The following is a 57223-nucleotide window of genomic DNA, read 5'->3' as shown; positions in this document are numbered from 1 at the left end:
CTAGTCAATGTCTCTAATGTAGAAAACTACAATATCACTGGTACACAATATGATGACGTTTTTGAGGGACGTTCAGGTAATGATACCTTCAATGGTGGTGCTGGTAATGATATTCTCAATGGTGGTGGGGGTAATGACACCCTCAATGGTGATGCGGGTAATGACATAGTTAATTACGCAGGAAGCCATACAGAATTTCAGGCAAATATTCTCTCTGATGGCAGTATCCAAATCAAGGATAACGTCACAAGCAATGGCGATGAGGGAACAGATACCTTGATAGGGGTGGAACGAATCAACTTTGCTGCTAGTGGTGGCTATTATGATGTGCTAACAGGAGGTAGTGGTAATGATTCTCTCACCGCAAGTTACGTGTGGTCTTTAATCTTTGGTGGGGATGGTAATGATACCCTCAGTTGTAATATTGGTAATCACACCCTCAGTGGTGGTGCTGGTAATGACAGCCTCAGTGGTGGGTATGGTAATGATATCCTCAGTGGTGGGGATGGTAATGATACCCTCAGTGGCGGTGCTGGTAATGATACTCTCAGTGGTAACATAGGTGATGATATCTACATTGTGGATAGCACCACTGACACCATTACCGAAAATGTGGGAGAGGGAACAGACATCATTCAATCTAGTGTCACCTTGACTCTTGCTACCAACGTTGAAAACCTGACTCTGACGGGAACAGCAGCAATTAACGGTACAGGTAACGCAGGTAATAACGTCATTACAGGTAACATTGCTAATAATACCCTCAATGGCGGTGCTGGTAACGATACCCTTGATGGTGGTGCTGGTACAGATACTTTAATTGGTGGTTTAGGTGATGATATCTACATTGTAGATAGCACCACTGACACCATTACTGAAAATGCCAATGAGGGTACAGATACTATTCAATCTAATGTCACCTTGACTCTTGCTACCAACGTCGAAAATCTGACCTTAACGGGAACAGCAGTAATTAACGGTACAGGTAACGAACTCAATAACGTCATTACAGGTAACAGTGCTAATAATACCCTCAATGGCGGTGCTGGTAACGATACCCTTGATGGTGGTCCTGGTAATGATACCCTAATTGGTGGTACAGGTGATGATATCTACATTGTAGATAGCGCCACTGATACCATTACCGAAAATGTCAACGAGGGTACAGATACTATTCAATCTAGTTTCACCTGGACTCTTGCTCTTGCTAACGTCGAAAATCTGACCCTAACGGGAACAGCAGCAATTAACGGTACAGGTAACGCAGGTAATAACGTCATCACTGGTAACAGTGCTAATAATACCATATTTGGTGGTACTGGTGATGACACCCTCAATGGTGGTGCGGGTAATGACACCCTCAATGGTGAAGATGGTAATGATCTGCTATATGGCGATGTCGCATCTTACGGCGCATCTACCTTATTTAACTACAACGGCAACACATATCTGTTAACCACTGCTGGAACATGGCAACAATCTCAAGCTCAGGCACAGAGTTTAGGCGGAAATCTTGTCACTGTCAACAATCAAGCCGAGCAGGATTGGTTAGCCACTACCTTTGGTGGTAGTGAATTACTGTGGATTGGGTTTACAGATGAGGTGACAGAAGGCCAGTTCAGGTGGGTAAGCGGTGAAACCTCTACTTATACTAACTGGCATTTTGGTGAACCAAATAATGCCCATGGGGGAGAAGATTATGCGATGATGAATTGGAATTGGGCTGGTATATGGAATGATGATTCCGGTACCGGTTCTTTACGAGGCATCATTGAAATCGTAGGTGCTAATGACATCCTCAACGGTGGTGCTGGTAATGACACCCTCAATGGTGGTGCTGGTACAGATACCCTAATTGGTGGTTTAGGTAATGATATCTACATTGTGGATAGCACCACTGATACCATTATCGAAAATGTGGGAGAGGGTATAGATACCATTCAATCTAGTGTTACTTACACTATTGCGGCTGCTAACGTTGAAAATCTGACTCTGACAGGAACAGCAGTAATTAACGGTACAGGTAACTTAGGTAATAACGTCATCACTGGTAACAGTGCTAATAATACCCTCAATGGCGGTGCGGGTACAGATATCTTAATTGGTGGTACAGGTGATGATATTTACATTGTTGATAGCACCACTGACACCATTACCGAAAATGCCAATGAAGGTACAGATACTATTCAATCTAATGTCACCTTGACTCTTGCTACCAACGTCGAAAATCTGACCTTAACGGGAACAGCAGTAATTAACGGTATTGGTAACGAACTCAATAACGTCATCACTGGTAACAGTGCTAATAATACCCTCAATGGCGGTGCTGGTAACGATACCCTTGATGGTGGTGCGGGTATAGATACCCTAATTGGTGGTACAGGTGATGATATCTACATTGTAGATAGCGCCACTGATACCATTACCGAAAATGTCAACGAGGGTACAGATACTATTCAATCTAGTTTCACCTGGACTCTTGCTCTTGCTAACGTCGAAAATCTGACCCTAACGGGAACAGCAGCAATTAACGGTACAGGTAACGCAGGTAATAACGTCATCACTGGTAACAGCGCTAATAATACCATATTTGGTGGTACTGGTGATGACACCCTCAATGGTGGTGCGGGTAATGACACCCTCAATGGTGAAGATGGTAATGATCTGCTATATGGCGATGTCGCATCTTACGGCGCATCTACCTTATTTAACTACAACGGCAACACATATCTGTTAAGCACTGCTGGAACATGGCAACAATCTCAAGCTCAGGCACAGAGTTTAGGCGGAAATCTTGTAACCGTCAACAATCAAGCCGAGCAGGATTGGTTAGTCAGTACCTTTGGTGATAGTGCAGGACTGTGGATTGGTTACACAGATGAGGTGACAGAAGGCCAGTTCAGGTGGGCAAACGGTGAAACCTCTACTTACACTAACTGGGCTTCAGGTCAACCAGATAATTTCTGGAATGAAGATTATGTGCATATAGGAAGTAATGGTAAATGGAATGATTTACCCAGTACCGTTTCTTTACAAGGCATCATTGAAATCGTAAGTGCTAATGACATCCTCAACGGTGGGGATGGTAATGACACCCTCAATGGTGGTGCTGGTACAGATACCCTAATTGGTGGTTTAGGTGATGATATCTACATTGTGGATAGCACCACTGAAATCATTACCGAAGATGATATCTACATTGTGGATAGCACCACTGAAATCATTACCGAAAATGCCAATGAGGGTACAGATACTATTCAATCTAGTGTCACCTTGACTCTTGCTACCAACGTCGAAAATCTGACTCTGACAGGAACAGCAGCAATTAACGGTACTGGTAACGAACTCAATAACGTCATTACTGGTAATGCTGGTAATAACATCCTTGATGGTGGTGCTGGTAACGATACCCTAATTGGTGGTTTAAGTGATGATATTTACATTGTGGATAGCACCACTGAAATCATTACCGAAAATGCCAATGAAGGTACAGATACTATTCAATCTAGTGTCACCTTGACTCTTGCTACCAACGTCGAAAATCTGACTCTGACAGGAACAGCAGTAATTAACGGTACGGGTAACGAACTCAATAACGTCATTACAGGTAACATTGCTAATAATACCCTCAATGGCGGTGCTGGTAACGATACCCTTGATGGTGGTGCTGGTACAGATACCTTAATTGGTGGTTTAGGTGATGATATTTACATTGTAGATAGCACCACTGATACTATTACTGAAAATGCCAATGAGGGTACAGATACTATTCAATCTAGTGTCACCTTAACTCTTGCTACCAACGTTGAAAATCTGACTCTGACAGGAACAGCAGTAATTAACGGTACAGGTAACGAACTCAATAACGTCATTACAGGTAACAGTGCTAATAACATCCTTAATGGTGGTGCTGGTAATGACACCCTCAATGGTGGTGCGGGTAATGACACCCTCAATGGTGAAGATGGTAATGATCTGCTATATGGCGATGTCGCATCTTACGGCGCATCTACCTTATTTAACTACAACGGCAACACATATCTGTTAAGCACTGCTGGAACATGGCAACAATCTCAAGCTCAGGCACAGAGTTTAGGCGGAAATCTTGTCACTGTCAATAGTCAAGCCGAGCAGGATTGGTTAGCCACTACCTTTGGTGATAGTGGATTACTGTGGATTGGGTTTACAGATGAGGTGACAGAAGGCCAGTTCAGGTGGGCCAGCGGTGAAACCTCTACTTATACTAACTGGTCTCCTGGTGAACCAAATGATGCCAATGGGGGAGAAGATTATGTGGGGATGAATTGGGGTGGGGCTGGTAAATGGAATGATTTCGGTACCGCTTCTTTTAGAAGCATCATTGAAATCGTAAGTGCTAATGACATCCTCAACGGTGGTGCTGGTAATGACACCCTCAATGGTGGTGCTGGTACAGATACCCTAATTGGTGGTTTAGGTAATGATATCTACATTGTGGATAGCACCACTGATACCATTATCGAAAATGTCATCGAGGGTATAGATACTATTCAATCTAGTGTTACTTACACTATTGCGGCTGCTAACGTTGAAAATCTGACTCTGACAGGAACAGCAGTAATTAACGGTACGGGTAACGAACTCAATAACGTCATCACTGGTAACAGTGCTAATAATACCCTCAATGGCGGTGCGGGTATAGATACCCTAATTGGTGGTACAGGTGATGATATCTACATTGTTGATAGCACCACTGATACCATTACCGAAAATGTCAACGAGGGTATAGATACCATTCAATCCAGTGTCACCTACGCTATTGCCGCCAGGACGAACATCGAAAACCTGACCTTAACAGGAACAGCAGTAATTAACGGTACAGGTAACGAACTCAATAACGTTATCACAGGTAACAGTGCTAATAATACCCTCAGTGGTGGTGCTGGTAACGATACCCTTGATGGTGGTGCTGGTAAAGATGCCCTAATTGGTGGTACAGGTAATGATATCTACATTGTAGATAGCACTACTGATACAATTACAGAACTTGCCAGCGGTGGTACAGATACCATTCAATCTAGCGTCACCTTTAGTATTGTCACCAGAACCAATATCGAAAATCTGACCTTAACAGGAGCAGCAGTAATTAACGGTACTGGTAACGCTGGTAATAACGTTATCACAGGCAACAGTGCTAATAATAGCCTCAGTGGTGGTGCTGGTAACGATACCCTTGATGGTGGCGCTGGTAACGATACCCTCAATGGTGGTGCGGGTAATGATCTGCTATATGGCGATGTCGCATCTTACGGCGCATCTACCTTATTTAACTACAACGGCAACACATATCTGTTAACCACTGCTGGAACATGGCAACAAGCTCAAGCTCAGGCACAGAGTTTAGGCGGAAATCTTGTAACCGTCAACAATCAAGCCGAGCAGGATTGGTTAGTCAGTACCTTTGGTGATAGTGCAGGACTGTGGATTGGTTACACAGATGAGGTGACAGAAGGCCAGTTCAGGTGGGCAAACGGTGAAACCTCTACTTACACTAACTGGGCTCCAGGTCAACCAGATAATTTCTGGAATGAAGATTATGTGCATATAGGAAGTAATGGTAAATGGAATGATTTACCCAGTACCGTTTCTTTACGAGGCATCATTGAAATCGTAAGTGCTAATGACATCCTCAACGGTGGTGATGGTAATGACACCCTCAATGGTGGTGCGGGTACAGATACTTTAATTGGTGGTTTAGGTGATGATATCTACATTGTGGATAGCACCACTGAAATCATTACCGAAAATGCCAATGAAGGTACAGATACCATTCAATCTAGTGTCACCTTGACTCTTGCTACCAACGTTGAAAATCTGACTCTGACAGGAACAGCAGTAATTAACGGTACGGGTAACGAACTCAATAACGTCATCACAGGTAACAGTGCTAATAATACCCTTGATGGTGGCGCTGGTAACGATACCCTAATGGGTGGTTTAGGTGATGATATCTACATTGTAGATAGCGCCACTGACACCATTACCGAAAATGCTAACGAAGGTATAGATATCATTCAATCTAGTGTCACCTTGACTCTTGCTACCAACGTTGAAAACCTGACTCTGACAGGAACAGCAGCAATTAACGGTACTGGTAACGAACTCAATAACGTCATTACTGGTAATGCTGGTAATAACATCCTTGATGGTGGTGCTGGTAACGATACCCTAATTGGTGGTTTAGGTGATGATATCTACATTGTAGATACCACCACAGACACCATTACCGAAAATGCTAACGCAGGTATAGATATCATTCAATCTAGTGCCACCTTGACTCTTGCTACCAACGTGGAAAACCTGACACTGACAGGAACAGCAGCAATTAACGGTACTGGTAACGGAGATAATAACGTCATCACAGGTAATGCTCGTAATAACACCCTTGATGGTGGTGCTGGTATAGATATCTTAATTGGTGGTTTAGGTGATGATATCTACTATGTTGATGATAGCAATGACACTATTACCGAAGATGTCGCCGCAGGTATAGATATAGTTTACACCATCATTGACTATGCTTTATCTGGAAATATCGAAAACCTGACCTTGACAGGAACAGTAGCGATTGAGGCAATTGGTAACGAACTCAATAACATCATCACAGGTAACGAACTCAGTAATGTTCTTGATGGTAGCGGTGGTATTGATACGCTGATTGGTGGTTTAGGTGATGATAACTACGTTGTTGATAATACCAATGACATCATTACTGAAAATGCCAACGAAGGTATGGATACGGTTTACATTAGCATAAACTATGCTTTGTCTGGAAATATTGAAAACCTCACTTTGATAGGAACAGAAGCAATTAACGGTACAGGAAACGCTAGTAACAACACCATCACAGGCAATGAATTCAATAACACCCTTGACGGTGGTGCAGGCCTTGATACCTTAATTGGTGGTGATGGTAATGATATCTATGTTGTAGATAGCACCATTGACACCATTACCGAAAATGTGGGAGAGGGTACAGACACCATTCAATCTAGTGTCACCTTAACTCTTGCTACCAACGTCGAAAATCTGACACTGACAGGAACAGCAGCCATTAACGGTACAGGTAACGAACTCAATAACGTCATTACAGGTAATGCTGGTAATAACATCCTTGATGGTGGTGCGGGTAATGACACCCTTGATGGTGGTTCTGGCAATGATGCCTTAATTGGTGGTTTAGGCAACGATATTTACGTTGTAGATAGCACCACTGACACCATTACCGAAAATGCCAGCGGTGGTACAGACACCATTCAATCTAGTGTTACTTACACGATTGCCACCCTAACTAACGTTGAAAATCTGACACTGACAGGAGCAGCAGCAAACGGTACTGGTAACGCTACTAATAACGTCATTACTGGTAATACTGGTAATAACACCTTTGATGGTGGTGCTGGTAACGATACCTTAATCGGTGGTACAGGGGATGATATTTACATTGTTGATAGTACCACTGATACCATTACCGAAAATGCCAATGAGGGTACAGATACCATTCAATCTAGTGTTACTTACACTATTGCGGCTCTTGCTAACGTTGAAAACTTGACCCTAACGGGAGCAGCAGCAATTAACGGTATTGGTAACGCAGGTAATAACCTCATCACAGGTAACAGTGCTAATAACAGCCTTGATGGTGGTGCGGGTAATGACACCCTTGATGGTGGTGTGGGTACAGATATCCTAATTGGTGGTTTAGGTAATGATATTTACGTTGTAGATAGTGCCACTGACACCATTACAGAACTTGCCAACGCAGGTACAGACACCATTCAATCTAGCGCCACCTTAACTCTTGCTACCAACGTTGAAAATCTAACTCTGACGGGAACAGCAGCAATTAACGGTATTGGTAACGAACTCAATAACGTCATTACAGGTAATGCTGGTAATAACATCCTTGATGGTGGTGCGGGTAATGACACCCTTGATGGTGGTGCGGGTACAGATATCCTAATTGGTGGTTTAGGTAATGATATCTACATTGTAGATAGCACTACTGACATCATTACGGAACTTGCTAATGGAGGTACAGACACCATTCAATCTAGTGTTACTTACACTATTGCGGCTGCTAACGTTGAAAACCTGACTCTGACAGGAACAGCAGCCATTAACGGTATAGGTAACGCTGCTAATAACGTCATCACAGGTAATGCTGGTAATAACATCCTCACCGGAGGGTTGGGAAAAGATACTCTAACTGGAGGGCTGGGAAGAGACCGTTTTGACTACCGCACTTTAACTCATTCTATTCTGAGTAACTTTGATGTCATTACCGACTTCAATGCTACTACTGGCAATGATTTATTCCTCGTTACCACTGCCCGCAGCGGGTTCAATAATGTTACCACACCTGTGGCAGCACTTAATACAACCGGAATTGCAGCTAGGTTAACTACTGCTACTTTTACAGCTAACTCTGCTGCTCAATTTACTTTTGGTAGTCGTACTTTTGTCGCTATTAATGACGCTACCGCAGGATTTAGTGCCACTACGGATGCCATTATTGAGGTGACAGGTTTAAATGGTACTTTAGGAATCAGTAACTTTACTACTACCTTAGTGTAGCTTCTGGTATCATGTAGATGAAGGACGTTGTAGAGATGTTTCATGAAACGTCTCTACATCATCAAATTATCCTGTGATTGATGGGATATGTAAGGGTTTAGCAGTGATTATTGGTGTTAACTTAACGTAAAACCCATAACCCAACTGGGAATTAATTCCCAGTCTCATAGCAGAAGTTGTCTTTTGATGACTAAAAGAACTAGAAAGGTTAGATATCACTTTTTTGTCAAGTCAATAGGGAATTTTGGCGATCGCTCAAATTAGATCATTTTAGATCATTTCTGAGCAAATTTATGGCTAAAATTGTTGAAGGAATAGCTATTAATTTTGTAAAGTTTTATATCAGCCTGGGAAATTAATTTCTAAAACTACTGTCAATATAAAACCAAACTGTGTAAAGAAAAGTAAAATCTCTCAAAACCGTTCGGCTGACGCTCACGGCGAAGCCTGTTCCCTGTTCCCTTGTCATAACGACAATTTTTAACGCCAACCTACTTAGTGCAAAATTAATAATGATATCGGCAAGAAAGAATAATTACATAGACATCATCAACAGCATAAACCAAACGATTTGTATCATCAATTCGACGTGACCAAAATCCGGCTAAATTTTCTTTGAGAGGCTCTGGTTTACCAATACCCTCAAAAGGCATCCGTATCGTTTCTTTAATCAACTTATTGATTCTTTTGAGAGTCTTTTGATCTTGCCCTTGCCAGTAAAGATAATTACCCCAAGCCTCATCAGTCCAAGCCAACATTCTACTCATTTAACAAATCTCGCTGCACCACTTTCCCCTGCTTAAATTGAGCAATGGAACGTTCTAGATGGGCTGCATTTGCTGGAGACTTCAATAAATGCACAGTCTCCATAAGACTATTAAAAAACTCCAAGGACATCACCACCGCATCATCAGCATCCCGTCTAGTGATAATTGTATAGTCGGCATCTTCTGTCACCTGGTCTAAAACTGTTTTCAGACTATTTCTGGCCTCGCTAAAAGAGATAATTTTCATGGGCGGCGAACCTGTACTGTTTATTGTACAAGTATAGCGGGTTTGGGCAAATTTTACAATCCCTAGACGCGGATGTAGTATTTTGTCTTCCTAAAAGAGCCGCACCCATATATGGTATTTATTACCTGGAATAGTGTATAATCAAGAAAAAATTCACTAAGGGCATATATAATTATGAATACATTGGAAAAATTAGAATTGTTGAGTGAAAACTGTAGCGACAACACAGAATTAGATAGAATTATTGGACAACTTTTAAATGTAATTTAAACCCGTTATGGTCAAAAACTCGCTATTTATAATTTAGATATAGATAAATTTGAGAAAAAATATCAACTCGCTTCTGAACAATTTTTAGAACAATTTAACTCAGGAAATTTAGGAGATGAAATGGATTTTTTTGAGTGGTTCGGCTTATGTGAACTACGCAAAGATATTTTACAAAAAATCCATAAATTAAAACAAGCTTTATGAAAAATGTTAGAAATGCCGATGACTATTTGGCAATGTAATCATGAAAAAAATCTATGTTGCAAACCATTCAAGGAATCTATAAAAACGGTAAAATATAACTTTCTGAAACACCCCAAGACCTTCTTACAAACTAAACCTACTGCTTGTCCAGAAATAATTATACAGCATTAAGGTATAGCAGAAAATATTATCTTTGAATCTTATTGAGATGAACTATTACCAGCTAAAGAAATAGAATTTTAATCATGGCTTATCTACCCGATACTTGTGTTGTAGGGTGCTTTGCTATTGCATACAGCAAGTAGCTTTGAGTGAGGTACACCTTGTGCGGGCAAGATGCCCGCACCACAAGAGTTTAATGTGCCAGTTGCGTAAGTTCTGTAATTTTTGTAGGTTGGGTTGTAGCAAGATCCTGAAGGGCATGAAGTGAAACAGTTTCAAACCCAATATTAGCGGTGTGATAGTCAGGGGTGTTGGGTTTCGTTTCTCAACTCAACCTATAATACTGGTATCCTTTAGGGAAACCACATTGTAGAGACGTTTCATGAAATGTCTCTACATCATCCTTATGATTGATGCGATATGATCACGATTCAATTATTAATAACCGCACATTAGAAAATTTAAACGATTTATTTGATAACATGGTGCGTTACGCTGTCGCTAACACACCCTACATACCATAAGTTACTCTATTTGTCAATAGTATATTTGTACTATCAGTCAAAGTACATTATTTGTTGAATAATTTTTCCCCAATTTACCCTTGAAAACTACTGCTAATTTGTAAAGTTTTGTATTTTTTTGAAAATTGATCTCTGAAACGACTGTAAATAAAGACTTTTAAAGATCATCTTTTGAGCAGGGTACAAAATTGACAATAGTAACCCAATTATGAAATTCTCAATAATTCTAGCAAATCGCGGAAAGTATTGCAAGCTCGTTGCTAAATAAAAATAATTCTCAATTAATTGTTAAGAAAATGTTACATAGAATTGTAGCCAGATTTGAATATTAAAAGTATTATTGATAATGTATAATATATACTTATCATTTCATGCAGTGAGTAACTTTAGGAAAACTGTTGAGCATAGTACCGCGCATATTTCCCTGCTAATTCTAACAATTGCTGATGATTTCCTGATTCGACAATTTGTCCTTTCTCTAATACTAAAATGCGATCGCATTTTCTGACAGTTGACAATTTATGAGCAATAATTAATACAGTGCGGTTTTTCATCAATCTCTCTAAAGCTTCTTGTACCAAAGCTTCTGACTCAGAATCTAAAGCAGACGTAGCTTCATCAAGTATCAAAATTTGCGGGTTAAGCAGGACTGCGCGAGCAATAGCTATTCTTTGTCTTTGTCCCCCTGATAAATTCACACCTCGCTCTCCCACCCAAGTATGATAACCTGCCGGTAATTGCTGAATAAATTGATGAGCATTGGCGATTTTTGCGGCTTTTTCAACAGCTTGAATATCAAAATCATTCTGTCCAAAGGCGATATTTTGGGCAATAGTTCCCGAAAACATAATTGTTTCTTGGGGAACGATGCCAATTTGTTTTCTTAAACTATTTAAAGTCACATTTCGGATATTGATATCATCTATAAAAATCTCTCCAAATTCCGCATCATAAAATCGAGGTAACAGGTTCACAAAAGTAGTTTTACCAGCACCGGAAGCACCAACTAAAGCAACAGCCTGACCGGGCATTATTAATAGGCTAATATTTTTTAAAACCGTTTCTCCCGATTGATAGGCAAAAGTAATATTGGAATATTCGACTTTACCATTAACAGCAGGTAAATTAATAGCATCAGGTTTTTCTAATACCGTTGGTTGAATTGCTAATAACTCAAAAACCCGATCAATTGATGCCTCACCTTGTTTAAATTCATTATAATTATTAGTAGTATGTCCAATTGGGTCAATTAACAAAGCTGCTGCTGTTAAATAACTAAAAAATTCACCGACGGTTAAATTACGTTGAGATATTTGCCAAGTTCCTACCATTAATAAAGATAAGGCACTGACAGCTTCTAAAAACCCGACAATGGGAATTTGAATAGCCTTTAATCTTTCTACGGAATATTTAGCTTTAAAACTGCGTTCTGCTTCAAAACTAAACCTATCAATTTCGTATTTTTCCGCTGCAAAAGCTTGAATTAAGCGAATACCGCTAAAAACCTCTGTTAAAATAGCAGATAAATCAGAAATACGACTTTGACTTTTGAGGGAATATTTTCGTAAACGTTCCCCAAACCAACCAATTAAAATTCCCATGATTGGGGCAACAATTACCGTGGCTAAAGTCAGTTGCCAGTTTAAATAAATCATGTAAATGGGAATAGCAATTAACTGTAAAGCACAGGGAGTAAAATCATGGAAAAGCTTATTAATTACTTCTCCAACCCGGTCAATATCCTCCGTGAGACGATAAGATAAATCTCCAGCTTTAGCAGTTTCAAAAAAGCTAAGATTGAGTTTTTGTAAATGGGTATAAACCTGTTGTCGGAGATCAAAAGCTACCCTTAAAGCGGCCTTGGCCATGTATAAGTCTTGCACGGACTGAAAAAAGCCCCTGACCAGAAAAATAGCAGCACTGATTGCGGCTAATTGAGCGATCGCTAATACATTACCATTACCAAAGGGAACTGCTAACTTCCCTGCGACATTAATTAGGGTTAATGTTGCCAGCACATAGCCTAAAATGCCCACAAAACCCTTAATAATAGTTGGCCATTGGGTGCGGATATAGGGTAAAAGTTGCCAATAATGAGAACGTGTTGTCAAGTTGTAACATCCACAAAAAAATATTTTCCTTTGTTTGACAATAGCAGTTTTCGGTTACTATGGGGAATAAACATTGACTGCAAAAAACAGCAACCGCGACATTAATTTGCGAACCGCAACATATAATATAATCTGCGAATGTACACTTAAAGCCGATGATGGGATTTGAACCCACGACCTACTGATTACGAATCAGTTGCTCTACCCCTGAGCCACATCGGCCTACACAGTCAAACATTATAACATAATTTATTGATGATAGAACCAAATTCTCCAAATAATCTCAAACCGCAACAATATGAACGTTTAAAAGCGGAAGTAGCCGCACCCTATCGGGGGTTAAGGCAATTTATCTATATCAGCGTGGGTGCTTCGGGTTTTATTGGTGCCTTTGTCTTCTTTTTCCAACTCCTAGCAGGGCGCGATATTGAACGAGCATTGCCTAATTTTGCAATCCAGATGGGAGTAATTGGGCTAATGGTGTTTCTGTGGAAATGGGAAAATAGAGGGGATAAATAACAGACAAGAGGGAGAAGAGAAGATCATATTTCTCCTCTGCCCTGTTGCTAACTACTTAGTAGTTACAAGATATTGAGAAGCAATAGGTTGAACACGACCAGCACTAACCAAAGCTTGATAGACAAATGCCGCAATATCGGCTCTAGTTGCTTGACGCTTAGGAGCAAGCTCTTTCACGTTTGGATAGTTAATGACTAATTGCCGTGAAGTTGCTGCGGCCACAGGACCTGCTGCATAACTGGGAATTTGACCAGCATCAGTGTAGAATTTGATTGCATTCTGATCACTGGCAGTTAAACCCAAACCGTTAGCTAAGGCCACTATTGCCTGGACTCTGGGAATTTGTTGTTCTGGTTTAAAGGTTAAGTCAGGATAGCCGCTCAGGAATGGACTACTAGAAGCGGCTTGAATAGCACCATAACCCCAATAATTAGTTTTTACATCTTTAAAGGTAATGGCTTTGCGAGTTGCTGAGGGTTTAAAAGCTTTGTTGATAATGGCAGCGAATTGGGCGCGAGTTACGGGTTCATTGGGTTTGAAACTGCGATCTGGAAAACCAGCGATAATACCTTGAGAAGCTAAAGCTTCAATGTAAGCTTTTGCCCAATAACCTGTTTGCACATCTTTAAAAGCAGTATTACCATCAGGAGGTGCAGTCACTGTAGCAGCAATAAAATCAACAGGACCGGAGATCTTCTTCTGGTTAATATCGTTGCCAATTGCCGTAATCTTGCCCCTAGTGGAATTGTTCAGATCATAACGAGCGTTATCACGGATGAGATTACCACCAGGATTGCTGCTAGTACCGAGGTCAGGGGCGGCATTAATGGTAGCGACTATACCATCCTGTGTATTATTGCGAATTGCGTTTTTACGGAGTATGGGTTTTGCTGTTTCCGAAATATACAAACCACTCTTATTTTGAGTGATGTTATTAGCCTCTAATAAAGGTGTGGAACTACCACCAATTGCTACACCGAAACCAGTATTCTGAAATAAGTTGCCACGAATCGAACCTTGTGCCGATTTAGTTACGGAAATGCCCTGACCCCCGTTTTTCAAAAAGATGTTACTTTCAATTTGGGGATTAGCAGTACCAGTAAGATAAATACCATCTCTATTGCTGTTAGTAAAGGTACTATTTTTGATCACAGGGTTACTTGATTCTACCCATACAGCAGTCCCGCGTGAATTAGAATTGGTAAAAGTTAAACCTGTAATAATACTATTATCGTTAGCTAACAGTGTAATATCCTGTTTTGCCCAGGTGCGACTGGTGTAAACACCACCACCACTAATTAAGATACCTTGACCTTTGTTACCCTCATCACCTTGAAGTGTCACGCCTGAGTTAAGGACTAGGGGAAATGTTTCCCCAGTATCTTTACTATAAGTACCAGGGGCGACTTGAACTACTGTTCCTGGTTGAGCCTTGGAGAGGGCAAAGGTAATTGTTTTATAAGGTGCTGCTACGGTTCCAGCACCAGCGGTATCTTGTCCTGTAGCTGAGTTAACGTAAATTATGGTGGCTGTGGCTGAGGCTTGGGCTGTTAAAATTGGGGTAGCACTAGCCTTAACCTGATTAGATACCAGAGTAGAACTACCAGCAATTAATAACAAAGCTGTAAGGCTGGCTTGCAAGGATAAACTAGAAATATGGAAACCCTGATTTTTCATTTTCTTACTGAATTGTGTGTTTAATGATGGTACTTTCACAAGAGTCTCAGGTGACAGATTGAATTCTGTAACAACATAAGACAAACTATACCCGATGATTGGCAATTTTTTAACTAAAATTATGATTAAAAAAAACACGTAACTGAACCTTTCAATTACCGTTATTGGACAGAACCTCCGTTGTTGAATTTGTTGTTGAATTTGTTGTTGAATTTTGGGGTGGGTTTTAAGCCAGAAACTGAAAATTTTTGGGGGTAAAAATATTTGAATAGTTCAGTTTCTGCGGTTTTTGACTCTGATCTGCTCTTTCTTGTTCCCTGATATACATAAAAATTGAGGATAAGATTTCTTATCCTCAAGTCTTCTGCTAAAAGCAGGTGGTAAGTATTGGCCAAATGATTAATAAGCTAAAGTGTCTAAAGTCTCTCGTAAATACATTTGCACTTGTTGATCTAGGCGTAAACTTTGTAATTGAGCATTACATTCTAGTTGCCACCGTTTAAAACCGGAACTACCAGATATAACATATTTTAGTTCCTGCCAGAGTAGTTTGTTAGCAGATAATTGGATATCTCTAGGCTCACTACTGCCATAGCCTTTGTTGTCCTGTTGATGCGCGTAATCGCTAGAAGTTGGAAATTGAGTCATAATTTCTCATTCCTGATTTTTCACTTCCCAGAAAATTTGAGATTTGGGATTTTAGATGTCTATTTATTGCAAACTCAAGGGGAAAGACGTAAATCTAGTCACCCAGACCTAAAATTATCAAATTTTGCTTAAACTTTTCCTAAAATAATGGTTTTACCCCTATAAATTCTGTCTCGTTAATCACTAAAAGCGGAATTTGCTGTCAAAAATTTGCAAAAAACTTGTTTTTCATGAAAAAGAGAATTTTGATCAACGTTATTAGTCGTGAATTACGGAGTGCTGAGTTTATCTTATTTGAGTGTTGAACTCTAAATAATCTTAATTCAACACTCATCAACTCAGCACTCAACGTTCTGATCACGGAACTATTTCGTCATGGTTAGGGTACGACGTTTAGTTACCATTTGATAGGCTTCAATGATGTCATTTTCCACCCAGTCATGGAACTTATCAATGCCGATACCACATTCATAACCTGCGTTGACCTCGCGGGCATCTTCTTTCATCCGTTTGAGGGAATCGAGAACACCTTCATAAACCACCTTATTATGACGACGGACGCGCACTTTACAGTTGCGAACCAGTTTACCAGATTGAACATAACAACCGGCAACTGCACCCCGGCCAACGGGGAAGACAGCACGGACTTCTGTTTGTCCCAAGGGTTCTTCCACCAATTCTGGTTCGAGGAGACCTTCTAAAGCCCCTTGGATGTCTTCCAAGAGTTTATAGATGATGTTATATTCTCGAACATCTACACCTGCTTCATCCGCTGCTTGTCTAGCACCACTGGCGTAAGTGGTATTAAAGCCAATAATGACAGCGTTACTAGCCGCAGCTAAGTCTATGTCTGTTTCGGTGATTTCTCCAGCCGTAGCCAGGAGCATCCGAATTTGGACTTCGTTTTGAGGAATTTGGCGTAGAGAGCCAATAATGGCTTCCACAGAACCTTGCACGTCGCCCTTGAGGATCAAGTTGAGTTCTTTCAACTCGCCTTCTTGTGCTTGTGCTGACAGGGTTGTGAGAGTGACACGACCTTGCAACAAGCGGGATTGTCTTTGTTTGTCCGCGCGATCGCTTGCTATAGAACGAGCTTCTTTCTCGTTTTCATAGACCTCGAAATCATCACCAGCAGCGGGGACATCACTTAAACCCAATACTTCGACAGCAAAGGATGGACTAGCAACGTCTACACGCCGGCCTCGATCATTAACCATGGCGCGGACTTTACCAAAGGCCGAACCAGCTACAAGCATATCCCCAACGTGGAGAGTACCATTTTGAATCAGCAAGGTAGCAACAGCACCCTTAGCTTTATCCAAATGAGCCTCAATGACTGTTCCCTTAGCAGCCCGATCTGGATTAGCGGATAGTTCGGCCACTTCCGATACCAGCATAATCATTTCTAGGAGAGTATCGAGGTTTTCGCCCCTGATAGCACTGACGGGAACCATAATAGTTTCACCACCCCAGTCTTCAGCGGTGAGACCGTAATTAGTCAGTTCTTGTTTAACTCGCTCTGGTTGTGCGCCTTCTTTATCAATCTTGTTGATAGCGACAACAATGGGAACATCTGCGGCTTTAGCGTGGCTAATAGCTTCGATGGTTTGGGGACGAACACCGTCATCAGCAGCGACGACCAAAACGGCTATATCTGTCACCCTAGCACCTCTGGCACGCATAGCTGTGAAGGCTTCGTGTCCGGGAGTATCTAGGAAGACAATCTGCTGTGGTTTGCCTTCATGTACTATATCAACATGATACGCGCCGATATGTTGGGTAATACCGCCAGCTTCTCCAGCCGCAACTTTAGTTTTGCGAATAGAGTCGAGGAGGGTGGTTTTACCGTGGTCTACGTGACCCATAATGGTGACCACTGGAGGACGACGAATCAGGTGATCCAAGTCTTCCACGTCAATCATTTCTGTGATCTTGCGAGCTTCGGCCTCCCGTTCCACGATTTCGACTTCTACCTCTAGTTCTTTGGCTACTAGGGTAATAGTCGGAATATCCAGGTTTTGGGTGATACTGACGGCCATGCCTTTCATAAACAGGATTTTGACAATCTCTGTATCGGCAATTACCAAGGCATCCGCCAATTCTTGGACTGTTAATGGACCGGTGACAGCCAGTGTGGCTGGACGGTCTGGTTTTTGTTCTACAATTTCTTGACGACGATGTTGCTCGCGGGAATAACTAGATTTTTTACCTCTAGTGGTGGGAGCAGCTACAACCGCTACCGTTGGCGCACCGGGGCGAGTCCCTTTAGGTTTGGGAGGACGGGCAATGGAAAGACTGACTTGGACTGCTGCGGAAATTTCACCCAGACCTTCATCAAGTAAATCCTCTTCATCGAGTAAATCATCTTCTAAGACTGGTTTGACCCGTTTGCCCTTTGGTCCAATCTTAGCCTTTTCTTTGATTTCGTCAATGATTTCTTCTTCTTGCCATTTTTTCCCACCTTTGTTTAGACGTGGAGGTGTGGGACGTTTTAAATCCAGGATATCGGGAACTATTAGTGTATTATCTAATACTTCCTTCTTCCCCCCTCCCACATTATGCCGGGGTGGAGTGGCAATGGGCATGGCGGCCACTGGTTCACTGGAGCGTGCTGGTCGAGGGCGTTGGCTGTCACCACCCACTGATGGTTTACCAATTCGCTGTTCTGGTTTTGTCGGGGCTGAAGTAGCACGACTGGGTTTTGATGGTGCTGGGGATGAACTTTGATCCGATGAAGGTTTATTAGCTTTACCTCGAATCGGATGGGGATTCTCTTCAGCACGTTGTTGGCGATCGCGTTTGAGGACGGGTTTTTCGGAAACTCCTACAGATTGTGTTTCTGGTGGTTTTGTCCCATCTACTCTGGCGGGAGGAGAAACCAATGGGGGTTTTTGGGGTTTTTCTGGTTTCGGTCTGGGAACAGATATTTTTTCTGGTTTTTCCGCCGTTACCTTTTCCCCTGCTGGTTGAGGATTAGATACCTGTTCCGGTGGGGTGATATTAGGCTTGTGCGGAGTTTCAGATTGATTCCTGGGTACTGGTCGAGTTGGTGCCGTCGGCTTCATGGGTGACACTGGTGTAGCGAAAGTCCGTGGAGGTGAAGGATGATTAGCGTCAGCAGCAGCAGTCGCTACTGAAGCATCTGGTGTGTTGGTGGTGGTGTTTCTCAATATTTTCGGTTTGCGAATTTCCAGAATTTGCTGTTTGTGATTGGTGCTCTTGTGGTTTGGGAATGAATTTGGTCTATGGCCATTTGTACCTTGTTCCTTTTTAGCAGCCTTTTTAGCAGCTAAATTGGCGGCAATGAGCTTTTGGGCTGCGGTACGAATTTGTTCAGCTTCTGATTCAGAAATCGTGCTGCTATGGCTTTTGACTGCAATGTCGAGCTGGTCGCAAATTGCTAATAGCTCTTTATTGTCCAAATTCAATTCCTTTGATAAGTCATAGATTCTAACTTTGCCGTTGTTCATCCACTCTTTCCCCTTTAATTTACAGTTTTAACGGATGGTTGCCTGGTTTGTGACATCTCCACCCTTTGATCACTGTTTTTTCGGTTGCCCTTGGTGATATTGCCGGTGCCTCCAGTTAGGAAAGAGAGATGTTTCGGTTTCATGCTGGCTTTGCCACCATTTAATTTTCCTGACGCGATTGATCATCGCGGAGGTGATGGTTAATGCCCAACTGCGCTTTGGCGCTACCAGGTTGCCATTTTTGATTTTTTTGTTTTGCTTTCTTTATGCGTTTTCTACAACACAATCCAGAAAAACTTTTTGGGAGTAATGCCCTGCGGCCTCCCAGGAAAGAGAGATCGAAAAAGCTGTTTACACCCATTTACCATTTTGGCACCAACTTGAGCGATACTAAAGGTGAGGATTAGATCACTAATAGTTCAGCTTTTGTCATCATCTCTTTAGAGATTATCGCAATTTTTGTTGTCACCATTAAATAATATCTTGGGGATTGCTGTGATTTAGACGTTGCCACAATGTTTGATACACTGCATCTGGCACTGCCCCTCGCAGCGATTTCCCTAATCTATTTTTTTTCTGAGCTACTTGGAGGCAAGTCTCCTGAGGACAAATGTAGGCAGAACGCCCCATGCCCTGATCTAATTGTACCTTTCCCGATGGAAAGACGCGGACAATCCGCCAAAACTCTTGCTTCAAGTTGACTTGGCGACAACTAATACAACGCCGATAGTTGGGTTTCATCAGTGGTCAGTGGTCAGTAGAAAAAATCATCTTCCCCGGATATTGTCTTTCCTGGTATGTTAATCTTCTTCTGATTCTAATTCTTCTGCGATTTCATCTTCTCTATCTGTCCTCTCATCTTCATAATTTTGTGATTGATATTGCGCTCTTACTGCTGCAAATTTAGTATTTTCGGCTTCATAATCATACTTAGCTTGATCTTTAATATCAATTTTCCAACCAGTGAGACGGGCTGCTAATCGCACATTTTGCCCTTCTTTGCCAATGGCTAAACTCAGTTGATCTTCTGCTACTAAAACGTGGGTTTGGCGACTTTCTGGGTCCATGAGCCTGACTTCATCTACCTTTGCTGGACTCAACGCATTGGCAATATAGGTGGCTGGGTCTGGTGACCAGCGAATGACATCAATTTTTTCTCCCCGTAATTCGTTAACTACGACTTGGATTCTTGATCCCCTGGCACCAATACAAGCACCAACGGGGTCTACATCTCGATCTAGGGTATCAACGGCAATTTTTGTCCGAGGTCCAACGTAACGAGAAGGGGGATTGGCTTCTCGGGCTACGGCGACAATTCGCACTACTTCATCTTCAATTTCTGGGACTTCGTTGGCGAATAAATAAACGACTAAACCGGCATCAGCACGGGATACCATCAATTGTGGACCCCTTTGCTGTCCTTGGGAAACTTTTTTTAGATATACCTTAAAGGTAGCATTAGCTCGATAGTTATCGTTGGGTAGCTGTTCTCGCTTTGGTAATTCTGCTTCTACTTCTGATTGTCCGAAGCCGCTACTAACTGCTAAAACTACAGATTGGCGTTCAAATCGTAAGACTCTAGCTTGTAAAACTGTGCCTTCTAAGTCTTGAAACTCTTCTTGCACCATTTGGCGTTGTTGATCTCGCAATTTTTGCGCTAATACTTGTTTAGTTTGCATGGCGGCCATGCGCCCAAATTCTCCTTGGTCTGGGGTGACATCCAAGACTACAGAATCTCCCAGTTGGGCTTCTGGGGCTACTTGCTGTACTTCGTCTAGGGAAATTTGATGGTCTGTGTTACTAACTGTTTCAACAATGTTTTTGGTAGAAAGAACACGAAATCCTTCGCTCTCTATATCTAATTCTACTTCAAAATTCTTAAAATACTCCTCATCAAATTGTTTACGTTCTAAATTTTGGGCGCGACGATAACGTTCGTAACCCTTGAGTAATGCTTCTCTAATGGCTGCTTGTACAGCTAAACGCGGTAAGTTGCGTTCTTGGCTAATACTTTCAATTAGCTCTTTTAATCCCGATAAAGTCACCATTGACATACGCAGTCTCCTAAAATTTTATGTAAAGTCAGCACAATGAGATAATGGGTGATGGGTAATTGTTTCTCCATGACCAATTACTCCGCACCAATTACCTTTTTCCCGGTCTCCCATCCAATGTCTAAAATCTAATATTGATTACCTACGCTCATCTATTTGTACTCTGGTGATGAGGTCACGGGGAATTTCCACTACACGACCTTTTTGGTTAAGGTAAACTGTAGTTTCGTCCCGGCGAATCAATAGACCTATCCACTCTTGCTTTTGTTCGTAGGGTGGGGAAGTGGAAATAATTACAGGAAATCCTTTGAAGGAAATAAATTCCCTGTCTGTTACCAGTTGTCTTGAAATACCAGGACTAGATACTTCCAATATATAAGCGTCTGGTATGATCTCTGTCGCATCTAATGACGCTTCTAAGGCACGGCTCATCCTTTCACAATCATCCAGGCCAATGTCCTGTAGAGGATTAAATATGTCTACCCGTAGGATTGGAGGACTTTGATTTGTATGAAAAACTACATTAACAATTTCCAATCCTAATTCTGTTGCTACTGGTGTCGCCAAATCAATAATTTGTGGTATTAAAGGATGAGTCATGAGAGAATTCAATAAAAAAAAGTGGGCTTCAACCCACTTCCTGCGATAGGGATATCTTCCAAGAAGTCTTGTGACGCACTCCATGAGTTCGCCCCTAACATGAGTGTAGCCTATTTCTTTAATTAATAAAGATGGTCTCTCAAAAATTAGGGGGGTAGGAAGTGGGAATAGGGAATAACGGAATAAAGAGATTTCTGAATTAGTGGTTATTCATTTTTGTCATTTGTTTGTAATTTTTAATTTGAGTTAAACAAGTACATTGGGGGGAAAAGCATGAAAGCAATATTAATGACAGCAGCGGGTAAGCCGGATGTTTTGCAATTACAGGAAGTACCTCAACCCGTACCAACAAATACAGAAATTCTAGTTCGTATCTTAGCGGCTGGTGTTAACCCTATTGATACTAAATTACGTCAACGAGGTACATTTTATCCTGAGCATAAGTCGGCTATTTTAGGATGTGATGGCGCTGGTATAGTGGAAGCTGTGGGTGCTGATGTGCAAAGGTTTCGGGTTGGTGATGAAGTATATTTTTGTTATGGTGGTTTGGGATCACATCAGGGAAATTACGCTGAATATACTACTATTGATGAAAGATTTGTCGCTTTTAAACCCAAGTCTGTTTCTTTTGCGGAAGCAGCAGCCGCACCCCTGGTTTTAATTACTGCTTGGGAAGCTTTATATGAACGGGGAAGACTTGAACCGGGAGAAAGTGTATTAATTCATGCTGGGGCTGGTGGTGTTGGTCATGTAGCTATTCAATTGGCTAAACTAAAAGGTGCAAGGGTAGCAACTACGGTTAGTTCTTTAGAAAAGGCTAGTTTAGTTACTGAAATTGGCGCTGATCAAGTGATTTTTTATCGAGAAACTGATTTTGTCAATTCTGTATTAGACTGGACTGATGGTGCAGGTGTGGATTTAGTTTTTGATACTGTTGGTGGTGATATTTTTGAAAAGTCTTTTCCCGCAGTACGCATTTATGGTGATATTGTCACTATTCTCGAACCTAAAGCTAATACTGTTTGGAAGGTGGCTAGAAATAGAAATCTGCGAATTGGTTTGGAATTAATGCTGACACCAATGTTATCAGGAATTGTGGAAGCATTAGAACATCATGGAGATATTTTACAACAGTGCGCTAATTGGATAGATGAAGGTAAGTTAAAGATTAAAGTTAGTCAAACTTTTCCTTTATCTCAAGCAGCACAAGCACATACTTTAATTGAAAATGGTTCTGTTTTAGGTAAGGTTGTTTTATTAAATTGATAATTAAGTAGGAAATTTGTTGAGATGATTGTGTTTATAACATTCCCATTCTTTTCCAGGTACAATAATAGGAAATTCACCGCATATAAACACAGATCAACGCAGATGAATCTCTACCTTTGTGGAGGAGGAAATGGTATATATGGTGAGAAAATTGGGGAGTGACTGAATTCTGGATTTTGAAAAAAAGCATCATATCTTAACTCCCATAAATTGTTTCTAACCATGATGGGAAATAGTTGTAATATTTCCCGTAAAATTACTTTTTAGACCAATTAATCACAGGTTTGATAATATGACAGTAGCTAGAATTGGAATTATTGGTGGTAGCGGTTTGTACAAAATGGACGCGCTTAAAGATGTGGAGGAGGTAGAAATTTCTACACCTTTTGGTTCTCCGTCTGACGCGATTATTCTCGGAACTTTAGAGGAGACAAGGGTAGCTTTTCTAGCACGTCATGGTCGTGATCATACTCTATTACCTTCTGAGTTGCCATTTCGGGCTAATATTTACGCTATGAAGCAATTAGGGGTAGAATATTTAATATCTGCGAGCGCTGTGGGTTCTTTGAAGGTTGAAGCTAAACCCCTAGATATGGTAATTCCTGATCAGTTTATTGATAGAACCAGAAATCGAATTTCTACATTTTTTGGTGAAGGTATTGTTGCTCATATCGCTTTTGGTGAGCCAATTTGTAAAAAGTTATCTGGTATTTTAGCGGATGCGATCGCTGCTTTAAATTTACCAGATATTACCTTACATTATGGCGGTACTTACGTATGTATGGAGGGACCGGCTTTTTCCACTCAAGCGGAATCTCATTTTTATCGCAGTTGGAATGCTACAGTGATTGGTATGACAAATTTACCAGAAGCAAAGCTAGCTAGAGAAGCGGAAATTGCTTATGCAACATTGGCAATGGTGACAGATTATGATTGTTGGCATACTGATCATGATAGTGTGACGGTGGAAATGGTAATTAGTAATTTACATAAAAACGCGATAAATGCTCAAAAGGTAATTCAAGAAACCGTAAAGCAATTAAGCGAAATTTATCCTGTCAGTGATGCTCATTCAGCTTTAAAGTATGCTATTTTAACGAATCTGGACAAAGCACCGACAGCAACTAAGGAAAAATTGCGGTTATTGTTAGAGAAGTATTTGTAAGGAATATTTTGCCTGAGAGGATGTTTTGTTTGAAAGTCTTATAAGACACAAATACACCTAAAAAACCTAACCTCCCTAACTCCCCCTAACCCTCTCCTAAAAGGAGAGGGAAAAGGAAAAACTTTTGTTACTGGGATGGGGGTTTCAAAACCTCTATCCTTTTTGACTTTCCAAGCATCCTCATTAGAGTTTTAAAATCAATCAATGATATTACAACCGAATGTAAGTGTAGCCTAGTAATCGCAACAAATTTATATTGTTTAATTCGTCTTGGGCTTCATTTACCATGACAATTGGGTATTTTTGCATGGGAATACTCTTAGTTATAAACCATCGGGTTCAATACCTAATTCCTTCAACCGTTGAGTTAAAATTGCTACTTTAATCTCTGCCTCATCAGCCCTTCGCTGTTCAGTTTCAGCTTTTTGACGTTCAGCTTCAGCTTTTTGACGTTCAGCTTCAGCTTTTTGACGTTCAGCTTCAGCTTTTTGACGTTCAGCTTCAGCTTTTTGACGTTCAGCTTCAGCTTTTTGACGTTCAGCTTCAGCTTTTCTAATTTCTTCTAAATTTGCTTCTTCTGGCGTAAGTATTAATCTACCCTCAACGGTAAAATACCTTAACCTATTTTCCAGCACTCCTAAATATAATCCTAATTCCTGACTCCAATACCAACCATTTTCTGAAGGACTAATACTTTCGTATTCATTTCCTACTAATCTCCAGCCTACCAATTCTAAGGTATTCGGGGAAAACCAAAAATACTCAGGAGTCCTAAATCGAGTTTGATACAATTCTTTTTTTAATCCTCTGTCTACTTTGGCTGTAGAATCAGAAAGTAATTCAATAATCAAATTCGGATATTTACCGTCCTCTTCCCATATTACCCAGGAAGCACGGGGACGTTTTTCCGTGTTTTTGACTAGGAAAAAGTCTGGACCTCTAAAGTCTCGATTTTTTAACTGTTGTCGACTATAGTAGATGCTGAGATTTGCACCAATGAAGAAATCTTCTTGATCGCGCCATAACCATTCTAAGCAAGTTACTAATATTAATAGTTGTGTATAATGTAAGGAGCTTTCCATTTCTGGTTCGTCGCTGAGTAGTTCCGTGCAATCTGGCATTAATGCTTCTATTTCTTGTGCGGTTAAAGCCATAGGTTTGATTTTGATAAGTTACTATCCTTAGTATTAACTATAATTCATCACCAAAAATTTTTATGGCACTGATCACCCAAATTACCAGCAAATGCTACTTAAACAACTTGAAAACTAAAGTTTAAACTTGCCCAATTATTGACATCTAAAATATAAGCATCAGTGGTAGTAGGGTTAATATCATCTTTAACTTTACTGCTGTGATGTAAGTCTTGCAATAGAGCTTGGGCAACTTTTAAAGGATTAACTAAAGGACTAATGGCTTGTTGATCTGTGGTAGGATATTTGGCAGTGGCTAAGGCTGTGAGAGTTTCCTTAAAGGGGTTTGTGCTGAGAATAATTTGGTGTTGACAAAAGGTAGAAAGTGTCGGAACTAACCAACCGGGTATAGGTTGATTATCTGGAATTTTGACGGTTTTGCCCGGAGGAATGAGGATTTCTGTTAATTGGGGTTTGTGAGGAGAAATGTTGTTTGGTGGAAAAACTTGCCAAGGATAAAAGGCAAAGGCACTTTGGTTATTATTTAAAGCTACTAGAATCAAGTATACAGGGCGATCGCTCAAATTTTCAATTTTATATTGCACCAGACTACCTACAGAAATTGTGGGAATAGCGGTGGGGGAATAACTGGGTCTGGGATAGGTTTTATCGCTATTAGCAGTTTCTACGGTTTCCCTAACCATGAGAATACGAGGTAAAATGTTATTAACAACCTCTAAAGTTGCCCTAACTGGTAAACGGGAAGTACCCTCATTTTCCGTAAGTTGCCATAATTTTGATGCTAACAGGGTAGAAAATTTTGGTGTTAATCGTTGCACTGCTACTTTTACAGCTTCATCAATTTCCCCTACGGTATTGGTAATTAGTTCACCACCCAGGGAAAAAACACCATAACGGCTGGGTATTTGGGAAACTTTACCAAAGACATAATCAGCGGTTTCTGTGCTGGTGACAATATTAGCCACATTGCTAATTCCTGAAAAGGCGCTGGTAGCATCTACCCGTTCAATTCTTTCTAAACCCTGATCTAAGGCAATATTCACATGAATATTTCTGGGTAATACGCGAACAGCTTCTTGTACTATTTGTCCAAGTGCTAATTTGATAATTTCTTTATCTACTTGGGCTTTAGCTATTAAACCAGTTCGGGATTTAATAATTAACTCTTCTCCAGTCTCCAGAGTTAAACGAGAATTTACGCCATAATTTGCTAGAACCAGGGGAGGTAATCCTCCTAACCATAATTTGATTGTTTTACCATCATCTTCTGTGGCTTTAACTATACCTACACCCCTAAAGTTATCAATCGGGAAATAATCAGCAATTACAGCATTTTCAGGATTTTTCCGCGCACTTAATAGGCTTGGTTGTTGTTTACCACCTAGCTTATATATAGAACTACCCAGATGAGAGAGAAGAACTTGTATTGTTTTTTGGGGAGTAGTTTCCCACAAATATTGAGTTAACGCATAAGTAAATAATCCCGCACTCCAACTAGGAAAAAGTAATTCTCCTGCTTGTTGATTTGGTTCTGAAGTGGCTTTAAGAATCAGGGCATTATTAATAGGTGATTTTTGATTTTTGAGTTGTGATAAAAACTCTAATTCTTCCGTTGCCAAAGTCAGAGATGATAATTCTGGACGAGTACGAATTTGCAAACCTGTGGATTTTAATTCACTGGAATGATAGTAACTAGTATCAAATACTGCTGTAACTTGATTTGTAGGTAGAGATCGCAATAATAGTAAGAGAGTTTCTTCTAGTAAATAGTTTACAGATTTTCCATCTCCTAAATTATTTTCATCAACGGGAAGTATAGCATTTTGTAATATTCCCGTGCTGTAGATCCCCGAATTCTTGAAGAAGTCAGGGATTTGATCATTTGTCTTCACGCGAGTACCATAACCTGAAAAATGGAAAATCACCACATCTTCAGGTTTGACTTGCTTACCCAAATGATCTACAAAAGCCGCTGTAATTAGGTCTTTAGTTGCTTGTTTGTCTGTTAAATTCAGAATATCTGCTGCTGCAAAACCAAAGCGATTAATTAACAGTTCTGTTTGCAATTCCACATCAGTGACACAACCAGCCAGGGCAGGACTTTGTGAATATTGATTAATACCTATCAAGAATGCTAACTTGCGAGATTTGGATTGTGCTAAAGCCTGGTAATAAGGATTGCCTAAACTTAACCACTCTTCTTGTGCTAGTCCTAATGCTGCTAAGGCGCAGCTAATTTCTTGTAAAAACTTACGCCGTTTCATAATTAACCATCAGACCCCAGCCCGTCAGTAATAGCTTAAAGGCTGAAGTCCATAGAGTCAAGTTTCTAGTCTTAATCTAAACTAATACAGGCGAAATTTGCATAGCCCGTGTTAATTCAGCAGCTACTTCTGGACGAGAAAATTCTGGTGGTGGTAATTCACCCCGACGTAACATTTCCCGCACCTTTGTTCCAGACAGATGAACCCGTTCTTCTGGTCTGCTGGGGCTGGTTTTAGTTGTAGCCATTTGTTTGGTGCGTGTGCAGTAAAAAGCGTGTTCAAACTTCATTGGCACAATTCCCAACTCTTCTGGCGCGAATTCATCGAATATATACTGAGCGTCATAAGTGCCGTAATAATCACCTACACCAGCATGATCCCGTCCGACAATAAAATGTGTACATCCGTAATTCTTGCGAACTAAGGCATGAAAAATTGCTTCTCTCGGACCTGCATAACGCATTGCTGCGGGATTAATTGCTAAAATTACTCTATCTAGGGGATAATAGTGTTCTAGCAGAATTTCATAACAACGCATCCGCACATCAGCAGCAATATCATCTTCCTTAGTTGCTCCTACCAGTGGGTGTAGGAATAGACCATCAACAGTCTCTAAAGCGCACTTTTGAATATACTCATGGGCCCGGTGGATAGGATTACGAGTTTGGAAACCGACAATTGTTTTCCATCCTTTGTTTCTAAACATTTCCCGTGCAGCAGCAGGATCAATTTGGTAGCTAGGAAAATGGGGATGAGAGTCCCGTTGTAATAACCAGATATCACCAGCCAAGTTAATAGAACCCTGATTATATACTACCTGCACGCCGGGATGTTTACGGTCGTCAGTGCGATAAACATTAATAGCTTCCCGTTGTTTGTCGTAAGCATATTTTTCGGTTAATGCCAACACCCCAATAAACTGCCCGCTGGGGTTATCCAGACGCACCAAATTACCTATTTCTAAACGGTCTGCCACTGCTGGGGTTACAGATAATGTAATGGGAATTGACCAAACAATATCGTTAGCTAACCGCATTTCTGTAACTACTCGATTGTAGTCTGCTTGGTTCATAAAACCAGTCAACGGACTAAAACCACCAATAGCAATCATTTCTAAATCAGAAACTGCTCGTTCATCAAGTTCCACACGGGGTAAAAAGTCAGCTTTGGCCAGAAATATTTCTCTTTGTGCTGCCGAAGCAACTCGGTTAATTAACTCTCCACCGTGGGGGGCATTTGCTTCTGGATGATAACTCAAGGTAATGTTTCCCTAATTGTTGCGAATTATGTATTAATTTATCAAATTTTTGTAGACATTGTTAAATTTTTGTGAAATTTTTGTGAAATTCTAATTTTTGGTTGCCAGTTGTTAGCTAGAGTCTTCTGCTTTTACTGCTAAAAAAGATTTTAGCAGTTTTTCAGTGTCAAACAAAAAAAGTGGGGGATGATAGCGCGATCGCACTATCATCCCCCACCTCAGAGTCACTGATTAAGTGAACCAATTACTCATTAAACAAGAGAGAAATTACTAGCAGTCAGAGTGGGAACAGTAGCGAGAATAGCAAACTCACCACCAGTACCAAAGCCCGCAGCCGCGCCATTTTGGTTGTAGTAAAGACTACCACTGCTAGAGCTATAAACAATCAGCCCGTTACTAGTACCCGCCAAAACATCATCTTCAACCACAGCAAACTCGCTTGCTACGCTGAATCCTTGACCGACAACACTGGTAACAGAAGCGAATACAGACTTACTCAACGATATTTGGTCACTACCGATACCAAAGTCTTGGATAGTATCTAGACCTTGACTAGCTACAGTGAACGCAACATTGCCTTCAAAGCCGAAGACATCATTACCAGCACCACCAGTCAGAATGTCATTACCAGCGCCACCAACCAGAGTATCATTACCAGCACCACCAACTAGAGCATCATTACCAGCACCACCAACCAAGCGGTTATTTAAGCCATTGCCGATAATTCTATCTGCTCCAATGCCAGCAATCACATTTTCCATGGCATTGGCGGCAGTTAATGTCAGTTTTGAACCATTAGCAACCAGGGTTTGAGTAGTGGTAACGCCTAGATTTAGGCGGATTGCTGCGGTTGTACCAGTGAAGTCAATGGTATCTTGACCACCTACTACTGCTTCTGTAATGGTGTCAGCACCGAGGCTAGTTGTGGTAATGGAGAACAAATAAGTATCATTTCCTGTACCACCAACCAAACTGTCGTTACCGGCACCACCAATCAGAGTATCATTTCCTGTACCACCCAGCAAAGTGTCGTTACCGGCACCACCAATCAGGGTATCATTTCCTGTACCACCATCAAGGGTGTTATCACCACTGTTACCTGTGATGGTGTTATCTAGTCCGTTTCCAGTGCCGTTAATGGCTGTATTTCCAGTCAGGGTCAGGTTTTCTACATTTTCGCTCAGAGTGTAAGTAACAGATGATTGTACTAAATCTCTACCTTCACCATTTGCTTCCGTAATCACATCACCTGCGTTGTCAACAATATAAGTGTCGTTACCTGCACCACCAATCAGGGCATCTGCTCCAGTACCACCATTGAGGGTGTTATTACCACTGTTGCCAGTCAGGGTGTTATTGAGGGTATTACCAGTTCCATTCAGGTCGGTAGTTCCTGTAAGAACTAGGTTTTCTACATTGGTTGCCAGCGTGTAAGTTACAGATGATCGAACAGTATCTATTCCCGCATTAGCAGCTTCAGTAATGGTATTAGTTAAGGTACTAATGATATAAGTATCATTACCAAAACCACCTCGTAGAGTATTTGTTCCTGCACCACCATCAAGGGTATCGTTACCAGCACCAGCAGTAATAGTGTCATTGCCTGTGCTACCAGTAGCGTTGAGAGTTCCCAAGAAGGTAGCAAAATCGAAGCTCTCAAAGTTTTGAACTACCAGTCCAGAAATACCGCTTAATTGATTGCTAGTATTGGCAATATTGGCAACATTCAATGTTAAAGCGGTTGACGCTGTTCCTCCAGATATTACTAAGGTATCTGTGCCTATGCCACCATCGAAAAGGTCATTTTGTCCGGCGTTAGCAATAGTTGAAGTGATAGTATCATTACCTCCATTACCCAAAATTCGATCTGGGTTAGTAGTGGCTGTGAGACTATTGTTACCACTTGTACCATTGATTAGATTGTAGACACCAAACATGGTTTGGTACATGAGGTCATAGATTACGGTATTGTCCAAGGTGCTAGGCAACTTTTCGGCATTCATCCCATAGGCTTTGGCAACAATGCTACCGGGGAAATCAGGAGTACCGACCCAAGCTACACCGAAGTTACCCATCGCTCCATCTATGCTGCTTTTAGCTGCAAAGGGTTTCCAAGGTGCTTCTGCTGTACCTGTGCTGCCGTTAACACCATCCAAAACTGCCTGATTCGTATTAGTTGTAGTGGGGTTAACACGAATAAATGGCGCACTAGGCTCAGTATTTGCCAGTGCGGGGTTGTTGGGGGTAAAGTTGCCAGCGGGACGGGTGTAAGGCTCGAATTGGAATACTTGCAATCCGCCAGCATCGCTATCTGCAGCTGTAATCACCAAAGTATTAGGGTCTTGAGTGTTGACGTAATCCATGGCTACACCGATCGCTGCATCAGCCCGGCGAACAGCTTCAATAGTGCCAACTGCATTATTGTTATTCGCAAAGTTGTCGCTACCTTCCTCCTCCACTACCACAAAGAAACCATCAGAGTCTTGACTGAGGATTTTTAAAGACGCATCCAGCATCTCTGCCACCGTGGGCGCAGTAGCTAAATATAAAGGCTGAGGATTGGCACTATTGAGTCCTAGTGCTTCTTCAGTGCGATCATTAAAAGTGTGGTTAGCAGCAAAAACTCCCAGTAACTTCGTAGAAGCAGTCGCACTTGCCACAGCAGTATTCATTTGCTCTTCCGTGTAAACCACACTATAACCCAAAGACTTTGCTAAATCAATCAGGTTAGTAGTGGGGCGATCTTCAGCATCAGCAAAAGCAGCATCAATTTCGGCAGTAACGTGGAAGCCAGTAGTACCCTTAGGTAGTAGATAAACCTCACCCCCCGCCATGATGACTTGAGTGCCAGAGCGAATTACCTGTTCAGCAATTTCAGCCGTCTTCTCACGGGCGCGGATGTTATTGCCAACACGATTAGTAGTGGCAGCAGCAAAAGCGGCCGTTCCAGGCTCACCAATATGACCCGATTGAATAAGAGCAGTTGCTTTACCAGCAGCGATCGCCTCTTCCAAAATTGTGTAGCCAACTTTACCAGAAGCAGGAGTAATCATAGATTGGTCTTCATTCAAGCCAAAAGACTCATTGAACACCTTCACACCATTAGCATGAGTGACAGCCCCGGCATTGGAAGTACCAGTTAACTGGTTTTCCATGTGTCCTAAATAGACACCAGCATTTGACATCTTATCCCAGTTGAGCCTACCATCAGGACCTAAATCAACATTACGGGTTGTCATGTAATGAGAAGGACTAGTACCATCTGGATGGATAAAAATCACATTCCCAGTTAACTTGGTAGCCTTGGGAGCAGGTGTGGGGTCAGGATTCCGAGATACCAATTCAACATTAAACAGAGTCTCGTACATCAACTCATAAATCTTAGTATTGTCTAAAGTAGCAGGTAATTTATCTGCATTAAGACCATGAGCTTTAGAAACAATTGAACCACTAAAATCCGGTGTACCCGCCCAAGCAACACCAAACCCAAACACATCACCATCAGCATCAGTCGCAGCGACAAAAGGTAAAGTATTAGCTCCCGTTTGACCGTCTAAAGGTACATTGCGAGCAGTCGTAGTCGGATTATTATTAATATTACCTAAACTTGTTCCAGGAATACGAGGATCAACTACTTGTAAACCACCAGCATCACTATCAGCAGCAGTCACCATCAAAGTATTGGGATACTTATTAATAAAGTCCATTGCCACACCAATAGCCGCATCCGTACGGCGCAATCCCTCTAAAGTCCCAGCAGCATTGTTATTATTCCCGAAATTGTCCGTACCTTCCTCCTCCACAATAGCAATAGAACCATTCTGGAAATTAGGGTGTTTTTCCATCAACTTCTGGGTTACACTCAGCATCTCAGCAATAGTCGGTGCCGTAGCCACATATAGTGGTAAATTGTTCGCTGCTAAAACCTCCTCAGTCCGATCATTAAAAGTATGAACAGGTGCAAATACACCCAACACTTTAGTTGGAGCTACAGGCAAAGCCAGCAAAGCATTGAGTTGGTCCTCATTGTAAACAACCGTATAACCTTTACTCTTTGCCAGTTCAATCAAGTTTTCCGTAGGGCGTATTAAAGAATTAGTGCTTAAAGCATCGAGTTGAGCCGCAGTACCGTGAAAACCATTTGTACCAACCGGCAAAAGATTCAGTTCACCACCACCCATGATAAAGTCAACACCTGAGTTAATTACCTGTCTGGCAATTTCCGCAGCTTGAGCGCGAGGTACAGTGATACTTCCATTAGCGTTAGTAATTTGCTGAGTCTTAGCAACAAAAGCAGCAGTACCAGGCTCATAAATCGCCCCAGATTGAACTAAAGCAGTAACCTTACCTGCATCTCTAGCTTCTTCAACAATAGTTTTGGTAGTTCCAGAAAGAGATGTAATCGCTAAATTCCCTAATTCATAACCAAAAGACTCCGCATAAACCTTAACACCCGTAGCGTGAGTCACAGCACCAGCATTAGATGTGCCGCCCAACTGGTCTTCCATATGACCCAGATACACACCAGCATTAGACATCTTGTCCCAATTCAACCGTCCATCAGGACCCTTATCTACAAATCTTGCAAAAGCATAATGAGATGGACTAGTTCCATCTGGGTGCATGAAAATAACATGATTACCTGTTGTCATAAAACCTCTTAATCGCTTAATTTAGTTTTTGCAAGTAACACTTAGATAATCATACGTATGTTAAAAACAGCCACCACAACAAGTTAAGAACAATTTATCTATTTCCTAAATTTCTTGATTTTGATCATAAGTATTTATCTATATAATAAATTTCCAGCACCTTGCACAACTCACTAGTACAGTAGCAGCAATCATAAAAACAGTAAGTTATTTTAAGAAAATCCCACAGATTAAACTCTATAGAAAGTAGTACAATCATCCGTGATGCCAGTCGGGAATCACAGAAAAACATAACACCATAAAGCAAAAGTTCAAATAAATCTTGTAATCTACTTCATTCATAAAACCAGTCAACAGACTAAAACCACCAACAGCAATCATTTCTAAATCTCCAAACCACTCCCTCATCAACTTCCACACAGAGTAAAAAGTCAGCTTTAGCCAGAAATATTTCTCCTTATGCTGCCGAAACAACTCAATTAATTAACTCTCCACCGTCGGGCATTTGCTTCTGGATCATAACTCAAACTAATGTTTCCCTAATTGTTGCAAATTATGTATTAATTTATCAAATTCTTGTGAAATTCTAATTTTTAGTTGCCAGTTGTTAGCTAAAGTCTTCTGCTTCTACCGTTAAAAAAAATTTTAGCAGTTTTTCAGCATCAAACAAAAAAAAGTGGGAGATGATAGCGCGATCGCACAACCTAAAAATCGCCACCTAAAAATCATCCCCACCTCAGAAAGCACTGATTAAGTAAACCAATTACTCATCAAACAAGAGAGAAATTACTAGCAGTCAGAGTAGGAACAGTAGCGAGAATAGCAAACTCACCACCAGCACCAAAGCCCGCAGCCGCACCATTTTGGTTATAGTAAAGACTACCACTGCTAAAGCTATAGACAATCAGCCCATTACTAGTACCTGCCAAATCATCATCTTCAACCACAGCCAACTCATTTACCACACTAGTCAAAGAAGCGAATACAGACTTACTCAACAATATTTGGTCACTACCGACACCAAAATCTTGGATAGTATCTACACCTTGACTAGCTACAGTAAACGCAGCATTCCCCACCAAGCTAAAGACATCATTACCAGCACCACCAGTCAAAACGTCATTACCAGCCCCACCAGTCAAAACATCATTACCAGCACCACCAACCAGAACATCATTACCAGCACCACCAACCAAGCGGTTATCTAAGTCATTGCCGATAATTCTATCTGCTCCAGCACCAGCAATCACATTTTCCATAGCATTCGCAGCATTCAATGTCAGTTTTGAACCATTAGCAACCAGAGTTTGAGTAGTAGTAACGCCTAGATTTAAGCGGATTGCTGCGGTTGTACCAGTGAAGTCAATAGTATCTTGACCACCATCAACTGCTTCCGTAATGGAGTCAACACCTAAGCTAGTTGTGGTAATAGAAAACAAATAAGTATCATCACCCGCACCACCAACCAAACTATCATTACCCGCACCACCAATCAGAGCATCTGCACCAATTCCACCATTGAGGATATTATTACCACTGTTACCTGTAATAGTATTATCCAAGCCGTTGCCAGTACCGTTAATGTTAGCCGTGCCGGTGAGAGTCAGGTTTTCCATATTGGCACTCAGAGAATAAGTAACAGATGATTGGACCAGGTCCGCACCTTCATTCAACGCTTCCGTAACTACATCAAGTACGTTGTCAACAATGTAAGTATCATTGCCCACCGCACCAACAAGAGTGTCCTTACCAGTACCACCATTGAGGATATTATTACCGCTGTTACCTGTAATAGTGTTATCCAGACTGTTACCAATACCGTTAATGTTATTTGTTCCCGTGAGAGTCAGGTTTTCCACATTGGCACTCAGAGTGTAAATAACAAATGATTGGACTAAATCCGTACCTTGATTAGCTAATTCCGTTACTACATCACCTATGCTGTCAACAACATAAGTGTCATCTCCTAAACCACCAATCAAAGTATCATTACCAGCACCACCATCCAGGATGTTATTCCCACTATTACCTGTGAGGTTGTTACTTAAACTATTACCAGTAGCATTGATATTACCGCCGCCAGTAAGAGTAACTCTTTCTACATTGTTACCCAGACCGTAACTAACAGATGATTGGACTAAATCCGTACCTTCATTCAGATATTCAATGATGGTGTCAGTGTTTGTATCAATTATGTAAATATCATTTCCTGTACCACCAACCAGGATATCTACTCCAGCACCACCGTTGAGAGTATCGTTACCAGCTTTGCCATCAATGTAATCGTTATTTGCAGTCCCCACAAGATTATTGTTACCAGCATTACCAATGATTTCGTTGAGGTCATTAACGTTGATAGTCAAAACCTTCTCAAAAGTCAAACCATCATTATCGCTAGTTCTCACCCGGATGCTGTAACTGGATTGAGCTTCAAAATCTGGAGAAGCGTTAATTTGCAGTTGATTTCCACTAATAGTGAAAGCACTGTTATCAATATCACCATCCCCTGCAACTAAGCTATAGGTAAAAGTGTCACCTGTATCTGGGTCTGTACTAATGAGATTACCAACCACTGTACCACTGGGTTGGCCTTCATCAATTGCAGTAGTGTCAGTAGTATTATCATAAAACAAATCCGTCGGTCCTTCATTAACGTCATTAACATTAATAGTTAAAGCCTTCTCAAAAGATAACCCACCTTGGTCCTCAGTTTTGACTCTAATGCTGTAACTTGTTTGGGCTTCAAAATCAAATACAGTATTAGCTATAAGTTGATTATCAACAATGGCAAATAAACTATTGTCAGTGTCACCATCCCCTGTAACTAAGCTATAAGTAAAAGTGTCACCTGTATTTAAGTCCGTGCTAGTTAGATTACCAATTACACCATCCGTTTGATTTTCCGCAACTGTACTAGTGCTGAGAATTAAATTAGTCGGCGCTTGGTTAAAATCAGCAATAGTCAGGACTGCTGTGGGTTGCTGTGTACCTACAGATGTGCCACCACTGGAGTTTACCAAACTCAGATTGACAGTTTCGCTAAACTCAATCACATTATCGCCCGCAATCGGAATCTGTACATCCTTATAACTTTCACCCGGTGCAAAAGTAACAGTAATGGCACTGTTGATATAGTCCGTTTGGTAAGCTTTGTAAGTGTCAGGATTAAAAAGTGCCTGTAATTGTCCACCCTGTACCAATTCCCCAGTAATACTGTAGTGTGCCTGAGTATCAAGCAAAAACCAACCAGGTCCAAGAATATCTTGAGCATCAATAATCCCCGATGATTCCTCATCTTGAGTCAAAAAGTTAGAACCACCAGAAAGAAAGCGATTTGGGTCATGTTGCGCTATTAATTTCAAGGTGTCGGTGGCAATGTTATACTGCCAAATTTTGCCAATATGGGCATTGTTCCCCACATCCTCCTGAAGCAGGATGTTACCATACTTGTCTATGGTCATATTATCCAACATCCTCTGTCCTTCAGTACCATCCAGAACCGCCTCAATAGTACCGCCTAACTCTGGATTAGTTGGATCATCAAAGCGCAGTCTCCACAAGCGACTAGGACTACTAAATGAATTAGTAGTGACAAAGTAGAAATCTCTCAGGTTAGATGGATCCCAATGTCCATCTTCAGGACGTAAGAAAGCCGTAACCCCAGCCGCTACACTCCCGGTTTCCAGTGCTGCCCCTGTTGTATTTTGAACCTTGCCTAAGTCCGCCAATGTAAATCTGCTTCCCAACGCTAAGTTAGTTGTATTAGTTTCGCTTGCTAATCCAGTAACAGCAATTCCATACAGCTTACCGTTGTTTAATCCCGCTTTGTCAATCTCCGTTCCTGTGTTGGTTTTATCGCCAACGTAGAAGTAAACTTGACCACCCCCAGAGTCATCTAGTCCAGCTACTACCGTCTTATTACTAAGAGTCGGACTAGCAACAGTATTTTCCCAACTGAATTTACCTAAATAAGGCAATTCATAAGTTGTACCAGCACTTGTACCAGTAGCAATATGAGCAAAAGCACGACCTTCGGCTCCGCTTTCCTCGCCATTCAAATAAATACGTGCCGTACTACCGAGTCCCGTAGCACTATTGTAGAAAGCAGAAACCGCTGCTAAATCCCCAGCGCAGAAACGACTAAATACTGTAGTGGTGCTTTGAGCAAAGTTAGTACCATTCCATACATATACCGTCTGGGTTAAATCGCTACCATTGACCACCGATAAATCCGATTTATTGATTACCCATTTGGAAACAAATGCACCAGTACCGCCATGGGCGCGGACAATTCCAGACGTACCGCCTATTTCATGGTTCATCAACAAAGTGAAAGTCCCATCACCATTATCAAAAGCCCCCAAACCATCGGGAATACCAACCATTCTATAGGGTGTGCCATCAGGTTTGTTGTTAACCGAATCCCCAACCGTGAGGATAGATCTCAAACTAACACCAGAGCCTGGTGTAGTCGGGATAATATAAGAAGTAGCAGAACTGCTCAGTCCTTGGCTTATGTCCACCGTCGGAGCAGCAGCACTACCTTTGGCAGTACCACCACTCAATTGCAATTGCACCGAATTTGTACCAGATACATCTCCTTCACGGGTTACTCGCACTGTGGCATTAGAAAAACCAGAAGTACCACCCTCTGCAACCGTGTAGTTGACGGTACTAAAGTTAAACACAGGAACAGCAGCATCAATACTAAAACTGAGAATTGAACGGACTGGATTAGCAGCAGATGGTTCTGGGAATGTGTTTACAGCATAAGAATTAACCCCTTGCACATTCACATTCAACGTTTTACCATCAGCAGAAACATCAAAAACAGTGTAATTGAAAGTGTTGGGAGAATAGAAATCAACAGGTTCGATTCGTGAAGGATTGGTGTCATTCTCACGCCACACATTTCTTAAGCCAGGGAAATTAGCATCTAAACCCACTGGATTGACCCCTGCTGCTATCTGACTGTTAGCAAGATTATTCGCTAAAGACTGGATATTAGCAAAACTATGGTTAGTAATAGTATCAGGTCCAGTAGCCCCTAGCGGTCCGCCTACAATTGATAAAGCATTGGGTAAAACCTTAACCACACCATTATCAGTGTAAGTTATTTCATTGATACGATTTTGGTGGTCATCAGCAGACAAAAACACCACGTTTTTGATGCCATTGTCAGCAATAAACTTGAGCAACTCATTACGTTCAGCCCGATAACCACCAATCCATGACTTACCACTATCCAAACCAGAACCAATAGCACCAATTTGATCTATAGGACTAGATACACTGACAAACTTCCAAATCGTGCCATTATTTTGCGCGTCTAACAAAGTTTGCTTCAACCAAGCCAGTTGAGTATCTCCTAGCATTGTGCGATCGCTATTATCAGCACGAGAACCCGTATCATCAGCACCAGTAGCAGTCTTTAACCGCACATCACGGTAACTGCGAGTGTCTGTATTGATATGAATAACATTCTTACCCCATTGTTGAGCTAAATAAAGCTGTTGTGTACCATTAGTGCGAGGATCAGTAGGAGCAGAAATCACACGCTCTCTAATCGGTTGGTAATCAGAGTATGCTTGAATCAGAGCTTTAAAACCAGGATTTTGGTTAATAAATACACCTGTTGTATTGACATCATCTACCGTATTACTAGAACCATTACCAGATACAGCAGCTAAAGCCCCCGGTGCGCCACCATTGATTAATTGTCTGTTCCCTAATTCATGGTTATCTAGCGCAGTGTAATTGCCTTGAGAACTATACAGACCTTTTAAACCAGAAAAACCGCCACTATTGACAGACCGGAGATTTTCTAAATATTTACGTTGGTAATCAGCCAAAGCTTGACCAGGATTACCAACAATATTAGTAGTTGCTGCCGGAGATCCAGCACTTGCCGCTCCATAAATTGTGTCCCCCAAAAACATGAAAAAGTCTAAATTCAAATTAGGGAAATTTTGGGTAGAAATGTAAGGTCGCATCAGACCGTCCGCATCTCCACTAAAAGCAAATTTCACAGGTGCTTGGGTTGTAGCATCATAAGCAGTTCTAAACGTCCCTACTTGACTCAATTCCCCAGCAGTTGTTTGGAAGCGGTAATAATATTTTGTCCCACTCTGTAAACCCGTAGCATCTATTTTCAGAGTATAGTCACGGTTCGCATCCCGGGTTACTCCACTAATTGACCTGACTATAGTAGTAAAATTAGCATCAGTAGACAATTGCAGAGTCACATTTTGGGTAATACCAGGTTGGGTGCTTGTATTAGCAGCGTCAAAAGTACGAGTCCAGAGTATAGCACTATTAGCCGTAGCATCTCCAGCAGCTACCCCTGTAAATCCAGCCGTAACTCCGTTAATAGCGATCGCTATATTTTGAGTAGCTGTACCATCAAAAGAAGTAACAGTAAAAGAGTCTATTTTGCTTTGACCTGCACCTAAATACTGTACAGCACTATTATCAACGCTATAGCTAAACGCTCCAGTTTCCGTAATCGTCAAACTACCTAAATTACCATTAGCAGAAACAACAGTAGTGGCAAACTTATTTTGACCAGCATCTTCATCTGTAACCGTTAACATACCCGAAGCAGTTAACTTACCAGCATTAACATTAGTTCCTTCCTTAATAGTGACATTGCCGTTACCACTAATACTTGCGAGATTATTCATGTTGTTAATCCTTCCTGGTGAACCAATTTCTTTAGATGTAACATTCAGCGCGTTATTAAGGGATAAAAACCCTCCCCTAACTCCGACAGCGCTTATATTTGACACTGTTGGCAGAGGTAGGGTGGTACTACCCAAGTCAGCAGCATTGTCGAAGGTTGTATAAGTGGTAGACCCACCAAAACTAACACCTGTGATTCTCGTACCATTGGCATTAAACAGATTCACAGCATCGCCTCCGGTACTTAGTCCTACGCCACCACCTGTATAACTACCAATAGTTAAACCACTGGGAACATTAGTACCAAACCAAGCGGTTTTAAATGCCGGGATAGTAGTGTCAGGTGTAGCAGTTTCTAAGAAAATCACCGACTGCCCAGGAGCAATACTAGTAACACCATTCAGAGCTACAGAACTAACGAAAGAATTGGAATTATCATCCATCTTCCAACCAGTAATATCTACAGTGCTAGTACCAATATTTGTCACCTCAAACCAATCAGCAGTATAGACACTATTACTACTGCTCCAGGGTGATACTTCCGAGATAATCAGAGCCGGTAGAGTAGGAATCTCATTGACGATATCAGTAACAGCCAATGTAAAATTGGCAGTTGCATCGGGATTGTTACCAAGAGTGGCATCGTCTACATTAACAGTAACACTGTAACTGGTTTTAGTTTCATAATCTAAAGTAGTACCAGCTTTCATGTACAATGCAGTGTCATTAACTTCAAAGAAACTAGCATCTGCTCCACTCAAACTCAGAGTATTTATTCCTAATCCATCATCAGTAACAGTAATATCAGCTACTTTAACAGCAGCAGTGGTACTAGTGTTTTCAGCGATCGCTATCACCCTATTATCCAGAACCAAACCAGTCGGGGCTTGATTAGGAACAGTTGAAGGTGCATAAACCCAAAGTTGAGGATAATTAATACCACCACCACCATTTTCGCTCACCACATAGAGATAACCATTCTTATCCATAGTTAATCCCTCATGGCCTTGGTCAACAACCGAAACTGGATTACCAGAATCAGCAGTAATTTTTAATGAACTGGAAATATTACCAGAGCGGTCAACGCTGACAACCTTGCCAGACTCTTGGCTCAAAACTAATAAGCGGCTATAATCCGGTTGTCCATTCAAAGACGATAAATTAGACAAAGCATAAACATCAGCAAAATCTAAAAGATTGGCCAACACCGGATCAAAAAGGTTTATCGAATTAACCGTAGTGGGAGAACCATTACTAGCCGTCCCCGCAGCAAAATCAATAGTAGTTTGGAAAATACCTGCCGGTTGTTTCTCCTTCACCCCAATAAATCCACCACTTTGGGGGTCCCAAGAAATCCCTTCTATACCGATGTTGTCAATAGTTGTCCCCAGCTTAACAGTTTGGGCATTGGCTTTAGTCAGAGTGCTTCCAGGGGTATAGGTAAACAAATTGGCCTGTCTGTCTCGTTCTTCAATTAAGACAAACTTGCCATTACCAATATAAGTAAGCCCTTCAACATCATAAAAGTCTGTACCTTGGGGACTATTACCGGGAGCTAGGGTCATGGAATTGATTAACTGCCCTGTTTTTGATACCTGTACAATTGATGTACTGCCATCTCCAACAACAAACAGCGTATCTGTATCCCAGTTATAAGTCACAGCAGAGACTTCCTGAGCTAATAAGCTATTAGTGGGTGCAGTAGTGCGAGTAGGTTCAGGTAAATCGTATCGTCCCACCCGGACATAAGTAGACAAATCCACAGTTGTAGCTAAGTTGATACCATTAATGGTAATGCTGATATTTCGGCTGGCCGTACCATCTAAAGATGTGACGGTAAAAGTATCAACTTTGCTTTGACCAGCATTTAAATACTGCACCGCACTATTATTAACACTATAGCTAAATACTCCCGCTTCTGTAATTGTCAAACTACCCAAATTGCCATTAGCAGAAACGACAGTAGTAGCAAATTTATTTTCACCAGCATCTTGATCTACAACCGTTAACGTACCGGAGGCGGTTAGTTTACCGGCATTAATATTAGTTCCTTCAGTAATGCTCAGGGTACTGTTGCCATTAATAGTGGCGGAGTCGTTCATATTATTAACGTTAATTGTGAACAATTTATCAGTGTAAAATCCACTTTGATCTGTGGAACGGACAACAATGCTATAACTAGACTGGGCTTCAAAATCTAGTGAAGTGTTAATGAGCAATTGATTGCTGTTAATTGTGAAAGCTGCATTGTCATTTACACCCGTAGAAGCGAACCCTTGTTCGCCCAAACTATAGGTAAAAGTATCACCATTGTTAAAATCAATAGTTGCAAGAGTACCTACAACGCTATTGGCAGGTACATTCTCATTAATGCTAGTAGCAGTTAAAGTGATATTAGTAGGAGCAGAATTAAGATTTAATCCCACAATTACCGGGTCATGATCAGAAGAGCGGAATTGGTCAGGACTGTACAAGCTAGTAACTTGACCTACAGACTTAAATTCAATATTATAGTCTAACACGCTAGGCTCATCAGCATTAATGTGCCATATTTCCACACCAGATACCTGTGCAGCTAGACTACTAGTAGCTAAAGCATGATCAAGAGAACCTAACTGGCCATCAAAAACATAAGAATAGGAAGTGTTAGGCAGAAGATTATTATATCCAGCGATCGCTAATGTAGTCAGAGGGTCTTCTTGAGCATAAGCATTGAAATCACCCAACAACAGATAATCACCATCATCAACCCCAGTAGGCTTAGTAGCCAACCATGCCGCTAAATCCTGGGACTGACGGGTGCGAGTACCATTAGATAAACCTTGACCATCACCAGCATCAGCATCACCAACACCACCAGAACTAGAACCTTTAGACTTAAAGTGATTAACAACAGCAGTAAATAATTCACCATTAGAGTTTTGTTGGAAAGTCTGCGCTAAAGGTTTACGTCCCACCAAATCAAAAGCACCAGTACCAAAGCTATCGGGTAAAGTAGCAGCAGCACCATAAGGAGTAACCTGACTAGACTTGTAAATCAAACCCACAGTAATAGCATCAGTCCCCAATCTTGTACTAGAACTAATAAAACTGTAACTACCCGCACCAGCAACCCCATTGAGTCCAGTGATTAAACCTTGAATAGCACTATTAGCACCATAGCCATTGTTTTCCAATTCCATCAAACCCAAAACATCAGCACCAGAAGTAATAATGGCTTGGACAATCTTATTCAATTGACGAGTTAACTCAGTAGCAGTATTAGCACCACGAGGCTCAAAACTCAATCCATTAGTATTGATATTAACGTTCGTATCCAAATCATTGAAATAATTAAGAACATTAAAACTAGCCACCCTCAAAGTACCACCAACCGTAGGGGCGAACGGCCGTTCGCCCAAACCTCCACCCAAACCTCCACCCAAACCTCCACCCAAACCTCCACCCAAACCTCCACCCAAACCTCCACCCAAACCTCCACCCAAACCTCCACCCAAACCTCCACCCGGAGTAAAATTAACCCCATCTGTAGTTTGGATGCGATACCCCTCATAACGCTGGTCCAAAATACCCGTGATACTAGCAACAGTATCACCACCGCGCAGAGTATTAATCGCACTTAAAGGATTACCACCACGACCAAAAATAATCGGGTCTGGGTTTTGAACAGCACTACCATCATCAAGATAGATCTTGCGAGCAGCAATATCCGCCAAATAAGTAGCATAACCGCTAACACTGGGAGCATTGAATTGAGTATATTGATCTAACCTAGCATCCGTACCCGGCTGATTACTAGAACCCATAGCCGAAAGCAGAACTTGCCCATAACGACCCAATTGATAATACTCAGTCACCGTGAGGCTGCCACTACCAGCACTCAAATTAACCAACATTCCCTCATAGCCTTCTAAATTGCCATTAGGTAACTGGACATTAACCACCGTCGGTAACGTACCTGCTCCCAGATTAACAACACTCGTTAAATTAAATAATTGGGTTAAACTGCTAATATTAGACCCGCTAGTAGTAATAAATTCCCCAACAGTTCCCGTAATTCTGACCTGATCACCGACATTACCCGTGAATAATCTGGATGGATCATAAACAAAAATAGCTTCCGAAGTAGCAGCATTACCATCAGTATCAGCGTCTTCCTCTTGAACATAAAAGCCATTGAGTTTAGTAGCACCAAAGAAAGCGCGAGTCACAATACCTTCAATAGTTTTAATTCCCGTCAACGCCGCCGTTGCACCACCACCTTGAATAGCGCTAATTTTAGTAACAGCAACGTCATCATCAGTGATAACGATATTTTGACTAATAGTGCTACCTAAAGTCAGACCACTAGAAGCACTGCCAATACTTAAAATCCCAGTTTCCGTTCCTTCCACTAAAACATCATCAACAACCGTAAAAGTGACAGTCCCAGCGATCGCACCATTAAGAATAGTGATAATGCTATTACTAAGGGTATAATCTCCAGTAGTGATACCTATTCCAGTAACATCTAAGTTAACCGTTTCATCACCAGAAACAGCACTAGAAGCTGTAGCAGTAACAGTGATAACCGTTGTCCCTACTTCCGTTCCCCTGTTGGCACTTACCGAGAGGTTAACCATGGGATTTGCAATCACATCATTATCCGTGATAACGATATTTTGACTAGTGGCGCTACCTAAAGTCAATCCACTAGAAAGACTGCTAATACTCAAAATCGCGGTTTCCGTTCCTTCCACTAAAACATCATCAACAACTGTAAAAGTGACAGTCCCAACCGTTGCACCATTGGGAATAGTGATAGTGCTATTACTGAGAGTATAATCTCCAGTAGTGATACCTGTTCCGGTAACAGCTAAGTTAACCGTTTGATCACCAGAAACAGCACTAGAAGCTGTAGCGGTGACAGTGATGACCGTTGTACCTGTTTCTGTTCCTGTGTTGGAACTGACGGAGAGGTTAACAGTTGGTAGAGGTGAAATGTTGCCTGAAGAAAGTGTAGTCAAGTCAACAACCGTTGAGTCTCTAGCCGTAAAGTTATTGGCGGTACTCAGAGTGCTGATAGTCTGTAAATAAGCGTTTGCGGCATTAGTAAAAATAGCATTGTCCAAATTGGCGAGAACAAGAACTTGACCGCCAGGAATCGTTGGTGTACTGGATGATTGTGCAGAACCAGAACCATAGGGGGAAACACCAAAGCCTATAAACGCAATCAGATTGGGCGTACCAGTGAGGTGCGTACCACTGCTAACAGTGTAGGCTGTGAGTGAGTCTCCGCTAGTAGAAAAGCTAAAGTTATTCGTCGCATTGTTGGGATTAGGTAATAGCGTCACCGCACCAGCACTACCTCCACCATTGCGTGCCACGGATGATGGGGTTGGGGGGGTGGTGCTACTATCACCAGCATTGATTAGGAGTACGCTGCCAGCAGCGATTCCCCCCGTAGGTGCGGTATACTGTAGAAAACCTTCGCTCGGACGGAAAAAACTCGATGCGGCTCCCCCATTTCCAGTAATACCACCATCGGTAACATAGAATGTATCACCAGCAGCAATTGGTTTTAATGCAAGAATTGCAAATTGATCAGGATTGGTAGAATTTACCCCAAGAAAAGCAATGTCGCCCGCGAAAACTGCCATACTAGAATCTCCTTTAATAGTCTAGTTACCAAAGTGATCATGTCACCTGAGAATTCTTGTCAGTTTTTCAGTTGTATTTATTCAGTTGTATTTATGTCGAAAATTTGCCCATTAGAAATTAGACAATTTTTCTTTCCTATTATTAATACACTTACGATAGTATGGATAAATTAAGATATAGTTAATAAGTAGTTAAAATAATGATAATATTTGGTTTCTATCATCAGATAGAGTTCCCAACTACTTTTACCTTTTTCAGTTCTGATTTAATTAGCTACTCTTGAGAATGTTTTATTTTGTCTGATTTTAAGGATTTTCTGTCACACAGGAGCAGGTTTAAGGTTAATTCCAACTTTTGTCCAGTCTCAGATCAGGACTTTCACCACTACTCAAGAATCTACCCTTCTTGAATTTAAAACTAATATATCACATCACATTCCCACTTCACAAATGTAGACAAATAACTATAACTATGGCTTGCTGATAGCGTAGCGTGGCGTTAGCCATATAAAGCTAAAACCATTTATTAATAAGGGTTTCGCGGATTTTTACCACAAAAAAGTGCCAGGTTTTGGCTAATGGTGTCTCAAAATGAATTGCATTTTTCTTTGTTGGATTTGGAAAATTGAGGATATCCAGACAGTTAAAACTGTTACCTGTTACCTGTTACCTGTTACCTGTTAAGAGTTACCTGTTAAGAGTTACCTGTTAAGAGTTACCTGTTAAGAGTTACCTGTTAAGAGTTACCTGTTAAGAGTTACCTGTTAAGAGTTACCTGTTACCTGTTAAGAGTTCCCGTCTCACCTGATTTCTATTCATCCTCAGGTTCTAAATCTTCTACTGTCAATTCTTGATGGGGAACAGCAGCAATAATTGCATCTATTACCTTAGATACTGGTAATATCTCTATACCAAGATCGGGAAATTTTGTGCCTTTGGGAACTATAGCTCTTTTAAATCCCAATTTTGCAGCTTCTTTTAACCGTAGTTCCATTTGGGAAACTGTTCGCACTTGTCCCCCTAATCCTACTTCTCCAATTAAGACTGTACCAGGGTGAACTATTCTATCACGAAAACTGGCAACGATCGCTACGGCAATTCCTAAATCTACTGCTGGTTCTTCTACGTTTAATCCCCCCGCAGAGGCAACGTAGGAATCTAATTTGGACATGGGTACTCCCACCCGTTTTTCCAATACGGCAAGTATTTGGACTAAGCGATTATAATCTATGCCTGTACCCGCTCTGCGCGGAGATGGGTAACTGGTAGGACTAACTAAGGCCTGTAGTTCTACTACTATTGGTCTTGTTCCTTCACAAGCCACGACAATGGCCGTACCAGGAGCGGGATCATCACGGTTGCCTAAAAATAGCTCGGAAGGGTTCTCAACTTCCTTTAATCCTTGAGACACCATTTCAAATATACCAATTTCGTGGGTTGCTCCGAAACGATTTTTTACAGTTCTTAATAATCTGTGGGAGGCAAAGCGATCGCCTTCAAAGTATAATACGGTATCCACTAAATGTTCTAATACCCTAGGACCGGCAATCGTCCCTTCCTTAGTCACATGACCGACAATTAACATAGTAATATCCTCATGTTTTGCCACTTTCATCAAAGCTGCGGTACATTCCCTGACTTGAGTAACGGAACCTGGTGCTGATGTCAAAGCTGGTAAAAATACTGTTTGGATACTATCTATTACAGCTACATTCGGTTTGAGGGAATCTATTTCTCGCAAAATTTCCTCTAAATCCGTTTCTGGCAATACATATAAATCTGCGCCTATACTATCAGGATCTATGGGTTTTTCGGACTTTGTAACGGTTTCCCCATCATCCTCTGTGACGATAGTAGGAGCTTTGGACATCCCCAACCGAGAAGCACGCAATTTAACCTGTTGTCCTGATTCTTCTCCAGTGACGTAAAGAATGCGATATTTTAAAGCTAATTGATTAGATACTTGTAATAATAAAGTAGATTTACCAATACCAGGATCACCTCCAATTAACACCATTGAGCCGGGAACTATACCACCGCCTAAAACTCGATCTAATTCACCATAACCCGATTCCCAACGAGCAATTTGTCTATCACTAATTTGATCAAAAGTCAAGGCAGATCTAGCTTTAGCTGGTTTAGTATTAGATGATCTAGCATTACCCTGGGTATTGTGCCAATTTCCCACACCACCCCGACTAGGTATATCTCCAATCAAAGAACTAATATTCTGTTCAACTAGAGAATCGTAAGTGTCGCAATTTGAACATTTTCCGAACCATTGGGAAAATTCTGCTGCACAATTACTACAGATATAAATGGTTTTTGCCTTAGCCATACTGAAATTTTATCTAAAAATCTTAATTATTTCTTAATTCTGGGAAAAATGGGAAATTTAATAATAGAAATAGTGAGAGCATTTCTGTTCTCAGTCAGGTACAAGAATAGGGAAGTTCATCGCAGATAAACGCAGATAAACCTAGAGAAATCTGTACCTTGGTGGACTAGGAAATTGTATAGAGCTTTTTCCCAATCAATTGAGAGAATGATATCCTAATATTATGATATTAAAAATTAATCATGAAAAATTTTAGTTAAGGAGCATGACAAAACTTGGAAAGTCATAAAGAAAAAATCCTGGTCGTAGACGACGAGGCCAGCATTCGTCGGATTTTGGAAACACGCCTTTCCATGATTGGCTATGATGTGGTGACAGCAGGGGATGGTGAGGAAGCTTTAGAAATGTTTCGCAAGGCTGAACCGGACCTGGTAGTTTTAGATGTAATGATGCCAAAACTCGATGGTTATGGTGTTTGTCAAGAATTACGCAAGGAATCTGATGTCCCCATTATTATGCTCACGGCTTTGGGAGATGTGGCAGACCGCATTACTGGGTTAGAATTAGGTGCTGATGATTATGTGGTCAAGCCATTCTCACCCAAGGAATTAGAGGCGCGAATTCGTTCAGTTTTACGCCGGGTAGATAAAATAGGTGTAAATGGTATTCCTAGTTCTGGTGTTATCCATGTCAGTAATATCAAAATTGATACTAATAAGCGTCAAGTTTATAAGGGTGATGAGCGTATCCGCTTAACCGGCATGGAATTTAGCTTATTAGAATTGTTAGTCGGTCGTTCCGGTGAACCTTTTTCCCGTTCGGAAATTCTACAAGAGGTGTGGGGATATACTCCCGAACGTCATGTAGATACTCGCGTTGTGGATGTACATATTTCCCGTTTACGGGCAAAGTTAGAAGATGACCCTAGTAACCCGGAATTAATTATCACCGCTAGGGGAACTGGTTATCTTTTCCAACGCATATTGGAACCTGGGGAAGAGTAGGAAGAGTGGGAGGCTGGGGAGATGATTTTTTCTCATTTTTTCTCATACTCCGTACTCCCCACGGGACGTTTGACAGGTGATAGTTGACAGGTGATAGGTGACAGGTGATAGGTGCTACGCCACGGGGACAGACAAGAGATACAGAGATTTCTATTGTTTTCCCAAATGTGCAATTAATTTTGCCCAGGTACTTATTATTTCTCAATGTAGTTCTACCCCCCCTGCATACCATAACTTAACTTATTTGTCAATAGTATGTTTGTTCTGCCGATCAATTTACATAATTTATTGGAAAATTTTGTCCTAAACTTCTCTCAGATATTGCTGCTAAGAAAGTAAAGTTTTGTATTATTTGTCGGTATTGATTTCTGAAATAACTATGAATAAAGGGTTTTGGAAATTGTCTGTCCAGACGGAGATAAAATTGACAATATAAACCCAATTATGAAATTCTCAAAAATTGTAGCAAATCGCCGAAAGTATTGCAAGCTCGTGACTAAATAAAAATAATTCTCAATTAATTGTTAAGAAAATCTAAACTTCAATTATGATCAGTTATCAATATTAAAACTCATATCGTCTTTTCATAAGTTTTAATTATGATTTATTGTTAACGAAGAACCACCCGGTGATAATGGAAAAACTAACCTCAAAGTACACAAACAAAGAGAGTTTAAAAAGGATTATGTAAAATGCTATCTATGTCAACGTAAAAGTATCTGTTAATAACTAATAAATAACTAATAAATAAGTAATGACTAAATCTGATCCTAATCGAGTTTTGCGGCGTTTACCCTTGGTAGTTGGGGGTTTAGGTGCTGTCCTGTTGTTAATAAATCGGTTATTAACTCCACAACTAACAGATTCCCAAGCACGAGGAGATGTACTGGGAGTGATTTTAAGTGCGATATTAATTTTAACTGGTTTAATTTGGCAACAGGTACAACCAAGGACACCAGAGACAGTAGAATTAATTGGAGAAGAGGGATTCTTTTTAGCAGGGGATTTATCAGAAACCGCAAAAACAGAATTAGCCTGGGCATCGCGGCTATTATTAACAAATACAGTCACGCGATCGCTTATAGTTTACTATCAAGGTAAGGTTTTATTACGTCGCGGTATATTAGCTCCTAAATCGGAAGTAGTACCAGGAACAATCTTAAAAAGGGTATTGGCAACACAAAAGCCAATTTATCTAGTTGCTTTGTATGTCTATCCTGGTAAAATTGAATTTGATTATTTACCAGAGAACACACAAGGTGTAATTTGTCAACCAATTGGTAAAGAAGGAGTTTTAATTTTAGCTGCAAATGCTCCCCGCAGTTACACTAAACAAGATGAAAACTGGATTGCGGGAATGGCGGATAAATTAGCTGTTACTCTTGGTAATGAATGATTAGACTTTTTCAGCAAACCCTATATAGAAAAACTTGGCCTATTTTTTGTGGTGAAAAGTCGGTAATTCATATACAATGTGAATTATCTGAAGTGTTTAATCAAACTATTACTTACGCGCAAACAAAGCAATCATAGTGATAGTTTTTTCGGATTCCAGCAACAAAGTGATATCGCGTCAGGCTTTGGCCTGTAAGCTTACTGAGGGATAACCGCTCCCAAGCTCCCATTCAAGTAAGCAGCAAATGTCTAGCTTTGTCTAGAATTTACATAGCAGTTTCTCAGTTACTAAGTATTTGTATGAAAAGTGAATTTCCGTCCGAAATCAACCCTAACGAACCTGGCCACGAGGTGAATGAGCAAACACCAGAGCAATTTCAGCAATTTAATCAACCGCAAGATATTCTCATGACTGAAGAAATTGACCAAGATAGGCCACAGCCTGTCGAAATAAATATTGCTGCCTTGTCAGATTTAACTGGGCAAATTGAATCTCTCAAAGTACAACTAGAAGAACGTAGCACTCAATATATGCGAATTGCAGCAGATTTTGAGAATTACCGCAAGCGTACTAGTAAGGAAAAAGAAGAAATAGATTTACAGGTGAAGCGAAATACAATTACGGAATTGCTGCCTGTAGTTGATAATTTTGAGAGAGCCAGGTCGCACCTCAAACCCCAAAGCGAAGGAGAAATGACAATTCATAAAAGTTATCAAGGGGTTTATAAACAATTAGTAGATTGTCTAAAACGGTTAGGTGTAGCACCCATGCGTCCTGAAGGTCAACTATTTGACCCGAATTTGCATGAAGCCGTGATGCGAGAAGCCACGGATGAACATCCAGAAGGAACAGTGTTAGAAGAGTTAGTTCGCGGCTATTATTTTGGTGATAGAGTACTGCGTCATGCAATGGTGAAAGTAGCTGCGCCTAAAGAAGATGTATCTTCCTCCCCAGAAGATTCAGTCTAACGAAAATAACAATTAGGGATCATCTTCAATCGTAGGAATACGGTTTAGATGTCAACCAAACCTCCCTATCAAGGGATTTTGCTAACTATATAAGAGGTTGTTGGAAAAGTTTTTGATTGTGATGTTAGACACCAGACCATCCCTGCTAGTAGAGTCAAAGTCCCCCAAATCATAGGGGATTTAGGGATATCTGAAAACATTTGATACATCACGATAGACTTGGAAAACACCCTCTCAGGTTGAAGAAGTGAACCAGAAGAGCATCATTCACTCAACTCCATGAGGAACGGACATAGCACAAATACCAAGAAAAGTATAGGTTGGGTTTTCCACCTCTAATGGTACGGCTAGTTCCCATCATCCATAGGTGGGTTTTTCTACACCTGAATAGCACAATGATAAAAGGTTCATCAAAACTAGCAGCAATAATTAACAATTAACAATTAATGAATGCTATGATTCGATTAAAAATAGAAATTTGACCAAAAATCTGGGATACAAGCCCCGTCCACTTCGGCCAGCTCAGTGCATCGCTTTTAGGACGGCTTTATGTTAAAATTTGGTCATAGTCGCCATAGGGCATTGGGAGACTTTAAACGGACATGGAGGGACGATAAGACCACTTGTGGCGTGTTCCGGTGAAGTGTCAAGTGTTTCCCCGCACCTTCAGGTCGGTGAGTATGTCAATAACATTGTCTTATAGACAAAATAGTCAAAGACCAAAACCAGAGAATGATCCTTGATTAAATTTGTACGTATTAGTCTGAAAATCTAGATTTTTGTACTTATGAGCAAACTTTAGCAAAAAAATACCAATAAAATTAATTATTAACAAAAATTAAAGTGTTACCTTAGACCTATTACCTACTATCCACGGCTTAAGCCACGCTATCGGTACTTTTGCTTCCTTATAACTTTTAACCCTGCTATATGGCCCGAGACTATTATGAAACCCTGGGTGTCTCTCGTGACGCCGACAAAGAAGAGATTAAACAGGCTTATCGCCGCCTAGCCCGAAAATATCACCCAGACGTTAACAAAGAATCTGGGGCAGAGGAACGATTTAAGGAAATCAACCGCGCCTATGAAGTGCTGTCAGAACCAGAAGTTCGCGCTCGTTATGACCGCTTTGGTGAAGCTGGCGTTTCTGGAGCAGCAGCATCTGGCGCTGGTTTTCAAGATGACATGAGTGGTTTTGCTGATATTTTTGAAAGCATTTTCAGCGGCTTTGGTGGCGCTCCAGGTGGACAACCTCAACAAAGACGGCGTAGCGGACCGGTGAGAGGTGATGATCTCCGCCTAGACCTGAAATTAGACTTTCGGGAAGCGATATTTGGTGGAGAAAAGGAAATCCGCATTTCCCACTTAGAAACCTGTGAAGTTTGTAATGGTTCGGGTGCTAAACCGGGAACACGCCCCCGCACTTGTGGAACTTGTAGTGGTTCAGGTCAAGTCAGACGAGTCACAAGAACTCCGTTTGGGAGCTTTACCCAAGTATCAACTTGTCCCACTTGTGATGGGACAGGAACGGTGGTTGAGGATAAATGTGATGCTTGTGGTGGTAAAGGCGCCAATCAGGTAACAAAGAAACTAAAAATCAATGTTCCCGCTGGGGTAGACAATGGCACACGTTTAAGGATTTCCCAAGAAGGAGATGCGGGTCAACGAGGTGGACAACCTGGTGATTTATATGTCTACTTATTTGTCAATGAAGATCAAGAATTTCATCGGGATGGAATTAATATTATCTCGGAAATTAAAATTAGCTACCTACAAGCAATTTTAGGTTGTCGTTTAGAGGTAAATACGGTAGACGGTCCAGTGGAGTTGGTAATTCCCTCAGGAACTCAACCAAATACGGTGATGAAATTAGAAAATCGTGGTGTCCCCCGTTTGGGTAATCCCGTGAGTCGGGGTGATCAAATGTTGACGGTGTTAATTGATATTCCCACTAAGATCATCCCAGAGGAACGGGAACTCCTGGAAAAACTGGCTAGAATTAAGGGAGATAGAACAGGTAAAGGTGGTTTAGAAGGATTCTTAGGAGGCTTGTTTAAGTCATGAGTGGGTCTTCTGTATTAACCCCTGACTCTCAACTGGATTTACGTGGTACTCCTTGTCCCATTAATTTTGTGCGGACAAAACTGTATTTGGAAAAAATGCCCCCTGGTGGTTTATTGGAAGTCTGGTTAGATGCAGGTGAACCCATAGAACAAGTTCCTGATAGTCTGACTATGGCTGGTTATTTTGTAGAACAAATTACGGACTGTTCAGGCTATTTTTCCTTGGTTATTCGTCGTCCGGTTGCTAGGGAATGACAAGGGAAATTGTTACTACTGGACAGTTATTCGGTACGGTGTTAGCTGTACAGGCGAATTTTTACCGCGTGCAAATGGATGAGTCAGTAATAAGACCTGATCCTTTGATTCTTCTCTGTACGCGGAGAACACGCCTGAAAAAAATTGGTCAACAGGTGATGGTGGGAGATCGTGTTATTGTTGAAGAACCAGATTGGGTTGGGGGACGAGGGGCTGTGGCTGAGGTTTTACCCCGTCATAGTCAATTAAATCGCCCAGCGATCGCTAATGTCAATCAAATTCTGCTGGTGTTTGCAGTTGCTGATCCTCCCTTAGAACCTGTACAATTAAGTAGATTTTTAATCAAGGCTGAGTCTACAGGTGTTGATGTACTACTTTGTTTAAACAAGTGTGATTTAATTTCCTCCCTAGAAAAACAACAAATTAATGATCGTCTCCTGGCTTGGGGCTATCAACCTTTATTTATTAGCGTTCAGAATCACATTAATATCAATCAAATAGCCACATATTTGCAGGATAAAATTACTGTGATTGCAGGTCCTTCTGGTGTGGGAAAGTCCAGCTTGATTAATAGTTTGATTCCCGACGCTAACCTGCGGGTAGGGGAAGTTTCCGGTAAATTAGCTCGTGGTCGTCATACCACCCGTCATGTAGAATTATTTGAAATGCCGAAAGGTGGTTTATTAGCAGATACCCCCGGTTTTAATCAACCTGATTTAGATTGTAGTCCTGAAGAACTAATTCACTATTTCCCAGAAGCTAGAAAACGTCTGGCTGTTGCCCATTGCCGCTTTAGCAATTGTATACATAAAGATGAGCCTGATTGTGCTGTTAGTGGAGAATGGGAAAGATATCAGCATTATTTAGAATTTTTAGATGATGCGATCGCGCATCAAAACCAGATTAATCAACAATCTGACCCTGAATCTAGTTTAAAATTAATATCTAAAGGTAAAGGTCAGAGTCAGTACGAACCAAAACTAGAAAGTAAAAAATATCGTCGAGTTTCCCGGAAAACCCAATTACAAGATTTACAGGAATTATATCGAGAAAGTGAGGATTAATACTAATTGACACTCTCAGGGCTAAAGTCCATTTCTTGCTTTGTTGGGTTAAGCGACAGCACAACCCAACGCTTATGTTGGGTTTCATGCTTCAACCCAACCTACAAATCAAGGCTTTTTCTAATTTGGACAAGGTATTGCTTGAATGAACCGAATTTACTAACTATCCTGAAAATCCTTAAATCCTGGAAATCCTGATTCTGACAAAATAAAAAATCTGTGCTATAATGAATCCAGACACCAAAACCAGATTTTTGTAGAAAAATATTTTCCGCCTAACAGCGGTGGGTTAAGAAGGGAAAAGAAAAAAAGAGAAGAGAGCAAAAGAGCAAGAGTGTAAAGGGCTACTAAGTCCTCGCTGCACCACTACATACAACCCGAAAACCAATCCTGTCGTTGTAGTAGTCGAGGTCGTAGTTGTTGCGATAAGCAGAACGGCAAATCCCAGGATTGAAGACCCACGAACCACCGCGCAGCCGCTTTGCGCTCCGGCTTAGACTTGTCAAAGCACTGCCATCTGTAGGCGCGTTTATATAATCATTTTTATAGTCATCTTGACACCATTCCCACACATTACCGTGCATATCGTACAAACCAAAAGAGTTAGGGGGAAAAGTTCCTACATCTGTGGTCTGCTGACGATATTTTCCTTTTGGTGCAGAAGCATAGGTATAATTACCATCATAATTTACCAAATCTGGAGTAATACTTTCACCAAAATAAAATGGTGTGGTAGTTCCGGCACGACAAGCATACTCCCATTCTGCTTCACTGGGTAATCTGTATTTTTTGCCTGTTTTTTGACTTAACTTTTTACAGAACTCAACCGCATTATTCCAACTAACTCTTTCAACAGGGCGGTTATCGCCTTTGAAGTTGGAAGGGTTAGTTCCTATGATAGCTTGATATTGTACCTGTGTCAATTCATATTTTCCCATGTAGAAACTGGGAACTGTAACTTGATGTTGGGGACCTTCATTTGAACCTCGTTTTGCTTCACTTTTCGGTGAACCCATGATAAATGTTCCCCCTGGGATTTCCACCATGTCCAACGTCACACCATTTCCTAAGTCTTCTGTAAAGTATTTCGCGCTTGCGTTGCGTCGGTTGGTGATATTTCCCCGTGCGTCTGTGGTGACAACTTCAAAACTAAAGGTTTTAAGGTTATTGGAAGGTATTGGTGCTTGGGGTTTTGGTCGTTGGGGTTGTAAAGCTTTTTCTATTGCTGCTATTCTTTGCAAAATCTCATGGGAGTTTTGAGGACGATCTTTATATAAACGCTGCATCATATCATCTAATAAATCTGCCAACATAGATGATATTTGTGGTGCATGATTCCGCCAATTTAATCTTTCATTATAGGAATCATACATGATTGGATCAAGTGGTTCTTTACCCGTGAGTAAATAAACAAATGTCCGTCCTAAAGCAAAAAAATCAGATTGAGGTACAGCATTATGATTAATTTGTTCCGAGGGTGTGTAACCTGCGGAAATTATTCCTGTGACACCACCTTGTTGTTTAAATACTGTAGATGTTACCTTCCTCACAGTCCCAAAATCAATTAATACCAATTCGGCTTTTTCAGACCGCAACATAATATTAGATGGTTTAATATCTCGATGAAAGAAGTCTTTATTATGTACCTGTTCTAAAATAATGATTAGATCTTTTAGCCATTCTATAGCTGTAGTTTGGTTAATAGGACGCAAACCACGTTTTTGCATATATTTTTCTAAATCTTCTCCCACAACTTTTTCCATTACCAAACAATGAATTGGATTTTGGCTATTGTAGGGATAATATTCAAAATAAGCGTCTAATTCTACATTAGGAATACCGGAATGATGGAGTTGACTTAAAACATCAGCTTCTTGTTTAAATAATTCTACAGCTTTAGGGTCGTTATTAATCAAGACTTTGAGAACTTTAGCCTGATTGGTTCTGACTTCGTTAATCTCATAAGTCACACCAAAGCCACCCCGTCCTAACTGACATTGTACCCGATAACGTTGTTGTAGCAAGACTTCCGAGCCACAGGCTTGACAAAAAAGGATTTTATCGGGATTTTGTGGCTTTGGGCAGTTAGAATTGATGCACAGACTCATAATCTTGGTAGTTAGCACGTTTATTCGATATTTTACCTTGATTTAAGGATTTGAGGTTTTGCCTGTGTAGACGCGG

At 41.1% G+C, this 57223-nt stretch carries 26 protein-coding genes, 1 tRNA gene and 1 pseudogene; 10 read left to right on the top strand and 18 right to left on the bottom strand.

Annotated features, from left to right (window positions below; all coding sequences use genetic code 11):
* Nucleotides 1-8616, top strand: an 8616-nt coding sequence (locus FFO06_RS21795; protein WP_137906642.1) for a lectin-like protein, incomplete at its 5' end; no start/stop codon positions are given.
* Between the two features lie 506 nt (nucleotides 8617-9122).
* Here FFO06_RS21795 and FFO06_RS02695 read toward each other — a convergent pair.
* From FFO06_RS02695 to FFO06_RS02675, 4 genes are all read right to left on the bottom strand, one after another.
* Complete coding sequence (locus tag FFO06_RS02695; RefSeq protein ID WP_137906641.1) at nucleotides 9123-9383, bottom strand: Txe/YoeB family addiction module toxin; 261 nt, start codon at nucleotides 9381-9383, stop codon at nucleotides 9123-9125.
* Nucleotides 9376-9630, bottom strand: a complete 255-nt coding sequence (locus FFO06_RS02690; protein WP_028090951.1) for a type II toxin-antitoxin system Phd/YefM family antitoxin — start codon at nucleotides 9628-9630, stop codon at nucleotides 9376-9378. The genes FFO06_RS02695 and FFO06_RS02690 overlap by 8 nt, the downstream gene beginning before the upstream one ends.
* A gap of 1546 nt (nucleotides 9631-11176) precedes the next feature.
* Entirely contained in the window at nucleotides 11177-12901 is a 1725-nt protein-coding gene (locus FFO06_RS02680; protein ID WP_137906640.1) for an ABC transporter ATP-binding protein, read from the bottom strand.
* A gap of 150 nt (nucleotides 12902-13051) precedes the next feature.
* A tRNA-Thr gene (locus FFO06_RS02675) sits at nucleotides 13052-13123 on the bottom strand.
* Between the two features lie 33 nt (nucleotides 13124-13156).
* Between FFO06_RS02675 and FFO06_RS02670 the strand changes: the two genes are divergently transcribed.
* Complete coding sequence (locus tag FFO06_RS02670; RefSeq protein WP_137906639.1) at nucleotides 13157-13420, top strand: DUF3493 domain-containing protein; 264 nt, start codon at nucleotides 13157-13159, stop codon at nucleotides 13418-13420.
* Between the two features lie 51 nt (nucleotides 13421-13471).
* Here the strand turns inward: FFO06_RS02670 and FFO06_RS02665 are convergent, their stop codons facing one another.
* The 6 genes from FFO06_RS02665 to rimP all read right to left on the bottom strand — a co-directional run bounded on the left by FFO06_RS02665 (nucleotide 13472) and on the right by rimP (nucleotide 21869).
* A complete protein-coding gene (locus tag FFO06_RS02665) occupies nucleotides 13472-15097 on the bottom strand; it encodes a DUF1565 domain-containing protein (RefSeq protein ID WP_137906638.1) in 1626 nt (541 codons plus the stop codon).
* A 399-nt stretch (nucleotides 15098-15496) separates the two neighbouring features.
* Nucleotides 15497-15745: a hypothetical protein gene (locus FFO06_RS02660; protein WP_137906637.1), complete on the bottom strand. Its 249-nt coding sequence runs from the start codon at nucleotides 15743-15745 to the stop codon at nucleotides 15497-15499.
* Nucleotides 15746-16110: 365 nt separating this feature from the next.
* Entirely contained in the window at nucleotides 16111-19215 is a 3105-nt protein-coding gene (infB, locus tag FFO06_RS02655) for a translation initiation factor IF-2 (RefSeq protein WP_137906636.1), read from the bottom strand.
* Nucleotides 19216-19686: 471 nt separating this feature from the next.
* Nucleotides 19687-19956, bottom strand: coding sequence for a YlxR family protein (locus FFO06_RS02645; RefSeq protein WP_137906635.1), 270 nt, complete (start codon nucleotides 19954-19956; stop codon nucleotides 19687-19689).
* Nucleotides 19957-20015: 59 nt separating this feature from the next.
* Nucleotides 20016-21269: a transcription termination factor NusA gene (gene nusA, locus FFO06_RS02640; protein ID WP_190372765.1), complete on the bottom strand. Its 1254-nt coding sequence runs from the start codon at nucleotides 21267-21269 to the stop codon at nucleotides 20016-20018.
* Between the two features lie 138 nt (nucleotides 21270-21407).
* Complete coding sequence (rimP, locus tag FFO06_RS02635) at nucleotides 21408-21869, bottom strand: ribosome maturation factor RimP (RefSeq protein ID WP_137906634.1); 462 nt, start codon at nucleotides 21867-21869, stop codon at nucleotides 21408-21410.
* Between the two features lie 273 nt (nucleotides 21870-22142).
* On the opposite strand from rimP, the gene FFO06_RS02630 reads away from it, so the two are divergent.
* Entirely contained in the window at nucleotides 22143-23135 is a 993-nt protein-coding gene (locus tag FFO06_RS02630) for a zinc-dependent alcohol dehydrogenase family protein (RefSeq protein WP_137906633.1), read from the top strand.
* Between the two features lie 295 nt (nucleotides 23136-23430).
* A complete protein-coding gene (locus FFO06_RS02625) occupies nucleotides 23431-24303 on the top strand; it encodes an S-methyl-5'-thioadenosine phosphorylase (RefSeq protein WP_137906632.1) in 873 nt (290 codons plus the stop codon).
* Nucleotides 24304-24626: 323 nt separating this feature from the next.
* Here the strand turns inward: FFO06_RS02625 and FFO06_RS02620 are convergent, their stop codons facing one another.
* The 7 genes and pseudogenes from FFO06_RS02620 to radA form a co-directional block, all read right to left on the bottom strand.
* The gene (locus tag FFO06_RS02620) at nucleotides 24627-25457 is read right to left on the bottom strand and encodes a Uma2 family endonuclease (RefSeq protein ID WP_137906631.1); all 831 of its coding nucleotides are present in this window, start codon (nucleotides 25455-25457) and stop codon (nucleotides 24627-24629) included.
* A gap of 98 nt (nucleotides 25458-25555) precedes the next feature.
* Complete coding sequence (locus FFO06_RS02615; protein WP_137906630.1) at nucleotides 25556-27721, bottom strand: caspase family protein; 2166 nt, start codon at nucleotides 27719-27721, stop codon at nucleotides 25556-25558.
* A 76-nt stretch (nucleotides 27722-27797) separates the two neighbouring features.
* Nucleotides 27798-28979 carry a sulfate adenylyltransferase gene (sat, locus tag FFO06_RS02610; protein WP_137906629.1) on the bottom strand — a complete coding sequence of 394 codons (1182 nt, stop codon included), beginning with the start codon at nucleotides 28977-28979 and terminating at the stop codon, nucleotides 27798-27800.
* A 251-nt stretch (nucleotides 28980-29230) separates the two neighbouring features.
* The gene (locus tag FFO06_RS02605) at nucleotides 29231-33631 is read right to left on the bottom strand and encodes an alkaline phosphatase (RefSeq protein WP_137906628.1); all 4401 of its coding nucleotides are present in this window, start codon (nucleotides 33629-33631) and stop codon (nucleotides 29231-29233) included.
* 324 nt (nucleotides 33632-33955) lie between these two features.
* Nucleotides 33956-34085 (bottom strand): annotated as a pseudogene (gene sat, locus FFO06_RS22510) (sulfate adenylyltransferase); the annotation flags it as partial.
* Between the two features lie 316 nt (nucleotides 34086-34401).
* Nucleotides 34402-45951 (bottom strand): ExeM/NucH family extracellular endonuclease, encoded by an 11550-nt coding sequence (locus FFO06_RS21785; protein WP_236097051.1) that lies wholly within the window; start codon nucleotides 45949-45951, stop codon nucleotides 34402-34404.
* A gap of 811 nt (nucleotides 45952-46762) precedes the next feature.
* Nucleotides 46763-48289, bottom strand: a complete 1527-nt coding sequence (radA, locus tag FFO06_RS02555; protein WP_137906627.1) for a DNA repair protein RadA — start codon at nucleotides 48287-48289, stop codon at nucleotides 46763-46765.
* Nucleotides 48290-48564: 275 nt separating this feature from the next.
* Here radA and rpaB point away from each other — a divergent pair, with 275 nt between their 5' ends.
* The 6 genes from rpaB (at nucleotide 48565) to rsgA (ending at nucleotide 55039) form a co-directional block, all read left to right on the top strand.
* Complete coding sequence (gene rpaB / locus FFO06_RS02550) at nucleotides 48565-49293, top strand: response regulator transcription factor RpaB (RefSeq protein WP_137906626.1); 729 nt, start codon at nucleotides 48565-48567, stop codon at nucleotides 49291-49293.
* Nucleotides 49294-50047: 754 nt separating this feature from the next.
* Nucleotides 50048-50689 carry a cofactor assembly of complex C subunit B gene (locus FFO06_RS02545; RefSeq protein ID WP_137906625.1) on the top strand — a complete coding sequence of 214 codons (642 nt, stop codon included), beginning with the start codon at nucleotides 50048-50050 and terminating at the stop codon, nucleotides 50687-50689.
* 299 nt (nucleotides 50690-50988) lie between these two features.
* Complete coding sequence (grpE, locus tag FFO06_RS02540) at nucleotides 50989-51657, top strand: nucleotide exchange factor GrpE (protein WP_137906624.1); 669 nt, start codon at nucleotides 50989-50991, stop codon at nucleotides 51655-51657.
* A 930-nt stretch (nucleotides 51658-52587) separates the two neighbouring features.
* Entirely contained in the window at nucleotides 52588-53721 is a 1134-nt protein-coding gene (gene dnaJ / locus FFO06_RS02535) for a molecular chaperone DnaJ (protein WP_137906623.1), read from the top strand.
* Nucleotides 53718-53975 (top strand): sulfurtransferase TusA family protein, encoded by a 258-nt coding sequence (locus FFO06_RS02530; protein WP_137906622.1) that lies wholly within the window; start codon nucleotides 53718-53720, stop codon nucleotides 53973-53975. Before dnaJ ends, FFO06_RS02530 begins: the two co-directional genes overlap by 4 nt.
* Nucleotides 53972-55039 carry a small ribosomal subunit biogenesis GTPase RsgA gene (gene rsgA, locus FFO06_RS02525; RefSeq protein ID WP_137906621.1) on the top strand — a complete coding sequence of 356 codons (1068 nt, stop codon included), beginning with the start codon at nucleotides 53972-53974 and terminating at the stop codon, nucleotides 55037-55039. The genes FFO06_RS02530 and rsgA overlap by 4 nt, the downstream gene beginning before the upstream one ends.
* A gap of 347 nt (nucleotides 55040-55386) precedes the next feature.
* Here the strand turns inward: rsgA and FFO06_RS02520 are convergent, their stop codons facing one another.
* Nucleotides 55387-57147: a bifunctional serine/threonine-protein kinase/formylglycine-generating enzyme family protein gene (locus FFO06_RS02520; protein WP_137906620.1), complete on the bottom strand. Its 1761-nt coding sequence runs from the start codon at nucleotides 57145-57147 to the stop codon at nucleotides 55387-55389.
* Nucleotides 57148-57223 lie beyond the last annotated feature (76 nt).

It is taken from the genome of Dolichospermum planctonicum (assembly GCF_005402965.1).
Taxonomy (GTDB): Bacteria; Cyanobacteriota; Cyanobacteriia; order Cyanobacteriales; family Nostocaceae; genus Dolichospermum; species Dolichospermum planctonicum.
The sequence above is the reverse complement of the archived record's forward strand: the minus strand, read 5'-3'. Positions and strand labels throughout refer to the sequence as shown.

Excerpts from the sequence above, each read along its gene's own strand:
- FFO06_RS02690 (WP_028090951.1), bottom strand. The coding sequence starts at position 9,630 with ATGAAAATTATCTCTTTTAGCGAGGCCAGAAATAGTCTGAAAACAGTT.
- FFO06_RS02670 (WP_137906639.1), top strand. The coding sequence starts at position 13,157 with ATGATAGAACCAAATTCTCCAAATAATCTCAAACCGCAACAATATGAA.
- dnaJ (WP_137906623.1), top strand. The coding sequence starts at position 52,588 with ATGGCCCGAGACTATTATGAAACCCTGGGTGTCTCTCGTGACGCCGAC.
- grpE (WP_137906624.1), top strand. The coding sequence starts at position 50,989 with ATGAAAAGTGAATTTCCGTCCGAAATCAACCCTAACGAACCTGGCCAC.
- FFO06_RS02630 (WP_137906633.1), top strand. The coding sequence starts at position 22,143 with ATGAAAGCAATATTAATGACAGCAGCGGGTAAGCCGGATGTTTTGCAA.
- nusA (WP_190372765.1), bottom strand. The coding sequence starts at position 21,269 with ATGTCAATGGTGACTTTATCGGGATTAAAAGAGCTAATTGAAAGTATT.
- radA (WP_137906627.1), bottom strand. The coding sequence starts at position 48,289 with ATGGCTAAGGCAAAAACCATTTATATCTGTAGTAATTGTGCAGCAGAA.
- FFO06_RS02645 (WP_137906635.1), bottom strand. The coding sequence starts at position 19,956 with ATGAAACCCAACTATCGGCGTTGTATTAGTTGTCGCCAAGTCAACTTG.
- FFO06_RS02615 (WP_137906630.1), bottom strand. The coding sequence starts at position 27,721 with ATGAAACGGCGTAAGTTTTTACAAGAAATTAGCTGCGCCTTAGCAGCA.
- FFO06_RS02530 (WP_137906622.1), top strand. The coding sequence starts at position 53,718 with ATGAGTGGGTCTTCTGTATTAACCCCTGACTCTCAACTGGATTTACGT.
- FFO06_RS02625 (WP_137906632.1), top strand. The coding sequence starts at position 23,431 with ATGACAGTAGCTAGAATTGGAATTATTGGTGGTAGCGGTTTGTACAAA.
- rimP (WP_137906634.1), bottom strand. The coding sequence starts at position 21,869 with ATGACTCATCCTTTAATACCACAAATTATTGATTTGGCGACACCAGTA.
- FFO06_RS21785 (WP_236097051.1), bottom strand. The coding sequence starts at position 45,951 with ATGGCAGTTTTCGCGGGCGACATTGCTTTTCTTGGGGTAAATTCTACC.
- rsgA (WP_137906621.1), top strand. The coding sequence starts at position 53,972 with ATGACAAGGGAAATTGTTACTACTGGACAGTTATTCGGTACGGTGTTA.
- FFO06_RS02665 (WP_137906638.1), bottom strand. The coding sequence starts at position 15,097 with ATGAAAAATCAGGGTTTCCATATTTCTAGTTTATCCTTGCAAGCCAGC.
- FFO06_RS02620 (WP_137906631.1), bottom strand. The coding sequence starts at position 25,457 with ATGGCTTTAACCGCACAAGAAATAGAAGCATTAATGCCAGATTGCACG.
- FFO06_RS02605 (WP_137906628.1), bottom strand. The coding sequence starts at position 33,631 with ATGACAACAGGTAATCATGTTATTTTCATGCACCCAGATGGAACTAGT.
- FFO06_RS02545 (WP_137906625.1), top strand. The coding sequence starts at position 50,048 with ATGACTAAATCTGATCCTAATCGAGTTTTGCGGCGTTTACCCTTGGTA.
- FFO06_RS02520 (WP_137906620.1), bottom strand. The coding sequence starts at position 57,147 with ATGAGTCTGTGCATCAATTCTAACTGCCCAAAGCCACAAAATCCCGAT.
- FFO06_RS02660 (WP_137906637.1), bottom strand. The coding sequence starts at position 15,745 with ATGACTCAATTTCCAACTTCTAGCGATTACGCGCATCAACAGGACAAC.
- infB (WP_137906636.1), bottom strand. The coding sequence starts at position 19,215 with ATGAACAACGGCAAAGTTAGAATCTATGACTTATCAAAGGAATTGAAT.
- FFO06_RS02695 (WP_137906641.1), bottom strand. The coding sequence starts at position 9,383 with ATGAGTAGAATGTTGGCTTGGACTGATGAGGCTTGGGGTAATTATCTT.